The sequence below is a fragment of the Euzebyales bacterium genome (genome assembly GCA_035461305.1).
In the GTDB taxonomy this organism is placed as follows: domain Bacteria; phylum Actinomycetota; class Nitriliruptoria; order Euzebyales; family JAHELV01; genus JAHELV01.
The window spans coordinates 1-42,533 of record DATHVN010000010.1 but is presented as its reverse complement, the minus strand read 5'-3'; the positions used below and the strand labels follow the sequence as shown (position 1 = coordinate 42,533).

At 70.7% G+C, this 42,533-nt stretch carries 41 protein-coding genes and 1 pseudogene; 23 read left to right on the top strand and 19 right to left on the bottom strand.

All coding sequences use genetic code 11. The annotated features are described in order from the left end of the window. Window positions 1-21: 21 nt before the first annotated feature. The 4 genes from VK923_01140 to VK923_01125 all read right to left on the bottom strand — a co-directional run bounded on the left by VK923_01140 (window position 22) and on the right by VK923_01125 (window position 1,689). On the bottom strand, window positions 22-258 hold the full coding sequence (locus VK923_01140) for a hypothetical protein (GenBank protein ID HSJ43271.1): 237 nt from the start codon (window positions 256-258) through the stop codon (window positions 22-24). After that, window positions 243-554: a hypothetical protein gene (locus tag VK923_01135; protein HSJ43270.1), complete on the bottom strand. Its 312-nt coding sequence runs from the start codon at window positions 552-554 to the stop codon at window positions 243-245. Before VK923_01135 ends, VK923_01140 begins: the two co-directional genes overlap by 16 nt. A gap of 275 nt (window positions 555-829) precedes the next feature. Further along, window positions 830-1,204 (bottom strand): hypothetical protein, encoded by a 375-nt coding sequence (locus VK923_01130; protein HSJ43269.1) that lies wholly within the window; start codon window positions 1,202-1,204, stop codon window positions 830-832. 131 nt (window positions 1,205-1,335) lie between these two features. Continuing rightward, the gene (locus VK923_01125) at window positions 1,336-1,689 is read right to left on the bottom strand and encodes an FtsX-like permease family protein (GenBank protein ID HSJ43268.1); all 354 of its coding nucleotides are present in this window, start codon (window positions 1,687-1,689) and stop codon (window positions 1,336-1,338) included. A 56-nt stretch (window positions 1,690-1,745) separates the two neighbouring features. On the opposite strand from VK923_01125, the gene VK923_01120 reads away from it, so the two are divergent. From VK923_01120 to VK923_01105, 4 genes are all read left to right on the top strand, one after another. Continuing rightward, window positions 1,746-1,922, top strand: coding sequence for a hypothetical protein (locus VK923_01120; GenBank protein ID HSJ43267.1), 177 nt, complete (start codon window positions 1,746-1,748; stop codon window positions 1,920-1,922). A 499-nt stretch (window positions 1,923-2,421) separates the two neighbouring features. Next, window positions 2,422-2,592 (top strand): hypothetical protein, encoded by a 171-nt coding sequence (locus tag VK923_01115; GenBank protein ID HSJ43266.1) that lies wholly within the window; start codon window positions 2,422-2,424, stop codon window positions 2,590-2,592. A gap of 262 nt (window positions 2,593-2,854) precedes the next feature. Next, window positions 2,855-3,454 carry an ACT domain-containing protein gene (locus VK923_01110; GenBank protein HSJ43265.1) on the top strand — a complete coding sequence of 200 codons (600 nt, stop codon included), beginning with the start codon at window positions 2,855-2,857 and terminating at the stop codon, window positions 3,452-3,454. Beyond that, window positions 3,454-4,833, top strand: a complete 1,380-nt coding sequence (locus VK923_01105) for a PFL family protein (protein ID HSJ43264.1) — start codon at window positions 3,454-3,456, stop codon at window positions 4,831-4,833. The genes VK923_01110 and VK923_01105 overlap by 1 nt, the downstream gene beginning before the upstream one ends. A gap of 28 nt (window positions 4,834-4,861) precedes the next feature. On the opposite strand, the gene VK923_01100 is transcribed toward VK923_01105, so the two are convergent. From VK923_01100 to VK923_01090, 3 genes are all read right to left on the bottom strand, one after another. Next, window positions 4,862-7,366 carry a M14 family zinc carboxypeptidase gene (locus VK923_01100; protein ID HSJ43263.1) on the bottom strand — a complete coding sequence of 835 codons (2,505 nt, stop codon included), beginning with the start codon at window positions 7,364-7,366 and terminating at the stop codon, window positions 4,862-4,864. A gap of 178 nt (window positions 7,367-7,544) precedes the next feature. After that, window positions 7,545-9,023, bottom strand: coding sequence for a YncE family protein (locus VK923_01095; protein ID HSJ43262.1), 1,479 nt, complete (start codon window positions 9,021-9,023; stop codon window positions 7,545-7,547). An 82-nt stretch (window positions 9,024-9,105) separates the two neighbouring features. Beyond that, window positions 9,106-9,864, bottom strand: coding sequence for an alpha/beta hydrolase (locus tag VK923_01090; protein HSJ43261.1), 759 nt, complete (start codon window positions 9,862-9,864; stop codon window positions 9,106-9,108). A gap of 87 nt (window positions 9,865-9,951) precedes the next feature. Between VK923_01090 and VK923_01085 the strand changes: the two genes are divergently transcribed. From VK923_01085 to purB, 5 genes are all read left to right on the top strand, one after another. Further along, window positions 9,952-10,938 (top strand): WYL domain-containing protein, encoded by a 987-nt coding sequence (locus VK923_01085; GenBank protein HSJ43260.1) that lies wholly within the window; start codon window positions 9,952-9,954, stop codon window positions 10,936-10,938. Between the two features lie 41 nt (window positions 10,939-10,979). Then, complete coding sequence (locus VK923_01080; GenBank protein HSJ43259.1) at window positions 10,980-12,278, top strand: adenylosuccinate synthase; 1,299 nt, start codon at window positions 10,980-10,982, stop codon at window positions 12,276-12,278. After that, window positions 12,278-13,573, top strand: a complete 1,296-nt coding sequence (purD, locus tag VK923_01075) for a phosphoribosylamine--glycine ligase (protein ID HSJ43258.1) — start codon at window positions 12,278-12,280, stop codon at window positions 13,571-13,573. Before VK923_01080 ends, purD begins: the two co-directional genes overlap by 1 nt. A gap of 92 nt (window positions 13,574-13,665) precedes the next feature. After that, a complete protein-coding gene (locus tag VK923_01070) occupies window positions 13,666-15,096 on the top strand; it encodes a lytic transglycosylase domain-containing protein (GenBank protein ID HSJ43257.1) in 1,431 nt (476 codons plus the stop codon). Between the two features lie 55 nt (window positions 15,097-15,151). Continuing rightward, window positions 15,152-16,570 carry an adenylosuccinate lyase gene (gene purB / locus VK923_01065; GenBank protein HSJ43256.1) on the top strand — a complete coding sequence of 473 codons (1,419 nt, stop codon included), beginning with the start codon at window positions 15,152-15,154 and terminating at the stop codon, window positions 16,568-16,570. Between the two features lie 15 nt (window positions 16,571-16,585). On the opposite strand, the gene ligD is transcribed toward purB, so the two are convergent. Both ligD and VK923_01055 read right to left on the bottom strand, forming a co-directional pair. Continuing rightward, window positions 16,586-17,503 carry a non-homologous end-joining DNA ligase gene (ligD, locus tag VK923_01060; protein HSJ43255.1) on the bottom strand — a complete coding sequence of 306 codons (918 nt, stop codon included), beginning with the start codon at window positions 17,501-17,503 and terminating at the stop codon, window positions 16,586-16,588. Continuing rightward, window positions 17,493-17,780 carry an acylphosphatase gene (locus VK923_01055; protein ID HSJ43254.1) on the bottom strand — a complete coding sequence of 96 codons (288 nt, stop codon included), beginning with the start codon at window positions 17,778-17,780 and terminating at the stop codon, window positions 17,493-17,495. Before VK923_01055 ends, ligD begins: the two co-directional genes overlap by 11 nt. Window positions 17,781-17,957: 177 nt before the next feature. Between VK923_01055 and VK923_01050 the strand changes: the two genes are divergently transcribed. Both VK923_01050 and VK923_01045 read left to right on the top strand, forming a co-directional pair. After that, on the top strand, window positions 17,958-18,977 hold the full coding sequence (locus VK923_01050; protein HSJ43253.1) for an ATP-binding cassette domain-containing protein: 1,020 nt from the start codon (window positions 17,958-17,960) through the stop codon (window positions 18,975-18,977). Next, a complete protein-coding gene (locus VK923_01045; protein ID HSJ43252.1) occupies window positions 18,974-19,792 on the top strand; it encodes an ABC transporter permease in 819 nt (272 codons plus the stop codon). Before VK923_01050 ends, VK923_01045 begins: the two co-directional genes overlap by 4 nt. A gap of 47 nt (window positions 19,793-19,839) precedes the next feature. Here the strand turns inward: VK923_01045 and VK923_01040 are convergent, their stop codons facing one another. Continuing rightward, window positions 19,840-20,352, bottom strand: coding sequence for a DUF664 domain-containing protein (locus tag VK923_01040; GenBank protein ID HSJ43251.1), 513 nt, complete (start codon window positions 20,350-20,352; stop codon window positions 19,840-19,842). 732 nt (window positions 20,353-21,084) lie between these two features. Here VK923_01040 and VK923_01035 point away from each other — a divergent pair. From VK923_01035 to VK923_01015, 5 genes are all read left to right on the top strand, one after another. Next, window positions 21,085-22,914 (top strand): asparagine synthase-related protein, encoded by a 1,830-nt coding sequence (locus tag VK923_01035; GenBank protein HSJ43250.1) that lies wholly within the window; start codon window positions 21,085-21,087, stop codon window positions 22,912-22,914. A gap of 10 nt (window positions 22,915-22,924) precedes the next feature. Beyond that, complete coding sequence (locus VK923_01030) at window positions 22,925-23,185, top strand: lasso peptide biosynthesis PqqD family chaperone (GenBank protein HSJ43249.1); 261 nt, start codon at window positions 22,925-22,927, stop codon at window positions 23,183-23,185. Window positions 23,186-23,216: 31 nt separating this feature from the next. Next, the gene (locus VK923_01025) at window positions 23,217-23,633 is read left to right on the top strand and encodes a lasso peptide biosynthesis B2 protein (GenBank protein ID HSJ43248.1); all 417 of its coding nucleotides are present in this window, start codon (window positions 23,217-23,219) and stop codon (window positions 23,631-23,633) included. 2 nt (window positions 23,634-23,635) lie between these two features. Continuing rightward, window positions 23,636-25,438 carry an ABC transporter ATP-binding protein gene (locus VK923_01020; protein ID HSJ43247.1) on the top strand — a complete coding sequence of 601 codons (1,803 nt, stop codon included), beginning with the start codon at window positions 23,636-23,638 and terminating at the stop codon, window positions 25,436-25,438. Window positions 25,439-25,686: 248 nt separating this feature from the next. After that, window positions 25,687-27,273 (top strand): vanadium-dependent haloperoxidase, encoded by a 1,587-nt coding sequence (locus VK923_01015; protein ID HSJ43246.1) that lies wholly within the window; start codon window positions 25,687-25,689, stop codon window positions 27,271-27,273. Window positions 27,274-27,465: 192 nt separating this feature from the next. On the opposite strand, the gene VK923_01010 is transcribed toward VK923_01015, so the two are convergent. Both VK923_01010 and VK923_01005 read right to left on the bottom strand, forming a co-directional pair. Next, window positions 27,466-29,448 (bottom strand): biotin carboxylase N-terminal domain-containing protein, encoded by a 1,983-nt coding sequence (locus VK923_01010; protein HSJ43245.1) that lies wholly within the window; start codon window positions 29,446-29,448, stop codon window positions 27,466-27,468. Then, the gene (locus VK923_01005; protein ID HSJ43244.1) at window positions 29,445-31,079 is read right to left on the bottom strand and encodes a carboxyl transferase domain-containing protein; all 1,635 of its coding nucleotides are present in this window, start codon (window positions 31,077-31,079) and stop codon (window positions 29,445-29,447) included. The genes VK923_01010 and VK923_01005 overlap by 4 nt, the downstream gene beginning before the upstream one ends. Before the next feature lie 276 nt (window positions 31,080-31,355). Between VK923_01005 and VK923_01000 the strand changes: the two are divergent. The 3 genes and pseudogenes from VK923_01000 (at window position 31,356) to VK923_00990 (ending at window position 32,429) form a co-directional block, all read left to right on the top strand. Next, a pseudogene (locus tag VK923_01000) lies at window positions 31,356-31,712 on the top strand (cation-transporting P-type ATPase). 211 nt (window positions 31,713-31,923) lie between these two features. Further along, window positions 31,924-32,193, top strand: a complete 270-nt coding sequence (locus VK923_00995) for a cation-translocating P-type ATPase C-terminal domain-containing protein (GenBank protein HSJ43243.1) — start codon at window positions 31,924-31,926, stop codon at window positions 32,191-32,193. After that, window positions 32,190-32,429, top strand: a complete 240-nt coding sequence (locus tag VK923_00990; GenBank protein ID HSJ43242.1) for a cation-translocating P-type ATPase C-terminal domain-containing protein — start codon at window positions 32,190-32,192, stop codon at window positions 32,427-32,429. Before VK923_00995 ends, VK923_00990 begins: the two co-directional genes overlap by 4 nt. Window positions 32,430-32,450: 21 nt before the next feature. On the opposite strand, the gene VK923_00985 is transcribed toward VK923_00990, so the two are convergent. Together VK923_00985 and VK923_00980 are read right to left on the bottom strand one after the other, a co-directional pair. Then, the gene (locus VK923_00985; GenBank protein ID HSJ43241.1) at window positions 32,451-32,858 is read right to left on the bottom strand and encodes a GNAT family N-acetyltransferase; all 408 of its coding nucleotides are present in this window, start codon (window positions 32,856-32,858) and stop codon (window positions 32,451-32,453) included. 176 nt (window positions 32,859-33,034) lie between these two features. Beyond that, entirely contained in the window at window positions 33,035-33,634 is a 600-nt protein-coding gene (locus tag VK923_00980; GenBank protein HSJ43240.1) for a TetR/AcrR family transcriptional regulator, read from the bottom strand. A gap of 84 nt (window positions 33,635-33,718) precedes the next feature. Between VK923_00980 and VK923_00975 the strand changes: the two genes are divergently transcribed. The 3 genes from VK923_00975 to VK923_00965 all read left to right on the top strand — a co-directional run bounded on the left by VK923_00975 (window position 33,719) and on the right by VK923_00965 (window position 37,244). Continuing rightward, window positions 33,719-34,297, top strand: a complete 579-nt coding sequence (locus VK923_00975) for a YceI family protein (protein ID HSJ43239.1) — start codon at window positions 33,719-33,721, stop codon at window positions 34,295-34,297. Between the two features lie 216 nt (window positions 34,298-34,513). After that, complete coding sequence (locus tag VK923_00970) at window positions 34,514-36,097, top strand: NAD(P)/FAD-dependent oxidoreductase (GenBank protein HSJ43238.1); 1,584 nt, start codon at window positions 34,514-34,516, stop codon at window positions 36,095-36,097. Window positions 36,098-36,314: 217 nt separating this feature from the next. Next, on the top strand, window positions 36,315-37,244 hold the full coding sequence (locus VK923_00965) for an aldo/keto reductase (protein HSJ43237.1): 930 nt from the start codon (window positions 36,315-36,317) through the stop codon (window positions 37,242-37,244). A gap of 192 nt (window positions 37,245-37,436) precedes the next feature. Here the strand turns inward: VK923_00965 and VK923_00960 are convergent, their stop codons facing one another. From VK923_00960 to VK923_00940, 5 genes are all read right to left on the bottom strand, one after another. Then, window positions 37,437-38,468, bottom strand: a complete 1,032-nt coding sequence (locus VK923_00960; protein ID HSJ43236.1) for an alpha/beta hydrolase-fold protein — start codon at window positions 38,466-38,468, stop codon at window positions 37,437-37,439. Window positions 38,469-38,503: 35 nt separating this feature from the next. Then, window positions 38,504-40,141 (bottom strand): AMP-binding protein, encoded by a 1,638-nt coding sequence (locus VK923_00955; GenBank protein HSJ43235.1) that lies wholly within the window; start codon window positions 40,139-40,141, stop codon window positions 38,504-38,506. A gap of 85 nt (window positions 40,142-40,226) precedes the next feature. Beyond that, the gene (locus tag VK923_00950) at window positions 40,227-40,421 is read right to left on the bottom strand and encodes a M15 family metallopeptidase (protein ID HSJ43234.1); all 195 of its coding nucleotides are present in this window, start codon (window positions 40,419-40,421) and stop codon (window positions 40,227-40,229) included. A 91-nt stretch (window positions 40,422-40,512) separates the two neighbouring features. Further along, complete coding sequence (locus tag VK923_00945; GenBank protein ID HSJ43233.1) at window positions 40,513-40,827, bottom strand: hypothetical protein; 315 nt, start codon at window positions 40,825-40,827, stop codon at window positions 40,513-40,515. Between the two features lie 272 nt (window positions 40,828-41,099). Then, window positions 41,100-41,885: an IclR family transcriptional regulator gene (locus VK923_00940; protein ID HSJ43232.1), complete on the bottom strand. Its 786-nt coding sequence runs from the start codon at window positions 41,883-41,885 to the stop codon at window positions 41,100-41,102. An 85-nt stretch (window positions 41,886-41,970) separates the two neighbouring features. Here VK923_00940 and VK923_00935 point away from each other — a divergent pair. Continuing rightward, window positions 41,971-42,533, top strand: a 563-nt coding sequence (locus VK923_00935) for a 3-keto-5-aminohexanoate cleavage protein (protein ID HSJ43231.1), incomplete at its 3' end; no start/stop codon positions are given.

Below are 42,533 nucleotides of genomic sequence, written 5' to 3'. Positions count from 1 at the left end.
CCGCGCCAGCGGTCTGCACCGTCACATGGTTGCTCCGTCCTCAGGGCGGACGCCACGTCGTGGTCGAGGCTGCGCCAGCCCGCGATCATCGTGGCCGGCAATCGGTACCAGGAGGACGAGCGCAGCGGTGCCGGCGAGGGTGCCGTCGGCTCGCACCGTTGCGGGCACGCCACCAGTCAGCGCGTCGAGGTGGAGGCTGCGGGCGAACGTCACGACGAGGCCCACGCCGACCACGACACCGGTCAGGACGGCGGCCACCAGCGTGGCGGCGCCTCGACGAGTGTCAGCCCGACCGCCTGCCGGCGGTCGAGGCCCAGCGCACGCAGGAACGTGAGGTCACGCCGCCGCTCCCGGGCCGCCAGCACCAGCCCGATCGCGGCGGCGGCGAGTCCCAGTCCCGCGGCCAGCGCGACGCCGGTGCGCAGGACCGCGAGCCCGGTCGCCGGCAGGGGTGCAGCTCCCAGCGCGGCTGCCGTCGCGGCCTGCGTCCGCGCCCCTGCGGGGAGCGGTCGGTCGGCGGCGTACCAGCGGTTCGCGACGGGGTCGCGCGGCACGACGTCCGCCAGGGCACGCAGGCACCACGATGAACGGTGTCTCCTGCGACATTCCGGGGAACCGGTCGCGGATCGCCCGCACCTCGACGGGCACGACGGCGACGCCGGGCAGGTTGACATCCAGCACGGTGCCGACCGCGCCGAACGTCGGCGAGGTGATCGCCGGCAGCTGTGGCCCGCCTGCCCCCAACGGCCCGAGGTCGCTCGCGATCGGCGTACCGGCCAGCAGGTCGGCGTAGGTGGCCGGATCGACGGCCAGCACCGTGGTCCGGTCCTCAACCGCAACCGACACGCGCCGGCGGACGAGCGCCGGCGACGCACCGCGCACCGCTCGACGGCGTCGACCACGGCCGGCGCACGATCTCGAACCACGCCGCGGTGTCGAGCGTGCGCTGCACCGTCTGCACCGTGGCCGTCGTCAGCACGACAGTCGCGGCAGCCACCGTGACCGCAAGCACGGGCAGGGTCGCCGGTGTCGGACGGCGCACGATCCGCCGCAGCCCCGTGACCACGGGCGTCGACCACTCGGTACCGCCGATCGCCAGCAGCCCACGCGCGGTGACCGGCAGCAGTCGCATGAGCAGGATGCCGGCCGCGCCGGCGAGGAGGGTCGGCACAGCGACGAGCAGGAGGGTGCCGTCGGCGGCCACCAGTTGCGCGTCTCGGCGACCACGACCGACGTGACGATCAGCACGGCCGCGGTGACGAGTACCAGGGGAGCGTCCGCACGGGCGCGGCGCGCCACCACCGCGATCACCGGCCGTCCCCTGTCCGCAGGACCTCACCCAGCCGCAGCCGCCGCAGCGGTCGCACGAGCACGAGCACGACCACGGCGATGGTCACGACGACGACCGCCACCAGACCGGCGACCCAGCGGATCCAGTTGGATGCCGACGCCTGGAGGCGCACGCGTGCCGTCCGCGTCGAGCGCGGTGTACGGCAGGATCAGCCAGGCCATCGCACCACCGAGCAGCACGCCCCCGACCAACGCTCCCATGAGCACGACACCCTGCTCGACCGTCAGCCACGACGCCAGCTGACGACCCGACAGGCCGATCGCACGCAGCAGCGAGAACTCGGTCACGCGCTCACGGATCGAGGCGCGCTCACGGATCGAGGCGATCGCCGCAGCCACGGAAGCCCACGGCAGCGAGCAGCGTGGCCGCGCCGAACCCGAGCAGCAGCGACCCCGTGACCCCCAGTTGCGACGGGGTCGGTGCGCTGACGGGCGGCGACCTCGGTCCGCTCGAGCACGCGTGCGCTGGTCAGCGGTGGCGCACGCAGTCGTCGCGCCACGCCGGCCGTGTCGCCGTCCACATCGAGCAGCCACGCTGTGGGCACCACCGCGCGCTGCACCTGGTCGAATGACAGCGCCGCAAGCGTGCCCAGGTCGATCAGCGCCCCGCCGGCGTCGGATCCCTCGGGCAGGCCGGGCAGCGCGGGCGCGACCCCGGCGACTCTGGCGTCGACCGCGACGTTGGCGACGCGCAGGGCGAAGCGATCTCCGTCGGCGACCGCGAGCGTTGAGGCGAGACGCGTCGACGAGCACCGGGACGGGCCCGGGATCAGTCGGCGCACCCGGCCGCAGGTGCAGCACGACGTCGTCGAAGACCACACCCGGCGGCAGCTCGGCGCGGAACGTCAGCCGCGAGCCGTCGGTGGACACGTCGGTCGTCGCCGCGGTCCCACCGCCGCGGATGGCGTCGGGTACGGCACGCCAGGCGACCTCCGGTGACCGACCCGCCGCCGCGTAGGCGAGGTCGATGTCGTAGGTGCGCGCTGCGGCGGTGAGGTCAGGCGGCACGACGAGGTCGATGCCGGCAAGGGCGACCGGTCGCGCGATGCCACCCAGGCCGACCGACATGTCGTGCGGACGGCCGTCGATGGGGACGACGCCGCCGTCGAGCGGGTGGACGAGTCCGTGGCCGTCGCGTACGAGCACGACCAGTTCGGGCTCCGCGTCCCGTCGCGGAGCGCTGCGGCCACGGATCGTGGCCGTCAGCGTCAGGACCTGGCGATCGTCCATGTCGACGGCTGACAACGCGGGGCGGTCGGCAGCGAGCGCGGCCACCTCCGCCGCGAGCGCGGCGTCGATCGCCAGCACGTCCGCGCGGTGCGCGTCGACGGCCACAACCCCTAGATCGCCGGCTGTACGAGACACCGAGGTGGTGTCGGCACGCAGGGGCGCCGCCGCGGCGACGTCGATGGCCACGGCCGTACGCTACTCCCGCCGCCCTGCGCGGGGGAGCGCCGCTAGCATCGCAGGGCGCCGACGCCGGACCCCTTCGTCCGAGGTCTCGATGACGACTCCCCGCCCTTCCCACTTGTTGACGGCTCTGACCCCGGACCAGACCGGGATCATCGCCGGCATCACCGCCCTGCTCGACGAGCTCGACGTCGGCCTGCTCGCTCTGAGCCAGACCGTCGTGCACGACTGGTTCACCGTGCTGATCAGCGTCGATGTGCCGGCGATCGTCGAGGCCGACGTGCTCCGCGACGAGGTGCAGGCCCAGATCGGCCTGGAGGCGTCGGTGACGATCGTGGCGCACCACGCGGGCGCGGCCACCGACGTGGTGGGCGACCGCTACGTGCTGACGGCGACCGGGGGAGCGGCCCCTGGGCTGGTGCACACCGTCACCGCCATCGTCGCCGCGCGCGGCGGGAACTTCACCGACTTCAACAGCCAGCTGCTCGGCGATCAGGTGACGATGGTGGCCGAGGTCGACCTGCCGGCCGACGTCGCGCTCGATCAGCTGCAGATCGACCTGCGGCACGCGACCGCCCACGCGGACCTGCCGTGCGGGTGCAGCACCACCGCTTGTTCGTGGCGACCAACGAATCGCGTTCCGCCGCGTGCAGACGCGGGTCCGGACGTGACGCCGAACGACAGGTCCAGCTGATGATCCGAACCGACCCGATCTTCGACACGGTCCGGATGTTCCAGGAGGAGCACCTGGACGTGCGAACGGTCACGCTCGGCCTCGACCTGCAGGACTGCTCCAGCCCGGTGGCCCGGCACCTGCAGGAGAAGGTTCACGCCAAGATCGTCCGGCACGCTGGTGGGCTGGTCCGCGCGACCGCGGAGATCGAGCGCACCTTCGGCATCCCTGTCGTGAACCGGCGCATCGCCGTGTCGCCGATCGCATCCGTCGCTGCTGGCCATGGCCCCGACGATCTCGTGCGCGTCGCCGCGACGCTCGACCGGGCGGCGGGCGAGGTGGGCGTCGACCTGATCGGTGGCTACAGCGCGCTGGTTCACAAGCACTCGACGCCCACAGCCCGGGCGCTGGTCGACAGCCTGCCCGAGGCGCTGTCGTCGACCCGGCGGGTCTGCGCGAGCCTGAACGTGGCGAGCACGAAGGCCGGCATCAACATGGACGCCGTGCTGCAGGTCGGGCGGACGATCCGCAACATCGCCGAGGCCGCCGCCGCCGCCCATGGCTTCGCGTGCGCCAAGCTCGTGGTGTTCGCCAACATGCCCGACGACAACCCGTTCATGGCCGGTGCGGTCCACGGTCAGGGGGAGGCGGACGCGGTCATCAACATCGGCGTCTCCGGCCCCGGTGTCGTCACGCGAGCGCTGCAGCGGCTGATCGACGAGGTCGGGCCGGAGGCGCTGACACTGGCGGACGTCGCCGAGGAGATCAGGATCACGGCGTTCCGGGTCACGCGGGTCGGCGAGCTGATCGGTCGCGAGCTCGCCGACCGGCTCGGTGTGGCCTTCGGCATCGTCGACCTGTCGCTGGCACCGACCCCCAAGGTCGGGGACTCGATCGGCGAGATCCTCCAGACCATGGGTGTCGTCGAGATCGGCGCGCCGGGGTCGACCGCGGCGATCGCCCTGCTCAACGACGCGGTGAAGAAGGGCGGCGCCTTCGCGAGCAGCAGCATCGGCGGCCTGTCCGGCGCGTTCATTCCGGTCATGGAGGACGCGACGCTGGCCAAGGCGGCAGCCGACGGCAGCCTGACGCTGGACAAGCTCGAGGCGATGACCAGCGTCTGCAGCGTCGGACTGGACATGATCGCGATCCCCGGGGACACTCCCGGTGAGGCGATCGCCGGGATCATCGCCGACGAGATGGCCATCGGCGTGAGCAACAACAAGACGACGGCTACACGCCTGATCCCGGTGCCCGGCAAGGCCGCGGGCCAGCACGTCAGCTTCGGTGGGTTGTTCGGCGAGAGCGTCGTGCTGCCCGTCCGGGGTGTCGCCGGGTCCGATCAGTTCGTGCGCTTCGGCGGCCGCATCCCGGCGCCCGTCCAGAGCCTGCGCAACTGACCGGAGCGCCGGTCAGTGCGCGCCCGGCTCACGGCTGGTCGGCGGAGATCCAGTACAGGGCCTGCGCTACCTGCTGGTACAGCTTCTTGGGGTGGTCGCGGAACATCGGCTGGGTACCGAACAGCACGACGCGTGCGCCAGTCTCGTCGGTCCCGCTGATGACCGCTGGCTGGCCGGCCGCGTCCGTCTGGCTGCTGTTCTCACGCGAGCTCGGGCCACAGTTGCCTCCCGGCGTGTTGTCATCGATCCACTGCTCGAAGTCACCGAGCCAGTGGCCGGCCAGCAACACGTCTTCGGTGTCGAACCGCTGGTCCACACGGACGCCGTCGCCGAGGTCGGTGAACCACAGAGGATCGTAGACGAACGACGTGTCCTCGGCGGAGAAGCCCGCGACGATCGGCGAATCCGCGCCGTTGTCGACGGCGACAACGCCGTTCGCCACCGCACACGCCGGGCCCGGCTGGAAGCCGGCGTCGAGCAGGCCTGCGCCGGCGTTCAGGGCCGCGCCGGTGGACGAGATGCCGATGACGCCACCGCCCCCGGCGAGCCAGTCCTGGAACGCCGCCGCCGCGTCCGCGCTCAGGTCGCGGTACCTGAAGTCAGACGACACCATCAGCACGTCGTAGTCCGCCAGCTTGACTGAGCCGTCGTTGAGGCTGTCGGCGTTGACTGCATCGGCCTCGAAGCCGAGCAGACCGAGCACATGCGCCTCGTCGCTGTTGACGGCGGCAGCCACCTGAACCGTCTCCAGCAGCTCGGCATCCTCCGGGGCCGACGCCAATGCGGTGAAGGTGATGCCCCGCGCCGCGAAGTCGCCGAGCAGCGTGCGGGCGTCGGCCGGCACGACGACGGTCCCGTCATCGCCGAGCCGAAGGGCCACGCCTGCCGCCAGCATCTCGTTGGCTGCGGCGATCGCGGTCTCGGAGTCGAGCTCGAACGTGTACGCCGCCGCATGGCCGGCGGCCACGCCGCCGGTCACCGTCGCGTCATCCACCGTCCCGGTCCGCACTGAGAGATCCGTGCCCTTCGGCACCGTGATGACCGTCGCACCCCACAGCTCAGCGTGGCTCCACCCGGAGATGTCGTACATCTGTGGAGTCAGCTCGCTGATGTCATAGCCCAGCTCGAGCATCGTGTTGGCCAACCCGCGTCGCGGCTGGCGCATCGACACGATGTAGGAACCGGCCGGCCAGCGCCTGCCTCCAGCGTCGAACGCCTTCTTCGCCGACTCGACCTCGACACCGTGGGCAATCAGGAAGTCGACCAGCCGTTCGGCCGCCAGGGCACTGGCCTGATCGTCGCCGACGGGGATGACGTACGCCTCGGGGTAGCCGGCGTGCTCGGGCCTGTTGTCCTCGGGGCCGTACCCGGGGACGAACCCGGGCTCGACCGGCACCGGGTCGATGCCGTCGACACCACGCCGGAACACCTCGAGTTGGTCGGTCACCATCTTGAGCTTGTTGTCGACCACGTAGTCGAGCATCGAGCTCGTCGCGGCGATGTGTGCCTCCGTGTTGACCCGCGCGCGTGCGGCCTTCGCCTCCGGCGACAGTGACTCCGGCCGTGGGGTCAGCGGCGCCTCGAGTGTGTGGCCGTACGACCCGTGGTACATCGCGTACATCGGCGCGAAGATCGGCGGCCAGTCGTCCCAGTCGCCGACCTCCCAGTCGCGGAACGGGATGATGACGCTCTCCTCGCTGGCCAGGAACGGCGCGATGAACTGCTGGTAGTCATCGGCGAACTCAGGATCGTCGCGCAACTGCGCGTAGGAGCCGAGGACACCGTCCTCCATCGCCAGCGCCTGCCCGAGAGCGCTCTCGATGTACAGGTCGTACTCGTAGTTCGGGTTGTGGGGCGGGGTCGTCGGCTCGATCAGCATCGGGTTGACGTAGCCGTGCAGGTCGAGGGTGACCATGGGGTTCCACTCGACCATCAGGTCGCGCACCAGGGCGGTCTCCGGCTGGGAGTTGGTGATGAAGTCGCGGTTGAGGTCGAAGCCGTTGGCGTTCTGGCGGGTGTTCAGCACGCGCCCGTCGGGGTTCTGCACGACGTTGAGCAGTAGGATCACGTTGTCGAGCACGGCCCGGGTCTGCGCGTCGTCGCCGAACGCGAGCCGCTCGATCGTGGCGATGCAGGCGTCGACGCCCTCGTACTCGTTGCCGTGGATGGAGCAGTTCAGGAACACCGGCACGCGGAACTCGCGGAAGCGCGACGCGAGCTTCTGCGCCTGCGCCGGATCCTTGAGCATCATGCGCCGCAGCGCCTTGGTGCGGCCAATGTCGGTCGTCGGGTCGGCGACGGTGGCCAGGTACAGGTCCCGCCCTCCGGCCGACTGTCCGAGCACCTCGACCGACACCCGGTCGCTGGCGGCGGCGATCTCGTTGAGCCGCGCCGCGATGTCGGAGTACTGGATGAGCCCCGGTGGCAGGCCCTCGTTGACCTCGGGCTCCGGGATCGGCAGTGGTGCAGGTCCCGCTTGCGCGCCGGCGGCCGCGGGCAGCAGCCCGGCGAGGAGTGCAACAACGGACAGCACAATAACACGACGGACCATGCGCGTCAGCCCCCGACGTCGATTGGTGCCGGGGAGCATAACCACCAATGCCGTGCGATGTCACTGACCTTTTGCACGAGTCTTGCGGATCCTGTCCGCACACGGGTGGCGGATCGCTGCGCCGGGCAGGAGCCCGATCGTCGCGAGTGGCGGGAGCTGCCTACGGGCTCGAGCCCTTCGCGAGGTCACGGCGGTGGCGGCCGAACCGCCCGCCGTCGCCGGCCGCGAGCACGTCGTGAGGTGGCACCTCGTACACCTGCACCCGGTTGTCGAGGAAGTCCGAGAACGCCAGCAGCCTGCCGTCCTCCGACACGTCCAGGCCCGTGGTCTGGTTGCCGCCGACGATGGCATCGAGCGGTTCGCCGGTCGCGGCGTCGAAGATCAGCACCGACCCCCACTCGGGACCCGGCAGGTAGTAGGACGCGGCGTTGTTCTCACCGCGGTTCGACACGTACAGCACGCGCCCGTCGGCGCCGAGGTCGATGGTGTTGGGCTTCTCGTCGGTCGCTGTGAGCCGGCGCACGCGTCGGCGGTCCAGGTCGTGGACGAACACGGTGTCGGCGCCCATGTCGTCAGCGTACAGCCGTCCGCGGTCCGGATCGCCGACCAGGTGGCGCATGGCGCCGCCGGTGGTCTCGAGGATCTCCGAGGAGCCGTCGCGTAGTTCGATCCGCTGCAGTTGGCCCCCGTCGAAGCCGGCGACGTACAGCGTGTCGCCGTCCGGCGTGACGAACAGGCCGCGCGGCGTCGCCACCGTCGGCAGGCGCCGAACCACGTCGCCGGAGCCGAGGTCGATCTCGGACACGTCATTGCTCGACCAGTTCGACGCGTACAGCGTCGACTCGTCGGGGCTGAGCGCCAAGACCTTGGTCCAGGACGCCTCTGTTGACAGCTGACGGGTCACCTCGTGACTGGCCGTGTCGATCTCGTAGACCGACGCGCTCTCCATCTGGCTGACGTACGCGGTCGACCCGTCGGCGGTGAAGATCACCTCGACCGCGCCGTGGTCGCCGAGGTCGATCGTCGCCAGGCGCCTACCGGTCCGTGGCTGGAAGACCTCCACGCCGGGGCCACCGAGCAGCGTGACCCACAGCTCGCGGCGGTCGGGTGTGAAGGCGACCTGCTTCGGGGCCGACCCGGTCTCGAACTGCGCAACCTTGTGGTGCAGCTGACCGCGTGGGTCCAGCCACCAGCGGACCTTCCGGTCACGCTCGACGGCCAGGCGCCGCTCCAGCGGCTGGCGTCCGCGGCGGGTGATCGACAGGGTCGCGACGCCCTCCGGCACGCGGGCCGTGAACGGCGAGGTGCCGGTGAGAAGCGGTCCGCCGCCGGCCGGGGTGATCGTGACGTCGGCGCCACGGGGCCGCGTGGCGATCCGCACCCGGTGCCGTGGCACCGGTGGGGTGGTCTCCGATGGGGTCGGCGTGGACCGGGGCGTCGTCGCGGTCGGCTCGGTGGGTGCGTCTGCGGCGGTCTGCCCGGCGATGTCGAGGAAGCCCGCCCGCACGTTGCCGACGATCGACGCGACCGCACCCGGTGCGAACGTGACTCCGGCGGCGATGCCGGCGAGCACGGCCACGACGGCGATGATCGTCAACCGCAGCGCGCCGGCCCTGCGGTCCCCGTCGTCGCGCTCCACGTCGGCCCCCTTCGCCCACGGGAGCGTACGCCAGGCGCACGGAGCCGCGGTCCATCTCCGCCCGCGCGCCCTCCCCTCCGCGTCACATGGCGGCCGCCGCCAGCAGGTCCGCCAGCGCGTCCGGTGCCGACAGCATCGGCCAGTGCCCGGTGTGCAACTCGTCCAACGCCCAACCCGGGCCCGCGTACACCCCGAACATCCCGGGATCGTCCGACGCCAGGGCGCGGCGGATCTGCGCGACCGAGAAGCCCCCGTCGCTGCACACGATCGCACGGCGGTCGTACCGCACGTCGTCGCCGGACAGCTTCAGCGGCTGGCGGTACGTGGCGTACGGCTGTGGTGTCGCCCGGGTCGCGAGCATCGCCAGCGCGTCGTCGTCGAGCCCGGCCAGGCTGGCCTGCCGTCCGAGCTGCTCGATGCCGGGAAACGGCAGGCGCCAGCCGTCGCCTGCGGCGGCGACCGCCGACTCCACCGCCGCACGCGCGTCCGGCGGGTAGATGTCGATGTGTGCCACCCCGTCGCCCATCGGTGCGGTATCGACGTAGACGACCGCCGCGATCCGCGCCGCGCGTCGGTCGGCGACGCCCTCAACGACGATGCCCGCGTAGCTGTGCCCGACCATGACCACGTCGTCGAGGTCCTCGTAGTCGATCACGTTGACGACGTCGGTGATGTGGGTGTCGAGGTCGATCTCGGGACCGCTCAGGTGCACCCGCTCGCCGAGCCCGGTGAGGGTCACGGGGTGGACGTCGTGGCCATCGGACCGCAGGCGCCGGGTCACGTCGGTCCATGCCCACGCGCCGATCCATGCACCGCCCACGAGCACGTACGTCGCCATCATCCCTGTTTCCCCTCGCTGAACGTTCTCGTAAACCTATGTGCCAATACCTGACAGTTCCTGTCAGTTGTGCAGGACTATCCTCAGCACATGTTGCGCGCGGCCCGATTGATCCGGATCCTGCTGTTCCTGCAGACGCGGGGTGCGGCCACGGCCGAGCAGCTCGCCGACGAGCTCGAGGTGTCGGTCCGTACCGCCTATCGCGACCTCGCCGACCTCGGTGCGGCCGGCGTGCCGGTCTACGGCGAGCGTGGGGAGGGCGGCGGCTACCGCCTGGTCGGCGGGTACCGGACCAGCCTGACCGGCCTGACCAGCGACGAAACCGGGGCCCTCCTGCTGAGCGGCGCTGCCGCGCCGGTCGCCGGCGAGCTGGGCACCGGTGGCCTGCTGGCGACGACCAGGCTCAAACTACTGGCCGCCATCCCGCCCGGCATGCGCGGCGTCGCCACCCGCGCGGAGGAGCGCTTCCACCTTGATCCCAGCGGCTGGGCGCATGCGCGGCCGAGATCCACCGAGCACCTGCAGACCGTGGCCCGCGCCGTATGGGAGGACGGCGTTCTACGGTTGCGCTACGTGGCGGAAGGCCGCGCCGACGTCGTGCGGCGCACGGTGCACCCACTCGGCCTGGTGCACAAGACGGGCACGTGGTACCTGGTGGCGTCCCACCGACACGCGGCGCGCGTGTACCGGGTCGACCGCGTCCGGGGCGCCATGCAGCTCGATCGGCCGGCCCAGCGGCCGGAGGGGTTCGACCTGCCGGCCTTCTGGTCCGCCTGGGAGCAGGAGTATGCCGGGCACCTACCGGGTCTGGCCGTCGACGTCCGGCTCGGGCCCGATGCGCAGCGCCACCGCGACGCGTTGGGCGCGCTCGCGCCACGCGAGGTCGCCGGGGAGCGCGAGGAGGACGACGGGTGGATCCGCCAGACCCTGGTCTTCGATTCCCCAGGTGTCGCGCGCGCCGCGCTGCTCGCCCTGGCACCCGACATCGAGGTGCTCGCCCCAGCCGAGGCGCGCGCGGACCTGCGCCGTGTGGCGCACGCGGTCGCCGATCGCCACCGGTCCGTCCTTCGGGGATGACTACAATCGCCGCCGCACACACCCCGAAGGGCTGTCACACCATGTCCGCCATCATCGTCGTCGGCACCCAGTGGGGTGACGAGGGCAAAGGCAAGGCCACCGACCTGCTCGCCGACCGCGTCGACTACGTCGTGCGCTACCAGGGCGGCAACAACGCCGGGCACACCGTCATCGTCGGCGACGTCACCCTCAAGCTGCACCTCGTGCCGTCGGGGGTGATGTACGACCACGTCACCCCGGTCATCGCCGACGGGGTGGTCATCGACCCGGGCGTGCTGCTCACCGAGCTCGACCAGCTCGTCGACCAGGGCCTGGACCCGTCGCGGCTGCGCATCAGCGGCAACGCCCACCTGATCATGCCCTACCACCTCGAGCTGGACCGGCTGACCGAGCGCCACCTGGGCCGCCAGAAGCTGGGCACGACCAAGCGGGGGATCGGGCCCGCGTATGCGGACAAGGCGTCACGGGTCGGCCTGCGGGTCCAGGATCTGTACGACATGAAGATCTTCCGTCAGAAGCTCGACACCGTTCTCAAGGAGAAGAACGCGATCCTGTCGCGGGTCTACAACCGGCTGCCGATGAAGGCAGCGGACATCGAGACGACCTACACGGTCTACGCGGAGCGGCTGGCGCCCTACATCGCCGACACCGGCACCTTGCTCCACGACGCGCTGGATTCGGGGCGGTCGGTGCTGCTGGAGGGTGCCCAGGGCACGCTGCTCGACCTGGATCACGGCACGTATCCGTTCGTGACGTCGTCGAACCCGGTGGCCGGCGGCGCCCTGACCGGTTCCGGCCTGGGGCCGGATCGTATCACCCAGGTCATCGGCATCACCAAGGCCTACGTCACCCGGGTCGGGTCCGGGCCGTTCCCGACCGAGCTCGGCGCCGAAGGCTCGTCGGCCACCAGCCAGGCGATCGCTCACCGCATGACCGAGGCCGGCGGCGAGTACGGCACGACCACCGGCCGGCGTCGCCGGGTCGGCTGGTTCGACGCGGTCCTCGCCCGTTACGCCAGGCGCGTCAACGGGCTGACCGAGCAGTTCCTGACCAAGCTCGACGTGCTCAGTCAGTTCGACGTGCTCCGCGTGTGCCGTGCCTACCGCTACCAGGACAGCGAGCTCGAGCACTTCCCGCCCCACCAGTCGATCATCCACCGCGCGACGCCGGTGTACGAGGAACTGCCCGGCTGGTCCGACGACATCACCGAGGTCGAGCACTTCTCGGACCTGCCCAAGCAGGCGCAGGACTACGTCGACCGGCTCGAGGAGTTGACACAGGTGCCGATCCGCTGGGTGTCGGTCGGTCCCGCACGCCGCCAGACGCTCGAGCGCGGCTGATGCCCGCGGTGCAGGCGGCCGCGATGGACGTGCTGGTCGTCGGAGGTGGCGGGCGGGAGCACGCGCTGTGCTGGACGCTTGACCGGGCACCGTCGGTCGCGACGGTCCACTGCACGCCCGGCAATGCGGGCATCGCCGACGTGGCGACGCGCCACCCGTCGGTCGACCCGGTGGACCGCGACGCGGTCGTCAAGCTCGCGCGCGACATCGGCGCGGACCTCGTCGTCGTCGGTCCGGAGGCTCCGCTGGTCGCCGGGGTGGCCGACGCGCTGCGCGCCGCGCACATCCCAGTGTTCGGGCCATCGTCCGCGGCTGCGCGCATCGAGGGCTCGAAACAGTTCGCCAAGGACGTCATGACCGCCGCCGGCGTCGCGACCGCGCGCTACTGGAGCGGGGACGATCCCGATCAGGCGGTCGCCGCGCTGGACGACTTCGCGCCGCCGTACGTCGTCAAGGCCGACGGGTTGGCCGCGGGCAAGGGGGTGCGGATCTGCACCGACCGCGCCGAGGCGGTGAGGGCGATCGAGGAGACCATGATCGCCGGGCTGTTCGGCGACGCGGGCAACGTGGTCCTCATCGAGGAGTACCTGGCCGGTCCAGAGGTCTCGGTGTTCGCCGTGTGCGACGGCGCGGACTGCCGGCTGCTCGCGCCCGCGCAGGACTTCAAACGTGCCTTCGACGGCGACGAGGGCCCCAACACCGGCGGCATGGGCGCGTGGTGCCCCTACCCGCTCGACGACGCGGCGGTCGCCGACCTGGAGCGCACGGTGTTCCGTCCGGTGCTGGCCGAGCTCGCCGCTCGCGACCTGCCATTCGTCGGGGTGCTCTACGGCGGCTTCGTCCTGACCGGCCGGGGACCGCTGGTGCTCGAGTTCAACGCCCGGTTCGGCGACCCCGAGACCCAGGTCGTGCTTCCTCGGCTGTGCAGCGACCTCGGCCTGCTACTGCGGGCGTGCACCGACGGGGCACTGGCCGACGCCCCACCGCTCGTGTGGGACGAACGGGCCTGCGTCACGGTCGTGCTGGCGTCGGGCGGCTACCCGGGCGCGTACGAGACGGGGCAGACGATCGAGGGCCTCGACGCCGCGGCCGGCGGCGATGCGATCGTCTTCCACGCCGGCACGGAGCGTGCGGGCGACAAGGTGCGCACCGCGGGCGGGCGCGTCCTGGCCGTCTCCGGGCTCGGCGTGGGCGTACCGGGTGCGCGGGATGCCGCCTACCTCGCCGCCGACCACATCTCGTTCGACGCCCTGCACCGCCGCGAGGACATCGCCGCACGCGTGTCACGGAACTGACATCTGACAACTTGTTCGAACTAGGGGGTGTTGCGTTCGCCGTCGACTGTCTAGCATGGCGCGGGGCAGCGCGCGAAGGAGACGACGTGCGGATGGCGGGACTGCGGATGCTGGCGGCGGTGGTGCTGACGATCGCCCTGTCCGCCGCGGCGGTCGTCCCCCTGCCGGTGGCAAACGGGCTGGTTCCGCCGGCCCGTGCGGTCCCCGATCCGGGCGGCCCGGCCGTGCAGGCGACCGTGAACGTCGGCCCGGCGCCCGAAGGTCTCGCGGCGCTCACGCATGCAGCGTTCGCCGGAAACGACGTCCGCTGGATTGCCCGCCTGCTGAACGATGACGGTAACGCACAGACGCAGCTGTACACGCTCACCGCGGCGCTGCCGCCGGGATCCGCCGAGGTTGGAGGTCTCGAGCAGGCGGGGCTGCTGGCGATCCCGCAGGTCGTCCAGGCGGCGTACCGCAACGCCGCCCGCCGGGCCTCCTCCGTCGTCGAGGGCTGCGCGCTGGACTGGGCCGTGCTCGCCGGCATCGGCAGGGTGGAGTCCCGGCACGGGCTGTTCCTGGGCGACGACGCTGTGATCGACACCCTCGGCGACATCGCCGATCCGATCGTCGGTCCCGCGCTGGACGGCACCAACGGCGTCGCCGCCATCCCCGACACCGACGGAGGACGGTGGGACGGCGACGGTGTCTGGGACCGGGCGGTCGGTCTCATGCAGTTCATCCCGACGAGCTGGCAGCAGTTCGGGCAGGACGGCAACCAGGACGGCCGTCGCGATCCGAATAACGTGTTCGACGCCACGCTGGCGGCCGTGGATCACCTGTGCAGCACCCACCCGGGCAACCTGCTCGACAATGCGCGGCTCGAACGCGCCCTGTACGCCTACAACCGGTCGACGGTCTACGTCGCCGACGTTATGCGCTGGATCGACGTCTACCGCAAGGCGGACCCCTTCGCACTCGGCGCGGGATCGCTGACGTTCATCAAGGGTCAGATCCTTCGCAACCCGTTCTCGGGGTTCATGACCGAGGTCACCTTCGACACGATGCCGGGCGGTCGCGTCGCACGGGCGACATCCGGGGACACCGGCACGGTGACGTCCGACCGTTCGGGCTCGCTCGCGCCGAAGGACTCGTCGTCGAAGAAGTCCGCGACCTCCAAGCCGAAGGCGAAGGCGGGGAAGGCGAAGTCCGCGTCAAGGAAGCCTGCCAAGGCGAAGTCGAAGGAGCCGAAGCCGTCGGGGTCCGCGAAGCCGAAGCCGTCGGGGTCCGCGAAGCCGAAGCCGTCGGAGCCGCCGCCCGCTCCGGCACCGTCGCCCGCGCCCGAACCTCAGCCTGCGCCCGAACCTCAGCCTGCGCCCGAACCTCAGCCCGCGCCCGAACCTCAGCCCGCGCCCGAACCTCAGCCCGCGCCCGAACCTCAGCCCGCGCCGGAGCCCGAACCGGCGCCGGCTCCGGAACCGGAGCCCGAGCCCGCGCCGGAGCCGAGCCCCTCGCCGGGGCCCGAGGAGGCCGCCACACCCTGACGTAGCGCCGTGCACCAGCACGGTCCGCTCCTCGCCGGCGGGCGACAATGGCGCAATGATCCCTGACATCCTCGCGGCCAGATATGCATCCGATGAGCTCGTCGCTCTGTGGGCGCCGGAGCGCAAGGTCGTTCTGGAGCGACGGCTGTGGCTCACCGTCCTGCGGGCGCAGCGCGACCTGGGTGTGGACGTGCCGGACGGGGTGATCGCGGACTACGAGGCGGTCGTCGACGAGGTTGACCTCGCCCGCATCGCCGAACGTGAGCGCGTCACCCGTCACGACGTCAAGGCCCGGATCGAAGAGTTCTGCGCACTCGCCGGCCACGAGCACATCCACAAGGCGATGACGTCGCGCGACGTGACCGAGAACGTCGAGCAGTGGCAGATCCGGACGTCGCTGGACCTGCTGCGCGATCGGATGGTGGCCGCGCTGGCGAGGCTGTCGACCCGCGCGGTCGAGTTCGACCACCTGGTCATGGCCGGCCGGTCGCACAACGTCCCCGCGCAAGCGACCACGCTGGGCAAGCGGTTCGCGACCATCGCCGAGGAGCTGCTGGTCGCCTACGACCGCATCAGCGAGTTGCTGGCGCGCTACCCGCTACGCGGGATCAAGGGTCCGGTGGGCACGGCCGCGGATCAGCTCGACCTACTCGACGGCGATCTCGAACGGCTCGCGGTGCTGGACGCGGCGGTCTCCCAGGAGCTCGGCTTCGACCGCCTGATGACGTCGGTCGGTCAGATCTATCCCCGATCGCTCGACTTCGACGTCGTCAGCGCGCTGGCCCTGGCCGCGGCGGCGCCGTCGAACCTCGCAACGACCGTGCGGCTGATGGCCGGCCACGAGCTGATCACGGAGGGGTTCACGGCCGGCCAGGTGGGCAGCAGCGCCATGCCCCACAAGATGAACACCCGGTCGTGCGAGCGCATCCGCGGCCTCGCCGTCGTTCTGCGCGGCTACGCGTCGATGACGGCGGAGCTCGCCGGCGCGCAGTGGAACGAGGGCGACGTGTCGTGCAGCGTCGTGCGACGGGTCGCGCTGCCCGACGCCTTCTTCGCGGCCGACGGCCTGTACCAGACGTTCCTCACCGTGCTGTCCGAGCTCGGTCCCCACCCGGCCGTCATCGAGCGCGAGCTCGACCGATACCTGCCGTTTCTTGCGACCACGCGGGTCCTGGTCGCCGCCGTCCGCCGTGGCGTCGGGCGTGAGACGGCCCATGAGGCGATACGCGACCACGCCGTCGCGGTCGCGCTCGAGATGCGCGAGAAGGGGCGCGAGCACAACGATCTGCTCGCGCGGCTGGCCGGTGACGACCGGCTCGGTCTCACCGAGGACGAGCTGCACGCCCTGACCGCCGAGCCCGCGGCGTTCACCGGCGCGGCGTCGTCCCAGGTGCGCACGGTGGTCGAACGCGTGGCGGAGATCCTCGACGCGCATCCCGGCGCCGTGGGGTACGAACCCGACCCCATCCTCTGAGGTCGCCCTGCGCGCTCAGGTCGTGGTCCGTGCCCGCGGACTCCGGTCGACGGACGGATAGCCCCAGCCCTCGAGCCGCTCCCGTGCCCCCTCGATCCGCCTGGCCTCGGCCGGCTCCGCCCAGTGGTCGGGACGGTCGAGCGCGGTGCGCAGCGTGATCGTCGACGGGTCGACGTGAGCCTCGACCTCGTCCCACGACAACGGTGCGGACACCGTCGCGGTCGGTGTCGCGCGGGGGCTCCAGGCGGCCACGGTGTGCTGGCCCTGACCGTGCCGAGACCAGTCGATCAGCAGGCGGCCTCCGCGATCGGCCTTGCGCATCTCGACCGTGAGCTCGTCGGGATGGCGGTCGGCGAGGCATCTCGCCACGGCGAGGGCGAACCCCCGGGCCTCGGTGAACCCGTAGCGCCGCTCGAGGCGCACCGTGACGTGCAGCCCCCGCTTGCCGCTCGACTTGACCCGTGCCTGCAGGTCGAGCTCGTCGAGGAGCTCGCGCAGCCACAGCGCCACCGTCGTCACCGACTGGTCGTCGTTGGATGGATCGAGGTCGAACAGGAGCGTGTCCGGCCGGTCTGGCCGGTCGGTGGTGGCCAGCCATGCGTGCAGCTCGACGACCGCCATCTGCGCGGCCCACTGCAGCTCCCTGAGCCCGCCGACGACCAGGTAGCTGACGTCGCGCTCCGACGACTCCGTCCAGGTCGTGAACCGGCCGAGGTCGTCGGGAGCGTCGTCTCCGAGGTTCTTCTGGAAGAAGCCCTGCTTCTCGACGCCGTTGGGGTACCGCTTCAGAGTGAGCGGCCGGTGGGCGACCGCAGCGAGCAACCGGTCGGACACGGCGGTGTAGTAGTCCCACAGGTCCGCCTTGGTGACGCCCACCTGCGGCCACAGCTGCTTGTCCGGGCTTGAAAGTCCCGGACGCTCGTCAGCCGACAACCTTGAACCGCTGCTCGTTGTCGACGACGTCGATGTGGTCGACAACGACGTCGCTGACCGCGGCCATCGCGGGGCCGGTGCGGCACTCCTCGATGAGCTCTTCGACGGCGGCGCGAGACCCCTGTACCTCGGCCTCGACCCGGCCGTCGGGCGCGTTGCGGACCCAGCCCGTGAGCCCCCGGGACCTGGCCTCGTCGGACGTCGTGGCCCGAAAGAAGACGCCCTGCACCCGGCCCGACACCCACAGGTGCACCCTGATCACATCGTCATCCGTCATGCCCGCAGTGTTACCGGAACTGCGCCCGTCTGATGCCTGACCGTTCGGGCGGACGGGCTGTCTGAGCGGGTGAGCCCGTCGCTGCTCCACCCGCCGATGTCGCAGCTACTGTTCTTGCAGCGGCGTCGGTCACCCGGGGGGTGTGGGCCAGCGCGGCGAACGATGAGTGGAGCACCCATGGCTGACACCCCGGCCGTCCAGGTCGAGGGCCTGAAGAAGTCCTTCGGCGAGACGATGGCGCTCGCAGGCATCGACCTGCAGATCCGCGAGGGCACCGTGCTCGGCCTACTCGGCCCGAACGGTGCAGGGAAGACGACCGCTGTCCGTGTGCTCGCGACGCTGCTGACGCCCGACGACGGTCACGCCACGGTGTTCGGCACCGACGTCGTGCGGCAGCCGGAGGTGGTGCGCACGATGATCGGCCTCGCCGGCCAGTACGCGGCGGTCGACGAGCTGCTGACCGGACGCGAGAACCTGCGGATGGTCGGCCGGCTGTACCACCTGCCGGAGGCGCAGGTGAAGGCCCGCGGCGACGAGCTGCTCGGGCGCTTCGATCTGGTCGACGCCGCCGACCGGCCGGTCCGCACCTACTCAGGAGGCATGCGCCGCCGCCTCGACCTCGCGGCGAGCCTGGTGAACCGCCCGCGCCTGTTGTACCTCGACGAGCCCACGACCGGTCTGGACCCACGCAGCCGCGTCGATCTGTGGCAGATGATCAAGGCGCTCGTGGACGACGGTGCGACGCTGCTGCTCACCACCCAGTACCTCGAGGAGGCCGACCGCCTGGCCGACGAGATCGCCGTGATCGACCGCGGTCAGGTGATTGCCGAAGGCACGGCCGACGAGCTCAAGTCCTCCGTCGGTGGCCAGGTGGTCGAGGTCAGGCTCACCGCCGAGACCGACGTCGACCGTGTGATCGCGCTCATGTCGAAGGTCGGCGAGAACGAGGCGGCCCGGACCGGTGATCTCACCGTCACCGTGCCGGCGGACCGAGGTGTGGCGACGGTCGCCGATGCCGCTGACGTGCTGCGTCGCGAGCAGGTCGCCGTCACCGACCTGGCGCTGCGCCGACCCACCCTGGACGACGTGTTCCTCGACATCACGGGTCGGGTGGCCGAGGAGAAGCCGTCGTCGAACGGCGACCGACCCCGCCGTCAGCGTGGCCGGAGCCGCAGCCGAACAGGAGCTTCGAGATGACCTGGGTGACTGCAGACCCGACGCACGCCTCCCGCGCCCCGCGCATGGCGCTCGGCACGGTGCTGTCGGATGCGGCGACCATCACGCGCCGCTACCTGACCCACATTCGGCGCCAGCCCCAGCTGCTGGTGTTCTCGACGATCCAGCCGGTCATGTTCGTGCTGCTGTTCCGCTATGTGTTCGGTGGCGCGTTGCAGCTGCCTCCGGAGTACGGCGACAACTACGCGAACTTCCTCCTGCCCGGCATCTTCGTGCAGGCGGTGGCCTTCGGCTCCACCCAGACCGCGATCGCCCTGGCCGATGACCTGTCGAAGGGTGTGATCGACCGATTCCGGTCGCTGCCGATGGCGCGCTCGGCCGTGCTCGTGGGGCGCACGACCGCCGACCTCGTACGCGGCTTCTTCGTCGTGCTGATCATGACCGGCGTCGGGCTGATCATCGGGTTCCGTCCGGAGTGGCTGGGCCTGCTTGGAGCGATCGCGGTCGTGGTCGCGTTCGGCTTCTCGATGAGCTGGATCTACGCGCTGGTCGGGATGTCGGTCCCGAACAGCGAAACGGCGCAGGCCGCGAGCTTCGTGGTGACCTTCCCGTTGGTGTTCGCCAGCGCTGTGTTCGTGCCGACCCAGACCATGCCCGGCTGGCTGCAGACGTTCGCCGAGAACAACCCGATCACGCATGTCGCCGAGACGTCCCGCTGGCTGGCGACCGGGATCGGCGACGCCTCCGACCACCTGACGTGGTCGGTGATCTGGATCGTCGGGCTGCTCATGGTGTTCATCCCGTTGGCCGTCAACCGCTACCGGAAGATGAGCTGACGCAGCCCTGCGGTCGCCACCAGGCGGCCTGCTCCCGGCGACGGCCGTCAGCCGCGCCGTTCGAGCAGGCCGCGGACGTACGCCGCCTGGCCGGTGTGCTGCATGGCGTCGTTGACGACGCTGACCAGGCGCACGGCGACGGTGACCGGTGGGTCCCAGCGCTCGTCGATGACGCGGTCGAGGGCGGCCGCATCGAGCGTGGCGAGGTCGTCGACGATGGCCGACGCGACAGCGTTGTGGTAGGCGAGCAGTACGTCGGCGCTCTCGGGCTGCACGGCCGCGACCTGCTCGGACGTGTGGCCGTAGCCGTGGTCCATCGTGCCTTCGGGCAGGCCGAAGCTTGCCGGCCAATCACCGGTCGTCCAGACCTGCGCGCGCTGGGTGATGTCCGCCAGGTGGTCGTCCTCGATGCGCGTGAGGTGCCAGATCAGCCAGCCGATCGTGTTGGCCTCCGGATCCGGCCGCCACACCAGATCATCGGCGTTGAGTCCTTCGACGGCCGCGTGCACCGAGCCGGTCACGCGCTCGAAGGCGTCCTGCAGTATTCCGATGGCGTTCATGCCGTTCACCGTATCCGCCAACGGTGACCATGGTTGTCAGGCACACCGACGTGCCCGTGGCCCGCCGCTGTGGCGTGTCCGGTGCGCACGGGACCGAGTGTCGAGTGTGGGCCTCGCCGACTGAACGTGGGCCGACGCCCCAACGTCCGACGGGGTCTCCCACGGCTGTGATAGGCAACGTCGTTCACGAACCTGCTGCAGCGCATGCGGAGCGAGAGCCGCAACGACCTAATCCTGCGGTTGCAGCGCGCAGGTGGCGACGCCGGACGTGCTCACGAAGACCGAGCGCACCATGGCGAACGGGTCAGTGGCCGCCGCACCGTCGCCGTGCTGACCCCGGACCGACGACTGTGGCCTGGGCCGTTCGAGCCGGCTGAGTGCACGGTCGTCCGTGTTTGTCCCACACATCCCTGCGGGTAGGGACGCACGCATTGCGATGATCGCGAAGTCATGAAAGGGGGCAACTCGACGTGCGTACCTACGAACGCCCAACGCTCACGCGTGTCGGCTCGTTCAAGAAGCTGACAGGACTGGGTGGGTCCGGGCCGCGAGACACACTGGTCCGACACCAGGCCTTGTGAGGACCTGCGCCACCTGAGACAGTGCCGGCCGGCGACCGTCCACCCTTCGATTCCGGACGCGCCGGCCGGCGGCTGTAGTGCCTCCGAGAGTCGCACCGCACCCGAGTCACCGGATCGGCACGCCCGTTGCCGTGCCCAGGAGACAGCGCCGATGGTCCGTCTCGACGCCTTCCCCGCAGCACCGTCCTGGTTCGTGATGGTGCCGGATTGCGACGCCGCCCGGACGGTCTGGGCGCGGCTTGATACTCACGCATCGCAGCGGATCGACCACACTTCCGGCAGGCCATGGCTGTTGGGCAACTGGCCGCATGGCACCGTCGTGACGGTCGAGGAAGGAACAGCGAAGGTAGCCGTCCTCGGACAGCACGCCACGGTCGCGGACGACCTACGACGACGGGTGGAGGGTGCACCTTCCGTCGACGTGCTCGATCGGGTCGTGGACTCCGTCGTGGGCAGTGTCCACCTCGCCGCCTCGGTCGACGGCGTGACCGGCATCCAGGGCTCGGCGACGGGCGTACGACGGGTGTACGTGGCGCGCGTCGGGAACGTGGCGTGCGCCGCCGACCGCGCCGACGTGCTGGCCCACCTGTGTGACGCACCGGTCGAGCCGCACCGCTTGGCGCTGCACCTGCTCGAGCCGCCGATCCTGTACCCGATCGCTGGTCGGCCCGTGTGGCGTGACGTCTCCGCCGTCCAGCCGGGTGACCGCCTGGTGCTCAATGCTGACGGCCATGGCGACGAACGCACGTGGTGGACGCCGCCACGCGCTGACCAGCCGCTGCGAGACGGCGCCAGGGCGCTTTGCTCGGCGCTGACCGCCGGCATCGCGGCCCGGGTGCGGGGACAGGACCTGGCCACCTGCGACCTCGGCGGTGTCGACTCGACGGCCGTGTGCTGCGTCGCCGCCGACACCGCCCGCACGGTCGTCGCGTACACCGCCGCGAGCCCGGATCCGCTGGCCGATGACGTCACCTGGGCACAGCGCACCGTCGCCGCACGCGGAGATCTCGAGCATCACGTCATCGGGGCGGACGAGATGCCGCTCGTCTACCACGGCCTCGGTCGGCATGTCGCCCCGCTCGATGAACCCAGTAGCGTGACCGTCGACCGGGACCGCTGGCTGACCATCGCCCGGCGGGCACGAGACCGGGGATCCCGGCTGCACCTCGTCGGGTTCGGTGGTGACGAACTGCTGTACGGATCGGTGGCGCACGTCGCCGATGCGCTGCGCACGCACCCGCGCACGGCCACGCGGCACCTCCGCGGGTTCACCGCGAAGTACCGCTGGCCCCGCCGCCGGGTGCTGCGCCAGGTGGCGGACCGGCGTCCGTACCGCGCCTGGCTGCGTGACGTCGCCGACGCCATCACCACCCCCGCGCCGCCCGCAGACGAGCCGCTCCTCGCGTGGGGGTTCGAGCCGCGCCTGCCGCCATGGGCAACGCTCCGCGCGGCCGACGCCGTACGCGAGCAGATCCAGCATGCCGCCGACGGGCTCCCGCCGTCGGCTCCGACACGCGGACAGCACCGCGAGCTCGAGGCCATGCGGTTCGTGTCGCGCATCGCGCGGCAATTCGAGCAGCTCGCGGCGGCCGATGCACTGACCCTGGCGGCGCCCTACTACGACGATGCGGTCGTGGCCGCCGGCCTGTCGGTGCGACCGCTCGAGCGCGTCACGCCGTGGCGCTACAAGCCGCTGCTGGCCGAGGCGATGCGGGGGATCGTGCCGGATGACGCGCGACAACGCGCGACCAAGGCGAACGGCACCGTCGACGAGGAGCCCGGGTTGCGTCGCCACCGCGCCGACGTGCTCGAACTGTGGGACGACGCGCGGCTGGGCGAGCTCGGACTGGTCGACGTCGATCTGCTACGGCGCGTCTGTGCGGGACCGCTGCCGCCCGGGCTGCCGTCCGGCGTGCTGTACCAGACCATCGCATGCGAGGTGTGGCTGCGCAGCCTCGACCGCACCCACGTGACCACCTGACGAGGAAGCCATGACCTACGACCTGTGTGACGGCGTCTCGACGGCAGAGACGGACACCGGGCTGACCCTGCTCGACGAACGAACGGGCGAGTACTTCAACCTCAACCCCACGGGCGCGCTCGTGCTCGACGCGCTGTTGTCGGGTGGCACCACAGATCACGCGGTCGAGCGGCTGATGTCGACCTATCGCATCGACCGCGCGACGGCGCAGACCGACGTCGGCGACCTGGTCGGAGCGCTGGAGTCGGCAGGCCTGGTGGTCAGCAGGTGACAGTGCCAGCGCGACGCGGCGGCGTGACCCGGTGAGCACCCCCGAGGTCGTCGCCCACCGCCCGCGGTCGGTGCCGCCCGTGCGGCGGCTGCGTGCGGTGACGGCGGTCGCAGCCGCCAGGCTGCTGGCCACGCGGTCACCCGCCCGCACCCGCGCGGTCCTGCGCCGCCTTGCCGTGGGCGCGACGCCGGCGTCGTACGAGCAGGCGAAGGCGGCCCGCGACGACGTGGTGGCGGTGAGTCTGACCTGCGCCGCGCGTGAGGGCTGCGTCCCGCGCTCGCTGGCGGTCGTGCTGCTGTGCCGCGCGGCGGGGCACGGGGTCACGTGGTGCGTGGGCGCGCGACGCGTCCCCCCGTTCGGTGCGCATGCATGGGTCGAGGTCGACGGCAGGCCGGTCGACGAGCCGTACCCTCCGGACTACTTCCGCACCCTGTTCACGGAGCCGTAGCCATGGCGACAGCGACGGACAGCGTGCCGAGCGCCGGCGCCGAACCAGCATCCGCGCCGCTCACCCACCGGGGCGCCTGGCGTCTGCTGCTCGGCCAGGTCCGCCCGCACCTGCGGACGCTGATCGCCGGCGGGGCCGTCAGCCTGCTCGGTGGGTTGGCCGCCCTGGCCGAGCCGATGGTCGCGAAGCTCGTCATCGACTCACTCGGGGAGCAGCGCCCGTTGGCCGGTCCGGTCGCCGTGCTGACGTTGCTCATGCTGGGCGGCGCCGTGCTCACGGCGGTCGGCATGTACCTGCTCGGACGCACGGCCGAGAGCGTGGTGCTGTCCGCCCGCCAGCGGATGATCGGGCGGATGCTCCGCTTGCAGGTCGGGGCGCTCGACGACCTCAAGCCTGGCGATCTGCTGTCCCGTGTGATGTCCGACACGACGTTGCTCAGGAGCGTCACGACCTACGGGTTGGTTCACTCGCTGAACGGCGTACTGCTGATGGTCGTCGCCGTGGTGCTCATGGCGACCCTCGACCTGGTCCTGCTCGGCGTGACCGTCGCCGTGCTGGCAGTCAACGCGGTCGCGCTGCTGGTCGTCGTGCCGCGCATCCGAGGAGCGTCGACGCGGTCGCAGGAAGCCGTCGGGGGCATGGGCTCGGTGCTGGAACGGTCGCTCGCAGCACTCCGGACCGTCAAGGCCAGCAACGCCGAGCGGCGCGAGGAAGCGTCGCTGGACGAGGCGGTCACCCGGGCGTGGCGTCGCGGCGTCGAGGTTGCCAAGTGGACGGCTCTGATGGAGGTGTCCGCCGGCCTTGCGGTGCAGCTGTCGTTCCTGGCCGTGCTCGGTATCGGGGGCGTGCGGGTGACGACGGGTGCGCTGTCCGTCTCGTCCCTGATCGCGTTCCTGCTCTACCTGTTCCTGCTCGCCGAGCCGGTCAACGCGATCACCAACGGCGTGTCCCAGTTGCAGGCCGGGCTGGGCGCCGTCGCGCGGATGCGCGAAGTGGATGAGCTGCCCGTCGAGGACGACGAGGACGACGACGTCGCCCTCCCATCGGTCGATGACGCCGCCGACCCGGCGGCGATCACCTTCGATCAGGTGTGGTTCAACTACCGGTACGCGGAGGATCGGTCGTGGGTCCATCGCGGCCTGAGCTTCTCGGTGCCCCGCGGTGGCGTCACCGCGCTCGTCGGACCGTCCGGCACCGGCAAGACGACCGTGTTCGCGCTGCTCGAGCGCTTCTACGAGCCGACGTTCGGTGCCGTCCTCATCGACGGGCAGGACATCCGCGAGTGGACGTTGCCGCAACTGCGTTCCACGATCGGCTACGTCGGGCAGGACGCGCCGATCCTCGAGGGCACCCTGCGCAGCAACCTGCGGCTAGCCGCACCCGACGCGGACGACGGCGAGATCCACGCCGCGCTCGAAGTGACCCGCCTCCACACCCTGCTCGGCCGCATGCCCGACGGGCTCGACACACCGTTGGGCCATCACGGCGTCACGCTGTCAGGTGGTGAGAAGCAGCGGATCGCAATCGCACGGGCACTGCTGCGCCACCCCCGCATCCTGCTGCTCGACGAAGCGACCTCACAGCTCGACGCCGTGAACGAGGTCGCGATGCGCGACGCGATCACCGCGGTCGCGCAGACCACGACGGTGCTGGTGGCGGCCCACCGCCTGTCCACGGTGACCTGTGCCGACCGGATCCTGGTGCTCGAGGACGGAGTGGTGCGTGCCAGCGGTACACACGACGAGCTGGTCGAGTCCGACGACCTGTACCGCCGCCTGGCCGAGACGCAGCTGTACGTTGGATGACACGTGAACCTGACAGCTGCTGAACGTGCGGGCGTCCAGGGTTGTGTGGGTGGACCGACGCGGCTACTGTGCGCGCACTGCGCACCATCACGGGTGCTGACGGGGGGCGTCAGGGATCGGCAGGCGGGGACGACGTCGATCCGCATCTGTGGGCCGCCTGATCCCCGAGCGCGCGACCACAACCACTCCAGCCTCCGTTGCGGGGGCATCCATGCGGCGGCAAGGGCCGTCGGGGAAGGCTGGACGCCATGAAGAAGTTGGCACTTGCCCTGTTGCTGAGTCTGGCAGTGGCCGCATCGGCTGTCGCGCTGCCGGCAGCGGCCGCGCCCGGCGGCAAGGGCGGCGGTGGAAGCGGAGACGGTGGTTCGTCGGGTCCGAACGACAGCGACCTTCCGGGACCGCGCTGGCCGGTCAACGGCCTGGCGCCCAGTGACTCCGACAACGCCGTCCTCAAGTGGGACGAGGAACTGCTGCAGACCATCCGGGCCAACCCCGGAGCGACCGGACCGACGATCACGTCGCGGGCCATCGGCGTGCTGCACACCGCGATGTTCGACGCGTGGGCGCCGTACGACGCGACGGCCGTTGGCGTGCACTCCCGGCTCGGGCGCCGTGAAACGGCGGAGCGCACCCTCGCCAACAAGCAGGAGGCGGTCAGCCATGCTGCGCACACCGTGCTCGTCGACCTGTTCCCGGCCGCGGAAGCGGACTTCGTGGCGCAGATGACGGAGCTCGGCTACACGGTCGGCGCCGACACGGGCCCAGCCGCCGACGGGCGCGCGGCGGCCGCCGGGGTGCTGGACTACCGCCACAGCGACGGGTCGAACCAGTCGAATGGCTATACCGACACCACCGGCTACACTCCCGCCAACGGATGGGACAGCGTCGTCGATCCGTGGCTGTGGCAGCCACTGTGCGTACCGCTTCCTGCTCCCGATGCGACGTCGTGCGCAGGCAACGTCCAGCGCCCGTTGACGCCGCAGTGGGGTGAGATCGACGGCTTCGCGCTCGGAGACCCGGGCGCGCCCGGCCAGCCCATGAGCCTCGACGACCCCGCTTCCACGCTGTTCTATCCGCCGAGCCCGGCGGATCCCGAGGGCGACACGGCGTTGGCGCTGACGGACACGGCCAACCTCACCGACACGCAGAAGGTCAAGGCCGAGTACTGGGCGGACGGCCCGGAGTCCGAGTTCCCACCCGGCCACTGGGCGGTGCTCGCGCAGGCGGTGTCACGCAAGCGGGGTCACTCGCTCGACGACGACGTCAAGCTGTTCTTCGCGCTCGGCAACGCCGTCATGGACGCCGGCGTCGGAGCGTGGCACGCGAAGTACAAGTACGACTTCGCTCGGCCGATCACGGCGATCCGTGAGCAGTTCGCCGGGCAGATGGTGACCTCCTGGCTCGGCCCGTACAACGGCTATGGCAAGGTCCCCGGCGAGCAGTGGAGACCGTACCAGGACCCCCACGTCGTCACTCCACCCTTCCCCGAGTACGTCTCGGGGCACAGCACGTTCAGCGCAGCCGCCCACATGGTCCTCGCCGCATTCACTGGCAGCGACGCCTTCCGGGCGAAGGTGACCATCCCCGCCGGCAGTTCGCTGTTCGAGCCGAGGACTGCGACCGCGGCGGGGACGCCGGCCAAGGACGTTGTGCTGTCGTGGAACACCCTCACCGACGCCGCTGACGAAGCGGGATGGTCCCGCCGCTGGGGCGGCATCCACTTCAAGGGAGGCGACGAGCACGGCCGCGCCTTCGGCAAGGCCATCGGCTACGCGGTATGGCAGCGCGCGCAGACCTACCTCGACGGCAGCGGCGTCCAGGTGATCACCAACTGACCACCACCCGGTATCTGACCACCACTCGGTATCTGAGCACCACCCGAACTTCGCTGGACCACCTCTGGTGCTGAACTTCGGGGTGGTGGTCATTGTTCGGTCAGGCACGACGGACGCGCCCCACCGCGACGTCCGCTCCCCACCGCGACGTCCGCTTCCCACCGCGACGTCCGCTTCCCACCGCGACGAGCGTCAGGAAGGCGTCACCACCAGGAGATCGCGGTCGATCTCGACCTGGTCGCCTGCGCGCACCGACAGGCCGTGCACCGTGCCGTCGGTCGGTGCGGTGATGCGGTGCTCCATCTTCATGGCCTCGAGCACCAGCAGGGTCTGGCCCGCAGTGACGGCCTCGCCGTCGGTGACGTTCACCGCCGTCACCGTGCCGGGCATCGGCGCCACGACCGGACCGCCGGGCGTCGCAGAGCGGCGCGCCGCGGCCAGGGCCTCCTGCTCGCGCAGCATCCACGCGTCGCCGTCACGTCCGATCCAGGCGGTGCTGTCGGTTTCGGCGAACACGTACCGGCAGCCACGACCGCCCCAGCCGACCTCGAGGTCCACGCCGTCCAGTGTGGCGCGGGCCGCGACGGCATCGCCGCCGTCGATGCGGACCTCAGCGGCGTCGGGCGTCCCGCGCACCCGCACCGTCGCGATGCGCTCACCACCCGTCACGCGGAGGGTGGTCCAGGCGTGCTCGCCGATGCGCCATCCGCCGACGGCGTCGAACGTGCTAGTTCCTGCGGTCGCCGCACGCGCGGCCAGCCGTCCCATCGCGACCGCGACCAGCACGTCGTCTGGAGGTGGCCCGGCGCGCAGGTCATCGAGGTGGCGTTCAACGAGACCGGTGTCCAGCGCACCGGCCTGCACCTCGTCCAACGTGAGCAGGCGGCGCAGGAGGCCGGTGGTCGTCTGCATGCCGAGCACTGTCGTCTCGGCCAGGGCGCGGTCGAGCCTGCGCAGGGCCGCCGGGCGATCCGGTGCGTGGGCGATGACCTTCGCCAGCAGCGGGTCGTACACGCCTGGGACCTGCGTGCCCGTCACGATGCCGCTGTCGACCCGCACACCCTCGCCGTCGGCCTCGCGGTACGCCAGCACCGTCCCGCCGGTCGGCAGGAACCCTCGGTCCGGATCCTCCGCGTACACGCGCGCCTCGACGGCATGGCCGTCCGGCGTCAGATCGTCCTGGGCCCACCGCAGCGCGGCACCGGCGGCGACACGGACCTGCCACTCCACGAGGTCGAGGCCGAACACCTCCTCGGTCACGGGGTGCTCGACCTGAAGGCGCGTGTTCATCTCGAGGAACCAGAACGCGTCTGGCCGGTCGGCGGACACGATGAACTCGACCGTGCCGGCGCCGCGGTAGCCGCACGCCTCGGCCGCCGCGACCGCGCTCGCCGCGATCGCCGCCCGCGTGTCGGTGTCGAGCAGTGGCGATGGCGCCTCCTCGACGATCTTCTGGTGGCGGCGCTGCAGGCTGCACTCACGCTCGCCGAGGTGCAGGGTCGTGCCGTGCTCGTCGGCGAGGACCTGCACCTCGATGTGGCGGGGGCGTTCGACAAACCGCTCGAGCAGGACGCGGTCGTCGCCGAACGCGGCGGCGGCCTGCCGCCGTGCCGCGCGTATCGCGTCGCGCAGGTCGGCCGTGTCGGACACCACCGCCATGCCCTTGCCGCCGCCACCCGCGACGGGCTTGACCATGAGCGGCGCCCCGATCCGGGCGGCAGCGGCGATCAGCGCGTCGTCGTCGAGGTCGCCGGCGTCGGTCCCCGGCACGACGGGCACGCCGGCGGCGCGCATCACCTGCCTGGCGCGCGCCTTGTCGGCCATGGTCTCGATCGCCGTCGCCGGCGGGCCGATGAACACCACGCCGGCGTCGGCGCACGCGCGCGCCAGCCGCACTTGCTCCGACAGGAACCCGTAGCCCGGATGCAGTGCGGTGGCACCGGTCGAGCACGCCGCGGCGACCACCCGGTCGACGTGGAGGTAGCTCTCGGCCGGTGACGCCGGGCCCAGGCGGACGGCGACGTCAGCCATCCTGACGTGTGGCGCGCCGCTGTCGGCGTCGCTGAACACGGCGACCGCGGCGATGCCCATGCGCCGGAGGGTACGGATGATCCGCACCGCGATCTCGCCACGGTTGGCGACCAGCACAGCCTCGAAGGCCACGGTCCCGCTCACATGCGGAACACCCCGAAGCCCGCCGGGTCCAACGGTGCGTTCGCGCACGTCGCCAGCCCGAGGCCGAGAACCATCCGGGTGTCGAGCGGGTCGATCACGCCGTCGTCCCACAGCCGGGCCGTGGCATGGTACGGGTGCCCCTGCGCCTCGTACTGCTCGCGGATCGGGTTCTTGAACGCAGCCTCGTCCTCGTCCGACCAGGCCCTGCCGTCGGCCTCGATGCGGTCGCGGCGGACGGTGGCGAGCACGGTCGCGGCCTGCTCCCCACCCATGACCGAGATGCGCGCGTTGGGCCACATCCACACGAACCGGGGGTCGTACGCACGACCGGCCATCGCGTAGTTGCCCGCGCCGAAGGACCCACCGATGACCACTGTCAACTTCGGCACCCGGGTGCAGGCGACCGCCATGACCATCTTGGCGCCGTCCTTGGCGATGCCGCCCGCTTCGTAGTCCCGGCCGACCATGAACCCGGTGATGTTCTGCAGGAACACCAGCGGCACGCCGCGCTGGTCGCACAGCTCGACGAAGTGCGCGCCCTTCAGCGCCGACGAGCTGAACAGCACGCCGTTGTTCGCGACGATCCCCACCGGGTGGCCGTGGATCCTCGCGAATCCGCAGACAAGGGTCTCGCCGTAGCGGGCCTTGAACTCGTGGAAGAGGCTGGCGTCGACGATGCGGGCGATCACCTCACGGACGTCGTAGCTGGTGCGGTTGTCGGGCGGCACGACGCCGTACAGCCCGGCCGTGTCGACCGTCGGTTCCTCAGGTGGTACGACGTCCCATGGTGGTGCCGGCCGCGGCCCGAGGGTTGCCACGATCGAGCGCACGATCGCCAGGGCGTGAGCGTCGTCGTCGGCGAGGTGGTCGACGACGCCGGACTCGTGCGCGTGCACATGGCCGCCGCCGAGCTCCTCGGCCGACACCTCCTCTCCGGTGGCGGCCTTCACCAGCGGTGGTCCACCTAGGAAGATCGTGCCCTGCTCGCGCACGATGACGGTCTCGTCGCTCATCGCCGGCACGTACGCGCCACCCGCCGTACAGCTGCCCAGCACGGCGGCGATCTGCGGGATGCCCGCCTTCGACATGACGGCCTGGTTGTGGAAGATCCTGCCGAAGTGGTCCCTGTCGGGGAACACCTCGTCCTGCAGTGGCAGGTAGGCGCCGCCGGAGTCGACGAGGTAGACGCACGGCAGGCGGTTCTCCATCGCCACGCGTTGCGCCCGCAGGTGCTTCTTGACTGTGACGGGGAAGTAGGTGCCGCCTTTGACCGTCGCGTCGTTGGCGACGATCAAGACCTCGCGACCGCTGACCCGGCCCACACCGGTGATCAGCCCGGCCGCCGGTGCGGCGTCGTCGTACATTCCGTGTGCCGCGAGCGCCGACAGCTCCAGGAACGGCGAGCCGGGGTCAACCAGCGCGTCGACCCGGTCGCGGGGCAGCAGCTTGCCGCGCTCGACGTGACGCTCGCGCGCGCGTCTCCCACCGCCCTCGGCCGTGACCGCCAGCTGGCGCCGCAGGTCGTCAACCAGCCGCCGGTGCGTCGCCGCGTACGACGCGAAGCGGTCGGACCCGGGGTCCGCAGCGGACGACAGGACGGTTCCGGCGCGCATGCCGTCAGCGTAGGGCATCGGACCAGCAGGCGGTCCGCGGTACGCGACGATGGGCGGCTGCCGCCGCCCTCGCGCGCGCGGTGCATCCTTCGTCGTGCCCAGCAGAGAGACACGCCCAGATGAGCGATACGGTCACCACCGGACACCGCGACGCAGGTCCGTGGCACGCGCTCGACGTCGACGACGTCTGCGCGCGGCTGAACGTCGACCCGGACCAGGGACCGGGTCCCAACGACGTCGACCGTCGCCGAGCGGAGCACGGCGAGAACGTCATCGAGGAGTCCGAGGGAGACGCCCTGGTGGACGCTGCTCGCGGAACAGTTCGCGGACCCGCTCGTGATGATCCTGCTGAGCGCCGCGGTGGTCGCCGGCCCGGTCGGCGACGTCAAGGACTGGATCGTCATCGGCGTGCTCCTGCTGCTCACCGCCGGCATCGGCTTAGACCAGGAGCGGCAGGCGCAGTCGTCGATGTCGGCGCTGCGGTCGATGCTGTTGTTCCGCGCGCGCGTGCGCCGCGGCGGCCACGAGGTGGACGTCGACGGTCGGAGCTCGTACCGGGCGACGTCGTGCTGTTGTGGTCGGGTGACCGGGTCCCCGCCGACGGCCGGCTGGTGGCTGCCCGCGGCGTGTCCGTCGAGGAGTCGGCGCTGACGGGCGAGTCCGCGGCGGTCAACAAGGCCATTGACCCCGTCGCAGCCGACGTCCCGCTCGCCGAGCGCTCCAACCGCCTGTTCATGAACACGACGGTCGCGCTCGGTCATGCCGAGATGGTCGTGACCGAGACGGGGCATGGCGACCGAGGTCGGTCGTCACCCGGCCGAGCTGCTGCTGCAGCGGTGTCTGCTCGCCGCTCAACCTGATCATGGACAGGCCGCCGGCGCTCGCACTGGGGGTCGACCCGCCGGACCCCGACGTCATGGAACGACCACCGCGCGATCCGGACGCCCAGGTCCTCGACGCGGGTCGGGTCGGTCTGCTGCTGTTCGTTGGTGTGGTCATGGCCGTCGGGACCCTAGGGGTGCAGGCGAACGTCCTGGGCGCGACCGGCGACCGCGTACTCGCGGGCACGCTGGCGTTCACGACGTTCGTCCTCTACCAGGTGGTCAACCGTTCAACGCCCGCGACGACGTGACCACGGCACTGGGACGGCACAGCCTCGCCAACCACCGCCTGCTGTACGCGCTTGCCGGCGTCGTGGTCCTGCAGGTCGCCGCGGTCCACGTGCCGTTCCTGCAGTCGATCTTCGACACGACGGCGCTCACGCCCGGCCAATGGGGCCTGGCGGCCGCCGTGGCGGTGACGGTCCTCGTCGTCGAGGAGCTGCGGAAGGCGGTCGTTCGGGCGGGCGGTGGGACCGAACGCGACTGATCGGAGCGACGCGAGGCGCCGTCACAGGTCCTTGGCGGAGCAGCGTGACCGTGGTGAGCAGCGATGGTGGCTGTACGGCGCGATGGGTGTGTACCCGGCGCTGGCGTACAGGGCGAGCGCCTCGGGTTGGGCCGTGCCCGTCTCGAGGATGACACGGGCGTAGCCCAGAGCGCGGGCGCGCTCCTCGAGCGCGTCGGGCAGCCGCCGACCGTGCCCGTTCCGGCGGTGCGCGCGGCGGACGTACCTGTGCTTGATCTCCACGACATCGTCGTCGTGGCGGCGCAGACCACCGCAGCCGATCGGCGTGCCGTCGACGAGAACCACCACGAAGGCACCCCCCGGTGGGGCGAACTCATCGTCGGCGACGGGCGTCTCGTCACGGCCTCCGTAGCGCGCGACGTATTCCTGCTGCACCTCCTCAATCAGCACGGTCGCGTCGGCGCCGCGTTAGGCGATGTCGTGCAGCACGAGATCCATGTCGTAAGGATCCGGGTGTGCGTGAACGCCTGCAACCCGGCGACATCCCGGGCCAGATGGTCACTTCGGAGACGTCGTCATCTCGGTCGGCACCGCTCACAAGAAGCAGAAATCGTTGGTACGAGCGATCAGGCGCGGAGCAGGCCGGCGGTCAGCGTGCGCGTCGCCTCCTTGACCCGCTCGGTGGAGTAACCGGCGGTCCTGCGCAGGTGATGGTACGTGTCGGCGGTCAGCGGGGCGAGCAGCGTCTCGGCGAGGGGGTCGGCATCGAGGTCTGGCCGCGCCTCGGCGAGGAGCACCCTGACGTGCAGCCGCCGGAAGCGCTGCGGCGGGCTGGTCCACCACTGCTGGCCCGTCTCGACCTCGGCCAGCAGGTCGCCGGCCTCCTCGAGCTGATCGACGAGCGCGCAGAGGAACGCCTCCAGCCGCTCGCCCGCGGCGGCGCCAGGCCCGAGCGGCGGATCGCCCGACAACACCGCGGCCTGGAAAGCCTCCTCGCGTTCATCCAGCAATGCCTGCATCAGCCGGCCGCGGTCGCCGAACCGTCGGTAGATCGTGCCCTTGCCGACCCCCGCGGCGGCCGCGATCTCGTCGATCGACACGTCGCAGGGCGTGTGCGTGCGCAGGAGTCCGCGCGCAGCCGCGAGGATCCGCACGCGGTTGCGCGCGGCGTCGGTGCGCTCCGGTGGGTGCTGGCCTGCGATCGGCAGGTGCCGGTCGGTTGACAAACGGACTCCGGTCCGTACTTGGTTTAAGCGGACTTCGGTCCGGTTATTCTACCCGCAAGGGCGATCCAACAAAGGGTCCACGCAATGAGCACAACGCCGACAGTCGGTACCGAACAGCTCCCGAAGTCGGGAACGTGGCACGTCGACACCGCGCACACGAGCGCGAACTTCTCGGCGCGACACCTGGGCATGTCGAAGGTCCGCGGGCGTTTCGACACGCTCGACGGCACGCTGACGATCGGCGACGATCCCACGGAATCACACGTCGAGGTGACCATCGACGCGTCGAGCATCAGCACCAACCAGCCGGACCGCGACGCCCACCTGAAGTCCGCGGACTTCCTGGACATCGAGAACCACCCTGAGCTGACGTTCCGCAGCACGCGGGTATACGGTGACGGCGAGGACTGGAAGATGGACGGTGAGCTCACCATCCGGGGCACGACGCGGCCGGTCACGCTCGACGTCGAGTTCCTCGGCGTCATGGACAACCCGCTGGGGCCCGGTCGGCGCGCGGCCTTCGAGGCCACCACGTCGATCACGCGCCACGACTTCGGTCTGACCTGGGAGGGGCCGCAGGAGCTGGGCGGCATCCTGGTCGGCAGCAAGGTCAGTATCGACATCGACGCGCAGTTCATCACGGACACCGGCGACGTCCAGTAGCGGTCCACGACGGCATCGACGAGGTCCCGGCTCCGGCCGGGACCTCTTTGCGCGGTCGGTGTTGTGACGGGCGAGGCGTACCTGTCCTGAAGTACATGTCCCCCTTGTCCGAAGGGACATCCTCTGGCATGGTTGTAGTGGGTCACTCATCCATACCGCATATGGCCTCTATGAACTAGCTAGCTATGCAGGCGAGATGGCAGTCGGGGGTGGTCGATGGCACGCACACCGCAGTTCAGGTCGCTGATCCACGCACTGCAGGTGGCACGACAGCGCAATCTCGAGGCCGCCGGGCACCCGGCGGCCGTTGTACGTCCGGGCACAATGATCTCCCGGCGGCAGTTCCTCATGGCCGGTGCGGCCGCAGCCGCCGCGACCGGTCTGACGGTCGGCAGTGGCGGGACGCTCGCACGCGCCGCGCTGGCCGATGACGCCCTGGCACAGGCAGATGCCAGGATCGCCGTCGTTGGCGCGGGCCTCGCCGGCCTCACCGCGGCGCTTCGACTGCAGGACCTCGGGTACCAGGCGACGCTGTACGAGGCCCGGGATCGTGTCGGCGGCCGATGCCACTCGGTTGCAGCCGGCCCCGGCTATGTGCTCGACCTTGGCGGGTCGTTCGTCAACAGCGACCACGCCGACATGCTGCACCTGCTCAAACGGTTCAACCTGCAGCTGTTCGATCGGATCGACGACGCCGAGAGCGTGCCGTATCCGACCGACGCCTTCTTCTTCGGGGACCGTCGGATCCCGGAGGCCGACGTCGCGGACGCGCTCCGCCTACTGGCGAGGCAGATCACCGACGACGCGGCGTTGCTCGACCAGAACTGGAGCAAATGGGCGTCCAAGTTCGACGCGCTCTCCGTCACGCAGTACCTCGATCAGCACAAGGACAAGATCGGCGCACCGTTCGCCCGGACGCTCATGGAGAACGCGATTCGGACCGAGTACGGTGTCGAGCCCCGGCAGTCGTCCGCGCTCCAGTTGCTGTTCCTGCTGCCGGTGGTCGACGGGGAACACGTGGAGGTCCTCGGCTACAGCGACGAGCGGTACGTCGTGGAGGGCGGCGTCGGGCGGCTGCCACGGGCGATGGCCGCGGCCCTCGATGTGCCGGTGCGGCTCGGCCGGGTGCTCACGCGGGTCGAGGACCGCATGTCCACCTACATGCTGACGTTCGCCGACGGTGAGATGATCGAGGTCGACGCCGTGATCATCGCCATCCCCGTCTCGCTGCTGAAGACAATCGACTGGGTCGTCACGCTTCCCGCGCAGTTTCGCCGATACATGCTCGACGTCGACCTGGGGCGCAACGAGAAGACGTTCGTCGGCTACCAGCACAGACTGTGGCGAAGCCCGGAGGGGTTCGTCAACGGCCTGTGGACCGACCAGGGATACTCGGCCGCGTGGGACGGCACACAGCGGCAGGACGACCGCAATGACGGCGCGCTCACGTTCTTCTTCGGCGGCGCAGAGGTGGCGAAGCGACCCGACGCCGACCAGCTGGTGCGCCGCTTCGACCAGATCATCGAGGGCACCAGGCCGAAGTACACCGGGTTCCACCTCGCCACGGACTGGGCCAACGAGCCGTTCACCCGCGGTGCATACGTCAACTTCGGACCTGGCGAGCTGACCACCTACGGCGCGTACTTCTGGATCGAGAACGAGCTCAGCGTGGCGTTCCGCAACCTGGTGTTCGCCGGCGAGCACTTCAGCGACCTGTGGTACGGGTTCATGAACGGGGCGGCCGAGACCGGCCGACTCGCCGCCAACCACGTCGTCAGCCGGATGGGCGGCAGGGTGTAGCCGCCGCTCACGGTCGGCGCCCTGCTTGACATCCGAGCCGGCGTTCGGATCCGGCGACGACCGGGGTCGGCGTATCCCGGGGCGGGCGACGGCATCGCCGTTTGCGTCCGCGCCCGGCCGGCGAGGCTTCTGATCACCGTCCGCGGTCGCGACGGAGTCGTAAGGAGGGAGCGCTTCACATGGTTGAGATGAGCTATCGCCGGCTCGGGCGCTCGGGTTGCAGCTCAGCGTGCTGTCGTTCGGGTCGTGGGTGTCGTTCGGTGACCAGCTCGACGTCGAGTCGGGTGCCGCGTGCATGGAAGCGGCGTACGAGGCGGGCGTCAACTTCTTCGACAACGCCGAGGTCTACGCGGGCGGCAAGTCGGAGCAGATCATGGGCGACATCATCGCCAACCTCGGGTGGGAGCGGCACTCGTACGTGATCTCGTCGAAGTTCATGATGGGCATCCACGGCGGCGTGAACTCCTCCCACACGCTGAACCGCAAGTACCTGCTCGAGGCGATCGAGCCGTCCCTGGAGCGCCTGGGGCTCGAGCACCTCGACCTCGTCTACTGCCACCACCCCGACCCGGATACGCCGATCGAGGAAACGGTCTGGGCGATGAGCGACATCATCAGCGCGGGCTATGCCCACTACTGGGGAACGTCGGAGTGGTCTGCCGACGAGATCCGCGCGGCGTACGACATCGCCGACCGCCACCACCTGCACAAGCCGCTCATGGAGCAGCCCCAGTACAACCTGATCGTCCGCGACAGGGTCGAGGTCGACTACGCGCGGCTGTACGAGGACATCGGGCTCGGGCTGACGACGTGGAGTCCGCTGGCGTCCGGGTGGCTGACCGGCAAGTACATCGACGGGGTGCCCGAGGGCAGCCGTGCGACGCTGGAGGGCTACGACTGGCTACGCGAGTACGTGACCGACCCCGAGTCCAACGCCAAGGTCCGGGAGCTGCGGAATCTCGCCGACGAACTCGGCTGCACGTTGGCGCAGCTGTCGATCGCGTGGTGCGCGTCGCATCCGAACGTATCGACCGTGATAACCGGCGCGAGCCGCGTCGATCAAGTCCACGAGAACCTCGAGGCACTCGACGTGCTCGAGCTGCTCGACGACGACGTGCTCGAGCGCATCGACGACATCATGGCCTGACGCCCCCTCTGGGGACGCGCCCCAACACGGAGTCGGCCTGACTTCCCACAGTGCGCCGCCGACGACCGGCGGGGACGCGCCCCAACACGGAGTCGGCTGACGTCCCCACAGTGCGCCGCCGACGACCAGCGGGGACGCGCCCCAACACGGAGCCGGCCTGACGTCCCCACAGTGCGCCGCTTCGCGCCGTCGTCAGGGCTGCAGGCGCTCGGCCAGGTGGCGGACGGCCAGCGGATAGCGGTACTCGATGCCCGAGTGGGTGGCGTCGAACAGCCCGAACTGGGTCGGTGTCACACCGATGTCGGTCAGCGCTTCGCGGAACGCCATCGCACCCAGGTCGAGCCAGAACTGGTCCCGCGTGCCCGCATCGATCCAGATCGCTCGCAACCCGCGGAGCGCGTCTGCGTTGCCCGGCACCATGCGCACGGGGTCCCAGTCGAGCCAGCGCTGCCAGACGTCGTCGACGATCCTGCCGGTGTCGACGTCGAACGGCAGGTTGACCGTCCCGTCGGGATCCGCGGACCAGCACGCGGCCATCGCCCACGCGTTGATGATCGTGTCGTCCTCGGGTCCGGTACCGTGCGGGCGGGAGCGCCAGTCCTCCCAGAAGACGTCCCACGATCCGCCGTAGTGGTCGCGCAGCGTTCGCGCGATCACGCGGAAGTCACCGCCGAAGCACGCCTCGAACAGCGCGTCGCCGGCGTGCGTCGCCAGCCCACCGAACAGGTCCGGCCGCAGCATCGGTGTGATCATCGCGCCGTACCCACCCGATGACTTGCCCGCGATCCCGCGGTGCGCCGCAGCGGCCAACGTCGGGCAGTTGTCGTCGACGAACCCGACGACCTCGTCGCACAGGTACGTGTGGTAGGCACCGACCGCCGGCGAATCCACGAACTGGCTGCCACCCAGCGATGTGAAGCAGTCGACGAACACCAGTCGGACCGGTGGGTGGTCGGGTTCCGCCAGCGCGGCGTCGATGCGCTCGAGCGCGCTCTCGCGCAGGTTGGCGCGGTAGGTCCACATGCCGATGTGACCGGTGAATCCCTGGATCAGGTAGATGACCGGCGTCGGCTGGTCGGCGGCGACGTGCGGGGGCGTCAGGACCCACAGCGCACGGGTCGGCGGGTCGCCGAGCGGGTTGGCGTGCAGCGCGGTGCTGGTGATCTCGTGCTCGTCGAGGGTGCACCGCAGCTCGCGTCCCCACGGCGCATGGACGTCGTGCATGGAAAGGTCCGATCCGATCAGGCGGGCAGCGGTGTTCACGCGCGGGCGCCCTCGCGCAACTCGACGCGACGGACCTTGCCCGACACCGTCTTGGGCAGCTCGTCGACGAACTCGACGTGCCGCGGGTACTTGTAGGGTGCGGTCACCGACTTGACGTGGTCCTGGATCGCGGTGGCCAGCTCGTCGGACGGCTCGTGGTCGGCAGCGAGCACCACGAACGCCTTGACGACCTGGCCGCGGTCGCGGTCCGGGACGCCGATCACCGCGGTCTCGGCGACAACGGGATGCTCGATGATCGCGGATTCGACCTCGAACGGTCCGATTCGGTAGCCCGCCGAGATGATGATGTCGTCGTCGCGGGAGACGAACCAGAAGTAACCGTCCTCATCGACGTGGGCGCGGTCGCCCGTGAGGTACCAGTCGCCACGGAAGGACGCCGCGGTCGCCTCGTCGTCGTGCCAATAGCCGGCGAACAACCCGACGGGGCGCTCGGGACTGACCCGGACGGCGATCTGACCCTCGCCACCGGGTCCCAGCACGGTGAGGTCGTCGTCCACGACGGCGATGTCGAACCCCGGCGTTGGCCTGCCCATCGAACCGGGCTTGATCGGCAGGCACCGGTAGTTCGCCACGATGTTGACGGTCTCGGTCTGGCCGTAGCCGTCGTGGATCTCGGTGCCCGTGGCGTCGCGCCAGGCGTTGAACGTCTCGGGGTTCAGTGGCTCGCCGGCGGCGGTGCAGTGGCGCAGCGTGGAGAGGTCGTACTGCGACAGGTCGAGCTGCACGAGGGCGCGGTAGATCGTCGGCGGCGCGCAGAACGTGGTCACCCCGTGCTCGGCCAGCATGCCCACCATCACGCCGAAGTCGGGACGGCCCTGCGGGTTCCACATCAGCACCGCGCAGCCCAACGACCACTGACCGAACAGCTTGCCCCACGCGGCCTTCGCCCAGCCGGTGTCGCTGACCGTCCAGTGGACGTCGTCGGGTCGCAGGTCGTGCCAGAAGCGTGCTGTGATCTCGTGGCCGATGCCATAGGAGGCGTGGGTGTGCAGCACCATCTTCGGGTGGCCAGTCGTGCCCGAGGTGAAGTACAGCAGCAGTGGGTCGTCGGACGCGGTGTCGTGCGCGGTGACCTCGTCGTGCGGGCCCGCGACACCCTGAGCCAGTGCCTCCCAGTCGCCGTGCGCCTCGCCGGTCGTGATCAGATGCGCGAGGTCGGTGCAGCGTTCGCGGGCGACGTCGAGCTTGTCGGCACCGGCGGCGTCAGCGACCGCGATGGCGGCCTGCGAGCGCTCGATGCGGTAGGCGATGTCGTTGGGCTGCAACTGCGTGGTGGCCGGCATCGGCACGGCGCCGAGCTTGAAGGAGCCCAGAAGCACGTCGTACCACTCGACGACGCGCGGCAGCATGACGAAGACGCGGTCGCCGGGACCGACGTCGAGCGAAGCGAGGAACGCCGCGGTGCGGTCGGCCCGATGGCTGAGGTCGCCGAACGACAGGTGCCGAGACGTGTGGCCATCGGCCTCGACGGCGATCAGGGCGAGCCGGTCGGGCTCACGCGCTGCCCAGTCGTCGATCACGTCGCGCGTGTAGTTGAACCGGTCCGGCACCTCGAGCGAGAACGTCGCGCGCGTCTCGTCATAGTCGGTCATGTTCATGACGTCGTCGGCCATGCTGGTCGGCTCCCCTCGGCTCGTCCGCCCAACGTGGATCATGCATCAGCGAGCCCGACCTCAATCCTTCATCGAGGACCGGGACTCAGCGCCCGGTGGCTGAGAAGTGGTGGTCGTCCTTGAGGCCGCGCCAGCGGCCGCCCCACCCCCCGCCGATGTCGTCGACGGCGGCGACGACGCCGTCGTAGGTGTGGACCGGGCGCATCCTGCGGATCTGGAACCGCGCGCCGTGCAGCCGCTCGAAGACGCCGGCGACCTTCGCGGCGATCGACCGCGCCACGATGAGGCACCCCCGCCGTGGAGTCGCCGTGTGGTCCCGGTGCGTGACCCGCAGCAGCACGAGGTCACGAGGCGACGGGACAGCCGGAGCGTCACGTCGACCCGGTCATCTGCCGGCGCATCTCGCCGGGCAGCGGCGCGCGGGGCGCTGCAAACGGCGGGATCGGACGGTCCTGGAGCAACCATCGGTGCACCAGCGCGCGGACCAGGCGCGACAGGGAGCCGGCCTGGTCGCGGCGCACGAGTTCGCTGGCGCGGAAGGTGCCGTCGGCGTGACCGCGGACCAGGCGGAGAGCGGCCGCCCGGTGGCAGTGTCCTCGACGAGTGTGCCGTCGTCGGCGAACGCGTCGGGGGGCGTCGACGACGGTCACGCCGGGCACGTCCGCGAGGCGCACGAGCCAGGTCACGATGCCGCCGCGTGTGATCCGCGCGCGTGGCCTGAACGTGTCGCCGGCAGCGTCGATGACCTCGAGGGCGGCGACGACTGTGGATCGCGTCGCAGTGCGCCGTCGCCGACGTCGGTGAAGGGCGTCGCGGCTGCACGGCCGCCGCGGTCAGCATCCGCGTCATCATCGCCATCTGGTCGCGGCGGACCGCCCGGCGGGGACTGAACGCGTCGCGGGTGGTCCCGCTGACGAGGTCGACCAGTCGGCGCAGACCACTCCCCGCGCGTACGGGCTCACGGCCGGCGGGTCCCATCGTCGCGCGCTCGGCCCGCCATCGCGCGACCGAGCCGTGCGCAGACCTCCCGCAGCTCCTGTCCGATGCCGTCCCGGCTGCGCTGGTCGGGGAAGCGGAACGAGGGGCCGAACACGTTCAGCGTCGCGAGCAGGTGCCCGTCGGCGGTCAGGACGGGCGCGGCGACCGCGCTGACGCCATCGACCCACTCACCTGACGCCCAGCCGTACCCCCGTCGACGGACCTCAGCCAGTCGCGCGCGGATCGCGTGTGGATTGGTGAGCGTGCGATCCGTGGAGGGCGCCGGCCCGCGAGCCAGGTAGTCGACGAGCTTCCGCTCCGGCCAGCAGGCCATGATGACGAAGCCGCCGGCGACCGTGTGCGGCGCGAACCGCCGACCCGTCCAGTCCGGCACGCCGACCGCGCTGGGACTGTGTGCCTGGTCAGCGTAGATCAGGTCGAACCCGTCCTCGACGGCCAGCGCCGCGTCCTCGCCGAACCGGTCCACGAGCTCCTGCAGGTACGGGTGGGCGATCCCGAGGAGGTGCGAGACCGAGTGTGCGGGCCCAGTGAGCGCAGCGAGACCGGGGCCGGGCATCCATGTCCCACGGCTCGGACCGCGGCTGACGACCGCGATCGACTCGAGCGTCGTGAGCAGCCGGCTGGTCGTGCTCGCGGGCAGCCCTGCGCGCTCCGCCACGTCGGCCAGGGACACGGCCGCGTCGTCGGCGGCCAGCGTCCGCAGGACGTCGAACGCCCGCAGCACCGACTGGACGTGCTGTGCCACCTGTTGACCCCCTACGTACGCATCGACTACGCTGATTCCATCATACAGAATGCTCTGTACTACGGAATATTGCCGAGGAGCTGCCATGCGGCCCGACGGATCCGTGATCGTCACCTGCGCCGTGACGGGCAGTGCCCACACCCCCACGATGAATACGGACATGCCGGTGACGGTCGACGAGATGGTGGAGCAGTCGGTCGCCGCCGCCGACGCCGGTGCGGCGGTCATCCACCTCCACGCGCGTGACCCTCGCGACGGCCGGCCCTCGGCCGACCCCGGGCTGTTCCGGGAGTACTGCTCCGGCATCAAGGCGCGCTGCGACGCGACCCTGTCGCTGACCACCGGTGGGGGCACCGGCCAGTCGGTCGACGAGCGCCTGCAGGTCATCCGCGAGCTCGAGCCCGAGCTGGCGACCTGCAACCTCGGGTCGATGAACTACGGGCTGTTCCAGATGATCCCCCGCTACGAGGGCCGGTGGAAGCACGACTGGGAGGAGCCGTACCTCGAGTCGACCCGCCACGAGCCGTTCATCAGCCGGTTCTCCGACATCGAGTACATGCTGACCACGCTGGCCGACGAGACCGGTTGCCGCTTCGAGTTCGAGGCGTACGACATCGGGCACCTGTACACGCTGGCGTACTTCGCCGA

Excerpts from the sequence above, each read along its gene's own strand:
- VK923_01110 (HSJ43265.1), top strand. The coding sequence starts at position 2,855 with ATGACGACTCCCCGCCCTTCCCACTTGTTGACGGCTCTGACCCCGGAC.
- VK923_01105 (HSJ43264.1), top strand. The coding sequence starts at position 3,454 with ATGATCCGAACCGACCCGATCTTCGACACGGTCCGGATGTTCCAGGAG.
- VK923_01090 (HSJ43261.1), bottom strand. The coding sequence starts at position 9,864 with ATGATGGCGACGTACGTGCTCGTGGGCGGTGCATGGATCGGCGCGTGG.
- VK923_01085 (HSJ43260.1), top strand. The coding sequence starts at position 9,952 with ATGTTGCGCGCGGCCCGATTGATCCGGATCCTGCTGTTCCTGCAGACG.
- VK923_01080 (HSJ43259.1), top strand. The coding sequence starts at position 10,980 with ATGTCCGCCATCATCGTCGTCGGCACCCAGTGGGGTGACGAGGGCAAA.
- purD (HSJ43258.1), top strand. The coding sequence starts at position 12,278 with ATGCCCGCGGTGCAGGCGGCCGCGATGGACGTGCTGGTCGTCGGAGGT.
- VK923_01070 (HSJ43257.1), top strand. The coding sequence starts at position 13,666 with ATGGCGGGACTGCGGATGCTGGCGGCGGTGGTGCTGACGATCGCCCTG.
- purB (HSJ43256.1), top strand. The coding sequence starts at position 15,152 with ATGATCCCTGACATCCTCGCGGCCAGATATGCATCCGATGAGCTCGTC.
- VK923_01055 (HSJ43254.1), bottom strand. The coding sequence starts at position 17,780 with ATGACGGATGACGATGTGATCAGGGTGCACCTGTGGGTGTCGGGCCGG.
- VK923_01050 (HSJ43253.1), top strand. The coding sequence starts at position 17,958 with ATGGCTGACACCCCGGCCGTCCAGGTCGAGGGCCTGAAGAAGTCCTTC.
- VK923_01045 (HSJ43252.1), top strand. The coding sequence starts at position 18,974 with ATGACCTGGGTGACTGCAGACCCGACGCACGCCTCCCGCGCCCCGCGC.
- VK923_01040 (HSJ43251.1), bottom strand. The coding sequence starts at position 20,352 with ATGAACGCCATCGGAATACTGCAGGACGCCTTCGAGCGCGTGACCGGC.
- VK923_01035 (HSJ43250.1), top strand. The coding sequence starts at position 21,085 with ATGGTCCGTCTCGACGCCTTCCCCGCAGCACCGTCCTGGTTCGTGATG.
- VK923_01030 (HSJ43249.1), top strand. The coding sequence starts at position 22,925 with ATGACCTACGACCTGTGTGACGGCGTCTCGACGGCAGAGACGGACACC.
- VK923_01020 (HSJ43247.1), top strand. The coding sequence starts at position 23,636 with ATGGCGACAGCGACGGACAGCGTGCCGAGCGCCGGCGCCGAACCAGCA.
- VK923_01015 (HSJ43246.1), top strand. The coding sequence starts at position 25,687 with ATGAAGAAGTTGGCACTTGCCCTGTTGCTGAGTCTGGCAGTGGCCGCA.
- VK923_01005 (HSJ43244.1), bottom strand. The coding sequence starts at position 31,079 with ATGCCCTACGCTGACGGCATGCGCGCCGGAACCGTCCTGTCGTCCGCT.
- VK923_00995 (HSJ43243.1), top strand. The coding sequence starts at position 31,924 with ATGGACAGGCCGCCGGCGCTCGCACTGGGGGTCGACCCGCCGGACCCC.
- VK923_00975 (HSJ43239.1), top strand. The coding sequence starts at position 33,719 with ATGAGCACAACGCCGACAGTCGGTACCGAACAGCTCCCGAAGTCGGGA.
- VK923_00970 (HSJ43238.1), top strand. The coding sequence starts at position 34,514 with ATGGCACGCACACCGCAGTTCAGGTCGCTGATCCACGCACTGCAGGTG.
- VK923_00960 (HSJ43236.1), bottom strand. The coding sequence starts at position 38,468 with ATGCACGACGTCCATGCGCCGTGGGGACGCGAGCTGCGGTGCACCCTC.
- VK923_00955 (HSJ43235.1), bottom strand. The coding sequence starts at position 40,141 with ATGGCCGACGACGTCATGAACATGACCGACTATGACGAGACGCGCGCG.